This is a genomic window from Soonwooa purpurea (assembly GCF_053891095.1).
On sequence record NZ_JBSSMA010000012.1, the window covers coordinates 1 to 57,671 of the forward strand.

Sequence of the window (57,671 nt, forward strand, 5' to 3'; positions counted from 1 at the left end):
AAAAACATAAAAATTTGATTAAAGATTATCAATACAAAAAGCCTAATAATGTTTGGGTATCAGACATAACTTACTTGGGAAACAGAGAAAATCCAGCCTATTTAAGCTTGATAACCGATGCTTATTCTAAGAAAATCGTAGGCTTTGATGTGTCGGATTCTTTGGCTACAGCATCTTGTTTAAATGCTCTAAAAATGGCATTGAAAAAAGAAAATCCGAAGAGTCTTATTCATCACTCAGACAGAGGTTTACAATATTGTTCCGATGATTATCAAAAGCTATTGAAAAAGCATAAAATCCGTTGTAGTATGACACAAGAATCAGATCCTTATGAGAATGCCATAGCCGAAAGAATCAATGGAATTTTAAAACAGGAATATGATATTGATAAATTTAATGTAGATTTGAATACAAGAAAGATTTTGGTCAAACAAACCGTAAAGGTCTATAATGAGTTAAGACCGCATTTGTCAAACTATTATTTAACACCGATGCAAATGCACCAACAACAAGAATTAATACCAAAATCGTACAAAAAGAAAAACAGTACAAATACGAATATATGTACTGTTTAAAATAAAGTTTTATTAGTCTAATCCTGTATCATTTTTTCAGGACGTTACATTAAAAAACTTGTAGTAAAAATTACAAAGCCTCTTTCCATTCTTTGGTGAAACTGATGAAATCAGCAACCGATAATTCCTCAGCGCGGATGTCCAAAAAAGCATGTGATTTTATTGCTTCCGGAATGTTCAGAACTTTAAGAGCATTGCTCAATTTTTTTCTTCTTTGGTTGAAACCAGCTTTCACAATTTTTTTGAACAATTCCTCATGTCCTGCTAATCCTTCTTTTGGATTTCTCAGCATACGAATAACGCCAGATTTTACTTTCGGTGGTGGGTTGAAAACGTTTTCATGAACCGTGAACATATAATCCACATCATAATAAGCTTGTATCATTACCGACAAAATGCCGTAATCTTTGGTTCTTGGTTTTGCGGCAGTCCTCTCAGCAACTTCCTTTTGGAACATGCCTACCATCTCAGGAACATACTCGTAATTATCAACAATTTTAAACAAAATTTGCGACGAAATATTATAAGGGAAATTTCCGATTACCGCCAATTGTTTTCCAAATACTGTTGGTATGTCAATCTTCAAAAAATCACCTACAAAGTGTTGTTCTTCCAGTTTTGGATAATGTATTTTGAGATAGTCGATAGATTCTGTATCGATTTCGGCAACGAAAGTTTCTGTGGGTTTGTCTAATAAAAATTTGGTCAAAACACCCATACCAGGACCAACTTCCAAAACTTGGTCGTAGCCTTGGTAGGAAAGTCCATCTACAATGTTTCGTGCAATATTTTGGTCGGTTAAAAAGTGCTGACCGAGGTGTTTTTTGGCGCGTACATTCATGTTGCAAAGATATTTTAATTAACTGATATTTTTATTGAATCACAGAATTTTTCTTCTGTTGACAAATCCCGCAATAGGGATGGTAGCGGCTATCCTTTTGGGTTTGGCGTGAGGCGGCGGAGCGTAGCGGAGCCGTCCGAACGACAAAACCAAAAGATAATAGCGGACAGCCCGACCGCAAAATAGCAAGGATTAAGACTGGGATTTTGCGGGATTGCCCCAATTAAAAATCTTAGAAATTGAAGTTATAATTTTCTTTTTATGATTTTATTAACAATACTTTGCCCTATTTTCAAGGCTTAAGTGAATATTATTTTCTATTTTAGCAGAAAAATTTCATTAATGCCAAAGACTGTAGAGGATATTAACAAAAGTAGATTACGATCCAGTAACATTACCGTAGTTATTAGTATTGCTTTAGTTCTTTTTCTTGTGGGCTTATTTGGGTTAATCCTTATAAATGCTCAAAAATATTCGGATTATATTAAAGAACAATTGGTTGTTCAGGCTTATTTTGACGAACAACTCGATGTTAAAGATTCTGCTAAAATTGCAAAAGACAACGCGGTAAGTTACGAACTTATCAAGGCACTACCTTTTGTGAAAAAAGCAACTTTTATTTCGCGTGAGCAAGCTTCTGTTGAAGCCAAAAAAAGTATGGGAATCGATTCCGAAGCTTTATTCGATGCTCATATTTTTCCAGCTTCTGTTGAAGTATCGTTGAAGCCTGAATATGTTGATCCAGCAAAGATGGATCAGGTGGTTTTGGAACTGTCAAAAGTACCAGGCATCAAAGAAGTGAAAAACGACGATACGTTGACCAAATATGTGTACAATAATCTGAATAGAATTCTCAAATGGATTCTTGGATTTTCAATATTGTTTTTAGTTTTGGCAATGGTGTTGATTAATAATTCTATTCGTCTAAAAATCTACTCAAAACGTTTTATTATTAAAACCATGCAGTTGGTTGGTGCGAAGCGTCGATTTATTTTGAAACCTTTCATCATCGAAGCAGTAGTTTTAGGATTGCTAGGTTCATTCATAGGACTTGCAGCTTTGGGAGGACTTTGGTATTTCTTCACAGACCAAATCGGGACTTCTTTTGTGAATGATTCTAATCAGTATCTATTATTAGCTTTAGGTGTATTAGGTGTCGGTATTTTAATAACAGTTCTAAGTACTATCTTTGCAACTTGGAGATTTTTAAGATCTCATGTTGATGATTTGTATTACTCATAATTATGGCAAAAAAAAATAAACTTTCGGCAGACAATTACGGGAGCCCAGCTTCCACGCCGACTACGCCAAAAGAAAATAATTTCTACTTCGGAAAATCCAACTTCAAATGGATGTTAATCGGTTTGGCTTGCATCATTTTAGGATTTGTTCTGATGATGGGCGCAGATGCCAATACAACACCAGAAGGCAAATTCGATCCTAACTACTGGAACGAAGGGATTTTCTCGGTTCGTAGAATAAGAATTGCGCCACTTTTGGTAATTGCAGGATTTGTAATTCAGGTGTACGCCATTTTGAAACGTGACAAAAAATAATTTTTATTACAATTATAACCGCATCAAAAACTTTGGAGAAGTCTATTCTTTTTCAAAGTTTTTTCAATTTAATTAAAATAAAAGGATGGAATTATTAAAAGCAATAATTATAGCTATTGTAGAAGGACTTACCGAATATCTTCCAATTTCTTCAACCGCCCACATGGGCTTTGCTGCCAATCTTATGGGTATGGAGGAAACAGAATTTCTCAAGATGTTCCAGGTTTCCATTCAGTTTGGGGCAATTCTTTCCGTTGTGGTAGCTTATTGGAAAAAGTTTTTTGATGTTAACAATTTACAATTTTATTTAAAACTTGGTTTCGCAGTAATTCCAGCTTTGGCATTAGGATATTTATTCGATGATAAAATTGAAGCTGTTTTGGGTAACCAAATTGCGATTTCATCAGTTTTAGTTTTAGGTGGAATTATTTTATTGTTTGCTGACAGTTGGTTCAAAAATCCAAAAATAAATGACGAAAAAGAAATTACCATCAAAAAAGCAATCATCATTGGTTTTTGGCAATGTCTGGCGATGATGCCTGGTACAAGCCGCAGCGCAGCATCTATCATCGGTGGGATGACACAGGGTTTAACAAGAAAAGCAGCGGCAGAATTTTCATTCTTTTTGGCAGTTCCTACGATGTTGGCAGTGACCGTTTATTCGGTATTTGTAAAAACTTGGGGTAAAGGTACAGACCATGTGATGAAGGGCTACGAGATGATATTGTCGTCACAAGATCACATTATAGCTTTTGTAGTGGGGAATGTTGTAGCCTTTGTTGTGGCGCTTATCGCCATAAAATCTTTCATTGGTTTGTTGAATAAATACGGTTTCCGACCTTGGGGTTGGTACAGGATATTTGTTGGTATCGCATTGTTGATTTATTTCCAATTCTTTAGTAAATAATTTTTTTTGGGCAGCTTTTCCGCCTTCCGCTCCCGCTTTTCTAATATTGGAGAGGCTTCGGCTCCGCTCAGCCACCCCATATTAGAAAGAGCTCCGCTCAAGTCGGGCTGCAGATTCCAAAACACTTGAGAAGTTGTAGAAACAAAAATCAAGAGCCAAGAATCAAGAGCTAAGACATAATTATTAATATTTATCAAGTTTCCAAAAGTGACTTCCGAACAATTACAATCAGGTTATATATTTTTAGTGGACAAACCTTTGGATTGGACTTCTTTTCAAGCGGTTAATAAACTCAAATACAAACTAAAAAGAGAGTTTAAAGAACTTCCCAAAAAATTTAAAATCGGTCACGCCGGGACTTTGGATCCGCGTGCTACAGGACTTTTAATTGTTTGCACCGGAAAGTTTACCAAGAAGATTCCCGAAATCCAAGATGCTCCAAAAGAATATTGGACCGAAATAAAAATCGGTGCTCAGACAGAATCTTACGACACCGAAAAACCAGAAATACAACATCAGGATTTTTCACACATCACAGAAGAAAATATTCATGAAGCATTATCAAAATTCGTTGGAGAAATAGAGCAAAAACCACCCATTTTTTCTGCAATAAAAATTGATGGCGAACGTGCCTACAATCTCGCAAGAGCAGGAGAAGAAGTGGAAATGAAATCCAGAAAAACCACGATTCATTATATTATAGATATCCATATTGATTTTCCTTTGGTAAGTTTTACCGTAGGTTGTTCCAAAGGAACCTATATCCGTAGTTTGGCACACGATATTGGCAAGGAATTGGGTGTTGGCGCTTATTTAACACAATTAAAAAGAACAAAAATTGGTGATTTTTTAATTGAAAATGCCTCCGAAAAATACCTGGATAACGATTATAAATTTGAAGATTTATAAACAAAAAAAATGGAAAAAACACGTATTAATAAATATTTGTCAGAGGTTGGTTATTGTTCTAGAAGAGCAGCGGACAAACTTCTAGAAGAAGGCCGAATTACAATTAATGGGAAAGTTCCAGAAATGGGAACAAAAGTTTCGGACCAAGATGAAATTTTTGTTGATGGTATTTCTATCCGCAAAACCGAAGAACAGCATGTCTATATCGCGTTCAATAAGCCTGTCGGAATTGTCTGTACAACCGATACGCAGCGCGAAAAGAATAATATTATCGATTATATTAATCATCCCAAACGTATTTTCCCAATTGGTAGACTTGACAAACCGAGCGAAGGTCTTATTTTGTTGACGTCCGATGGCGATATTGTTAATAAAATTCTTCGTTCCAAAAACAACCACGGGAAAGAATATATCGTGCGTGTTAACAAACCCATTTCGCCAACTTTTCTTAATAAAATGAGAAATGGCGTTCCGATTCTTGATACTGTGACAAAAAAATGTGTGGTTGACCAGATCGATACCATGACATTCAGGATTATTTTGACACAAGGTCTTAATCGACAAATCCGTCGCATGTGTGAATATCTTGGCTATGATGTGAAAAAACTGAAACGTATTCGTGTTCTTAATATCAACCTCGATTTGCCTTTGGGAAAATGGCGCGATTTGACAAAAGAGGAACTGTCAGAACTCAATCAACTTCTTGAAGGATCTTCAAAAACTTTATAAGCTATTTTAAGAATTAAGAATCAAGAATCAAGAATCAAGAATTATTTGATATACCAACGCATTCGGGTTTCGTATTCTGGTTTTAGCTTCAGGAATTTCCAAATTTTGTCGTCATTCGGATAAGTTGTTCGATAAAAAATGATCTTATCTGCAGAATATTTAAAGTAAGGGTGACTTTTTAACCAATCTTCTGGTGCGTCCACTAAGGAATATTTTTGGACATCATCGGTAGAAAATTTACAAGTATTAATCAATTTTTGCATCAAATCTTTATCAATATTATAAGTATCTAGCATTTGTTGTGTGTTGACAAATCCACCCAGTTTTTTCCGAAATCCTACAAAACTTCCCGCAGCACGCTCATCAAAGCCAAATTCAATAAGCTGTTTAAAACTAATTTTATTTAAATCTAAACTTGTAAAATCCGTTTGTTGCACAATTTTATCAAATGTTTTTTCGGTATTTGAATTTTTAAAATTATCGGGATTCAGAATAATGTAATGTTTTAAGTCCTCAAATTTTTCTTCGGAAATCACAAAGCAAGATTTAATGTCGTCTAATGTTCGGAAGCTTCCTTTCAGGTTTTTCTCGCGATAATTAACGATGACATGTGCTTGTTTTTCAGAGAAGCCCAAACTTTGCCAAGCTTTAACATCTAAGAGGTTAGGGTCGAATTTCTGATAATTTATTTTTGTTTTTGAAGGTGAATGATTCGTAAACTTATTGAAATTTTCGGGCGTTTTTTCTGGAAGAATAAGATAGGATTTCATTTGAGAAAACTGCTCGTCATTGATGATGAAACAATCTTTTAGTTTTTCCTTGCTTACAAAACTGCCGCCGAGATAGTTTTTATATTTGAGAATGGCAGCTGCTTGTTTTTCAGAAAATCCCATCTTTTGCCAATCTTGTTGTGATAATTGGTCAGGATTGAATTTTCCAGAAATATTTAGTTTTTTTGAGGTCGAATGTTTCGTGGTTTTTTCATTAAAATCAGCATTTTCTAATACAATATAGGCTTCTAGACTTTTGAATTTTTCTTCAGAAATTGCATAGCACTTTTTAAGTTGATCTTTGGATGTGAAAGTTCCTCCGACCAAATCTTTGTATTTCAGAATCGTGGCAGTTTGTTTTTCGGAGAATCCCAAATCTTGCCAATCTTTTGCGTCCAATGCATTTGGGTCAAAATTTTTAATTGGTTTTTCTAAAAATTCTGTAGTAACAAATTGAAGATTATCAATATTGTCCTTATTTAGATAAGAATGTTTTTTATAAAAATGAAATGTTATCTGAAAGCCTAAAAGAAACAAACCACTTAATATTAAAGCAAAAATTTGTTTGCGTCTCATTTGATAGGGAAGTTGCGTTTTCATGTCGTTTGTGTTTAGTAATAAAAATACACAAAATTTTAATGAAAACTTTTAATTTCTATAATATTTTTCTATGTAAAAGATTGAATAAGAAATTATTATGATAAATGCTTGAGTTTTATATGAAAAAAGAGCCTTTGCTTAACATTCTTTATTCTGGGATATTGTCCAAAGATTTTTTAAGTTTTTTAAGCTCCGCTTTTACAAACTCGAGTCGGTCGATTAAAGTGATGGTTTCCGAGATTTTGGTATTTGTTGTTAAAGCGATGCGCGCACCATCGAGAGTATAGCCTTTTTCTTTAACGAGATGATAAATCATTTTCAGGTTTTTAATATCTTCTGGTGTGAAGTATCGGTTTCCTTTTTTATTTTTTTTAGGCTTTATAATAGGGAATTCTTGCTCCCAATATCTGATGAGAGAGGTGTTGACGTCAAATGCTTTGGCAACTTCGCCTATAGAATAATAGAGTTTGTCAGGAAGATTAATTTTCATTGGTTCAATCGAGCTTTCAAAGATAAATAATTTTATCTGTAAGTGACAAGTCATATTTTATAAATGCCTTTTCGTCCTAGTAGATGTATATTTGCATATTGATAAGTAATAATCGTGGTTAATATAATAAAAATATATAAGCATGTTGAATAATAAATTTTACATTTTTATATGTGTAATTTTATCGTCAATTTGTATTAAAGCACAAATAGGAGGTATTACAATTTCGCTCTATGATCAGTTTTCTAAGAAAGCATTAGAAGGTAAAGTTAGCGTAATTAACACCCAATCAGAAAAATCAGGATATGGAGAAATAAGTATTGATTCACTACAAGTAGGAAATTTTAGTTTTGCGATTTCAGCTGTAGGTTATGAAAGCACTTATCTCTACGATGTTAATATTGTTCCAAATCAAAAATTAAATTATTCTATTGGACTAATTAATAATTTGGACAAGGCTAACGAGATTTCTGAAGTTGTAGTAAATGCTAAAAAATATAAAACAACATCAGAAAGTCCAGTATCGCTAAGGAATATCACTAGTGAAGAAGTTCAAAAAAATGCAGGCTCTAACAGGGATATTTCCAAAGCTTTGTTGTCACTACCTGGTGTTGCCAATACTTCTAGTTTTAGAAATGATCTGCTGATTCGGGGAGGCTCATCGTTAGAGAACAAGTTTTATATTGACGGAATTGAGGTTCCTACGATTAACCATTTTCAGACTCAAGGGGCTTCTGGGGGACCACGCGGCATTATCACCGTTGATTTTATTAGAGATGTAGATTTCTATAGTGGTGCCTTTCCTGCTAGACGAAATGCTGTAATGTCATCTTTGTTCGAATTTAATTTTAAAAAAGCCAGAAAAGATAAATTAGGTTATAAAGTTGTTTTAGGAATTGATGATATGCAATTCATGGCTGATGGACCGTTGAGTAAAGATCAATCGTGGACAGGTCTATTCTCTATCAGAAAATCTAATCTGCAATTGCTTTTCAAAGCTATTGGACTGCCTTTTTTACCGTCTTATTATGATTCGAATTTTAAAATTTCAAAAAAATTTAGGTCAGGTGACGAGCTTTATTTTCTCGGAATTGGTGCTATTGATCAATTTAAGTTAAATCTTGATGCCGAAAAGACGGCATCCAATTTAGCCTTACTTGATAGGATTCCTGTTTCTCCACAATGGAATTATACATTTGGATTAGGATATTCGCATTTGGTGAATAATGGCAATTGGCTTTTCACTCTCAGTAGAAATACGTTGGATAATAAATCGGAAAAATATTTTAGAAATAGTGAAAGCCCAGAAAATTTGCTTTTAGATTACCATTCTCAAGAAATAGAGCACAAGCTAAGACTCGACAGGAATTGGAGTGTTGGAAGTTATAAATGGAGTACAGGGATTAATGTTGGGTATTCATATTATTTTAATAAATCCTACAACAAAAATGTAACAACTACAGGCGTCTATGATGATGTTTATACTACAAAATTAAATTTGATGCAGTATGGAGCATTTGTCCAAGTATCTAATAAGTTTTTTGACAATGCTCTCAATGTTTCCTTTGGGGCGAGATGGGATGCTAGCGATTATTCAAAATTAATGGAAAATCCATTACAGCAGTTTTCACCGCGATTATCGATGCGTTATGAGATCAGTAAAAGATGGGCATTGAATTTCAATACAGGTATTTATTACCAATTGCCACCTTTTACCGCTTTAGGCTTTCGTATAGATGATGACTTAACGAATAAAAAGACATTAAAATATATTAAAAATCAACAAATCGTCTTCGGCACTGAATATAATGCGAAAAATGATGTAAGATTGACATTGGAAGGCTATTACAAAAAATATTCTAATTATCCTTTTTCTTTAAGGAATTCCTACAGCTTAGCCAATACTTTGGGAGGTTATGGTGTTGTGGGTGCAGAACCATTAGATGCTCGATCCAGAGGTGAAACTTATGGTGTAGAATTTTTAGCACAAAAGAGAACCGCTAATGATTTTTATGGAATTGTTTCGTATACTTTTGGTTATTCAAAATTTTCAAATGAAGATAACAGACTAATTCCTTCTGCTTGGGATACAAGGCATATTGCGAGCGTTACTGCTGGGAAATATTTTAAAAAAAATTGGAACGTTGGTGCTAGGTTTAGGCTGCAAAGTGGATTTCCCGAAACACCATATGATTTTAACAGAAGTTCTCTAGTTACAATATGGGACATAGCAAACGGACCTATCTATAACACTACTTTGCTAAACACAATTAGAGGAAAAGTAGTTCATCAATTGGATATTCGTGTAGAAAAGAAATGGGTGTTTAATAAATGGCAAATTACCGCTTATATGGATGTTGTAAATGTTTATGGATCCAATAATCCAAGTAATTTACCAGTCGTTAATATCCTAAGAAATGCAGATGGTACAGGTGTGATTTCTAATCCTAATGCACCGTTGCAAGATCAGAAATATGAATTGATCTCTAGCAATCAAGATAATCAATCAACCTTACCATATTTAGGATTTATTTTCGAATTTTAAAGCTAGAAAAGGATGCTTACAATTTAATATTGCTGTTACTTTTTTCTATTTTATTAGGAATGAAAATAGCTTTGATAAAATTGTACAAAAATTAGTTAGATTTAATATTTATTTGTAATTTTGCACCACTTTTTATAGTGTGAATTCGGCAGGCTTAAATTATTCAAAACTAACATCTTCCATTTTTTCGGAAAGTCTATATTTAGCCGAAGCTTTTAGAAAAACGGAATACAAATTAAAATTAGAATTATGTCAAAAGAGACAAATTCAGCAGAGGTTTTATTAAACCAAAACGTAGCACCAGAACAATTTGATTGGGAGTCTTTCGAGTCAGGTCTTGATGCTAATGACAGATCAGAGAAAAAAGAATTAGAAGAAATCTACAATGGTTCTCTTAACGATCTTGCCGAAAACGACGTTATCGTTGGTAAAGTTGTAAGATTAACAGACAAAGAAGCTATCGTTGATATCAACTTCAAATCAGAAGGTGTTATTTCTCTTAACGAATTCCGTTACAACCAAGGTTTACAAGTAGGTGATGAGGTTGAAGTAATGGTTGACAGAAGAGAAGACAAATCTGGACAATTACAACTTTCTCACAGAAAAGCAAGAACGCTTAAAGCTTGGGATAAAGTAAACGAACTTCACGAAACTGGAGAAATCGTTAACGGTTTTGTTAAGTCTAGAACGAAAGGTGGTATGATCGTTGACGTACACGGTATCGAAGCATTCTTACCAGGTTCTCAAATCGATGTTAAGCCAATTAAAGATTACGATCAGTACGTTGGTAAAACAATGGAATTCAAAGTGGTTAAAATCAACCCTGAGTTCAAAAACGTTGTTGTATCTCACAAAGCGCTTATCGAGGCTGACATCGAAGGTCAGAAAAAAGAAATTATCGCTCAACTTGAAAAAGGTCAAGTTCTTGAAGGTACTGTTAAGAACATTACTTCTTACGGTGTATTCATCGATCTTGGAGGTGTTGATGGACTTATCCACATCACTGACCTTTCTTGGTCTAGAGTTAACCACCCATCAGAAATCCTTGAAGATGGACAAACAGTGAAAGTGGTTATCCTTGATTTCGACGATGAGAAAACAAGAATCCAATTGGGTATGAAGCAATTAGAAGCACATCCTTGGGATGCTCTAGATGCTAACCTTAAAGTTGGTGATAAAGTAAAAGGAAAAGTAGTTGTTCTTGCTGACTATGGTGCTTTCGTAGAAATCGCTCCAGGTGTAGAAGGACTTATCCACGTTTCTGAAATGTCTTGGTCAACACACTTAAGATCTGCAGGAGATTTCGTGAAAGTTGGTGACGAGGTAGAAGCAGAAGTACTTACTCTAGATAGAGAAGAGAGAAAAATCTCTCTAGGTATGAAGCAACTTTCTAAAGATCCATGGGAAAATATCGAAGCTAAATATCCAGTAGGTTCTAAGCATGTAGGTACTGTAAGAAACTTCACTAACTTTGGTGTATTCGTAGAGTTAGAAGAAGGTATCGATGGATTAATTTATATTTCTGATCTTTCTTGGACTAAGAAAATCAAGCATCCATCTGAGTTCTGTGCTGTTGGAGATAAATTAGACGTTGTAGTATTAGAATTAGATACTCAAGCGAGAAGATTATCATTAGGCCACAAACAACTTACTGAAAACCCTTGGGATAAATTCGAAACTAAATATGCTGAAGGAACAGTTCACACTGGTAATGCAGTAGAAGTACATGATAAAGGTGCTTCTGTACAGTTCGAAGATGCTGAGGTTGAAGCATTCTGCCCATCAAGATTATTAGAGAAGGAAGACGGATCTAAAATTAAGAAAGGTGAAACTGCTGAGTTCAAAGTAATCGAATTCAACAAAGAATTCAAAAGAGTAGTTGTATCTCACACAGGAATCTTCAGAGATGAGGAGAAAAAAGCTGCAAAAGAGGCTAAGCCTGCTGCAACTTCTGGTGAAGAAAAATCAACTCTTGGAGATATCGATGCTTTAGCAGAATTGAAAAAGAGAATGGAAGAAGGTAAATAATCCAACTTTCACATCTTAACATACGAAACCACTTCCAAAAGAAGTGGTTTTTTTGTGTAGGCTTTTCACGATTCAAAAAATAGCCGTACTTTTGCCTCCCTTTCTCAAAAACTGAGAAACTAAAGAAAGATTTTATGCAACAGAATAATGTATTAAAAGGTGTCATCCTAGTAGGACTAGGTGCCAGCTTTTACGGAATGTTAGCCACATTTGTTAAGTTGGCTTATAAAGAAGGATTTACAACCGCAGAAGTAACTGCCTCACAATTTGTTTTGGGGATTTTAGGAATGTTATTGCTAAACATTTACCAATCCAAAGTCTCGAAGAAAGCTTATCCAAATATTACGAATATTGACAAGAAAAAACTCATCCTGGCAGGAACCTCAATGGGATGTACCAGTTTGTTTTATTACCTAGCAGTACAATATATCAATGTTTCTGTCGCTATTGTATTATTAATGCAGTCCGTTTGGATCAGCGTTGTTATCGAAGCTTTTCTGAAAAAAACAAAGCCAGGAGTCCGAAAAATAATTTCGGTAATTATTGTTTTAGTAGGAACTTTATTAGCAACAAATATTTTGAACCAAGATATTGAGATGGATTGGAGAGGTCTTATGTGGGGACTTCTTGCAGCATCATCCTTCTCTACAACCATGTTTGCGGCAAATAGTATTGCGACTTATGCATCGCCGTTTCGTAAGACATTGTTTATGCTATTAGGCGGTGCAATTATCGTTAGTTTGTTTTTATTTTTTGGACAAATAGGACCTTTTTATTTTGATGGTTTAAAATCAATTTATGCAATGTTCTCCGACAATCCAGATAATATTCGAGCATTTGATTTTAGTATTTTTTGGAAATATGGTTTAATCTTATCGCTTTTCGGAACCATTTTACCACCGATTTTATTTAATTCTGGTTTTCCAAAAGCTGGCTTAGGCTTGGGAAGCATCATTAGTTCTATGGAATTACCGGTTTCTGTAATGATGGCTTATATTTTATTGAAAGAACGTGTCGAGTTTATCCAATGGTGTGGGATTGCGTTAATCCTATTTGCAATTGTATTAATGAATTTGCCTCGAAAAAAACTGAAATAATAACAAATTGCTTTAAAAATTATTGAATTCGTTGTCTTTTGGTAGCGAATTTTTTTATTTCTAATTTTTTGATTATTCTTGCAATCCTAAATTTTAAATATAGTTTTATGAAAAAAGTTTTATGTTCTTTAGCAGTTGGATTTGCTGCTTTATCTTTTGGTCAAATTAATAAAAGTCAAGGTTTTGAAGTTGATAATGGTGATTTCGCCAATGCTTCTTTTTTTAGAAGTAAAACCACACCAGTTTGTGAAGGGAGTTATGGGCTAATCAGAAATTTTTGGTCAGGCGGAAAAACGGGCTCTACGACCTTTTCGTCTTTTTCTTCCAATGGACAATCTATAGATGTTTCTTTTAAATATAGAACTTACAATTTCCCTGCTCAAAGCAATAATGTTGTAGACGGGACAATGTTTGTAGAATATTCGATTGACGGCGGCACAACATATACTAATATTGGTACTATTGCTCTTAATCAGATTATCACATGTGCTAATTTTAGCTATACAATTCCTGCGGGTGAAGTTCCTCAAAACGCAGCTTTCAAACTAAGAGTTTCTGGACAACAGCTTAATAGTGGCGATTTTTACCTTATTCTAGATGATTTCAAATTTTCGCAAGGCACTTTAGCAACATCGGATATTAAAAAATCTGATGTGACGATTTATCCAAATCCAGTGAAAGACATATTATATGTCAACAATGCTGATGCCAAAACTTTGGTCAAAATTACCGATTTGTCAGGACGTCAAATCAAAGAAACCCAGTTGCTTGATAATACAGTTAATTTAACAGAATTAAAATCAGGAACTTATATCATTACAATTATTGATAAAAACGGTAAATCTACCAATCAAAAATTCGTGAAAAAATAATCAACTTATTTTTAAATAATAAAAGACCGAGAATTTTCTCGGTCTTTTTAGGTTAAATTTGATTAGTATAACAGCTTAGAATTTATAATTCAGTCCAACTTGGAACGTATTATTTCTGTTTTTGTTATCATTATTTTCTAATGAGGTGTTACCGTTTTTATTAATATCAGTAAAGCCAGCTACATAACGCGCGTTGATACCTATATTTTTATTGAAGTTAAATCCTAGACCCAATCCAGCACCCATATTAAAGCTGTTAAATCTATCCTTGTCTAAATCCACGGTTGTTTCACCACTTCCATTAACTTCACCTTTCGCTTTAGAACTTACTAAGAATCCAAACTCAGGACCTGCTTCTAGATAGAATTGCGGCGTCGCATTAAACTGGAACATAACAGGTACTGTGATATAATCTAACTTTAGTGTTGCAGACGTATTATCTGTAAAGTTAACTTTTGATCCCATTTGGCTATACATCACCTCTGGTTGAATACTGAATTGTTCAGATAAAGGAGCATTCATGAACACACCAGCGTTGAAACCCACTTTTGATTTTGTATCCTCGAAGCCATCTTTTGAAATTGAAGAAATATTTGCTCCTGCTTTAATCCCGAATTGTTGTGCGAACGACATTGATCCAACTACAACTGCTAATCCTACAAATAACTTTTTCATAATATTAAATTTTAAATTTCAATTTTAATTTTTTGTTTTACGACAAGAGTCCTTTCAAATACTTTGCCAAAACGTTTAAATTATTCGAAATTTATAGACTTTATTTTTATTATAAATGTTAAATGTTTTGTTTTAAATTATTGATTTTTAAATTGTTATGTGCTTGTGTTGTTTTTTTTTAAACATCTAAAAAATCTGTTTTTTAATCGCTATTTTTTTAAATTTCGGTAGTAGTTTAAAGCCAAAATTAAATGCTTTTCGCTCACTTTTTGATCAAAAACGCCAATGCCAACCCCTTCAATCAACGAAAAATTAATAGCTCCATTTGCATTTTTTTTGTCATTTAGCATCAAAGACAATATCGCCTCATTACTAAAGTCCAAAATATCAACATACGGAAAGAATGTTTGAATTTTGTGAATAATTTCTAAACTAGTTTCTTCAGTAATTAGTTGAATGAGATACGAAAGATGCGTCTCGATAATCATTCCTAAAGCCACAGCTTCACCATGCGGAAGAAGTTGGTTGTTGGCAAGGAAAAGGCTTTCGATGGCGTGACCAACGGTGTGTCCGAAGTTTAGATTTTTGCGGATGTTTTGTTCTTTAAAATCTTTTTCAACAATTTCTTGTTTTATTTCTGTACTTCTTAAAATGTGTGGACGAAGATTTTCCACAGACAACTCAGAAATTGCAACCAATTGTTCCCAATGTTTGGCATCAGCAATTAAGCCATGTTTTAGCATTTCTGCAAAACCACTTCTTAGCTGTACAAAATCTAGACTTTCTAAAAAATCAGGATAAATAAAAACATGCTCGGCCTCAGCAAATGTCCCGATAATGTTTTTTAAATATTGATGGTCAATGCCCGTTTTCCCACCTATGGACGCATCGCACATTGCCAAAAGACTTGTCGGAATATTAATGAATGGGATGCCACGTTTGTAAGTTGATGCAACAAAACCGCCCATATCGGTAACAACGCCGCCACCCAGATTTATGACTAAAGCTTTTCTGTCAGCTTCCAAGTCAGCAAGTATTTCCCAAAGTTGAACACTTGTGTTAATATTTTTGTTCTCTTCACCAGCTTCGATTTCTATAATTTCGAAAGCTAAATCTGTTTCCATATTGGCCAACAAAGTCGGAAGACAATCTTCATGCGTGTTTTCATCAACAAGAATAAAGATTTTACTCGCGATGTTTTGTTTCAAAAATATATTTAAACTGCTGAAATTTTCGTCTAGTAAACTTATCATAAAAGGCATTTTTGCAAAAGTATGAGATTTTTCAGCAATGCGAGGCTTTCAAAATGTTTTTTTTTTTAAGAATTAATGATTAGGATTGCTTAATTTTGAGCAATCTAATTTTATTCGAGACATGAGTATTTTCAATGATACCAAACTAGCTTTTGCAGACAAAACCGATAGCCAGCTCAAAAAAGCTTATTGGATGTTCAAAGCTATCGAAAACCCGACATTGACGAATGTTGGCGTTTCTATGCTTAATTTTGTTGTAAAAAACAATTTTCCTTTCGTAGATGGAATTGTTAAACAAACTTTGTTCGAGCAGTTCTGTGGTGGAGAATCGCGCGAAGAAAGTATGAAGGTTGTCAAAACTTTATTTAAACATAAAATAGGAAGTATTTTCGATTATTCTATTGAAGGAAAAGTTGACGAGGAGACTTTCGATGCTTTTTGCAAAGAGATTAAAGATATCGTTCGTTTTTCTATTGGCAATCCAGCAATTCTGTTTGTGGTGTTCAAGCCAACTGCTTTTGGTAGAATTGATTTGTACGAAGAAGTTGGAAAAGGTGTAGAGCTTACAAGCAGTCAAAAGGAAGAATGGCAACGCATTGTTAATCGTTTTGATGAAGTTTGTAAACTTTGTTACGAAAGCGACAAAAAAGTAATGGTTGATGCCGAAGAAACTTGGATGCAAGATGCTGCCGATAAGCTGTGCGAAGAGATGATGGAGAAGTATAATAAAGAAAAACCAATTGTCTGGAACACCATCCAAATGTACAGAACTGGCCGTCTAGAATATATGGAAGAACATCTACAACGTGCGAAAGAAAAAGGCTATTTCATTGGCTACAAAATCGTTCGTGGCGCGTATATGGAGAAGGAAAGAGAGAGAGCAACAGAAAAAGGCTATCCAGATCCTATCCAGCCCAACAAAGATGCTTCTGATAGAAACTACAATTCAGGAATTGATTTTATGATGAATAATCTCGATCGTGTGTCTGCATTTTTCGGAACTCATAACGAAAAATCAACAGAGCTTATCATGGACAAAATGCAAGCAAAAGGATTACAACACGATAATCAACATGTACATTTTGGACAATTGTATGGGATGAGCGATAATATTAGTTATTTTCTGGCAGATAAGGGATATAATGTAGCCAAATATCTTCCTTACGGACCTGTTAAAGATGTGGTGCCGTACCTTACCAGAAGAGCACAAGAAAACACCTCTGTGGCAGGACAAACAGGGCGAGAGCTGGCTCTTATCGAAAAAGAATTAAAACGTAGAAAACAATCTTAATTTGTTTTTCACAAAATATAAAATCTTGTTAGCGAAAGTTGACAAGATTTTTTTTTGAATAATTCTTATATTTATTGAATCAAATTTTAGCTTTAAATAAACACTCCATTTGATTTTTTTTATACGAATGTTTAAATGGAAAATTGATTTGATAATTCGAAAAAATAAAATTTCTTTAAAATCAATTTGCAATATTATTTGCAATCAGTTAAGAAAAAATAAAAATGAATAGCAGAAGAACTTTTTTAAAAAAAATAGGTGTTGTAACCGCAGCAAGTGCTTTAGTGCCATTGAAAGCTGCCGAATTGTTAGAAAGCATGACGCCACTGTCAGTTAACAAACCTATTGTATTGTCAACTTGGGACTTTGGGCTTCAAGCCAATAAAGAAGCATGGAAAATTCTGTCCCAAAATGGAAAAGCTTTGGATGCTGTTGAGCAAGGCGTAATTTTAGTAGAGAATGATCCAGCTGAACGAAGCGTTGGCTACGGCGGAAGACCAGATCGCGATGGTAAAGTAACTTTGGATGCGTGCATTATGGACCATCAATATAACATTGGTTCGGTAGCAGCTTTAGAACATATCAAAAATCCAATTTCTGTGGCGCGTGCTGTTATGGAAAGAACGCCACATGTAATGTTGGTAGGCCACGGCGCATTAGAATTTGCGTTGACGCAAGGTTTTAAAAAAGAAAATCTTCTCACTCCAGAATCTGAAAAAGAATGGAAAGAGTGGCTCAAAGATAGCAAATACAAACCTATTGTTAATATTGAAAACCACGATACCATTGGGATGATTGCTTTGGACGCTCATGGTAATTTGTCGGGCGCGTGCACCACGAGTGGCATGGCTTACAAAATGCACGGCAGAGTGGGCGATTCTCCGATAATAGGTGCGGGATTATTTGTCGATAACGAAGTCGGTGCAGCTACGGCAACGGGACATGGCGAAGAAGTCATAAGGACGGTAGGAACGCATCTAGTAGTAGAGTTGATGCGGCAAGGTCGTACACCTCAAAATGCTTGTAGAGAAGCCGTAGAACGAATTGTTAACATTGCGAAATCAAGAGGGGAAAGTTTGAAGGAAATTCAAGTTGGATTTATCGCACTGAACAAAAAAGGCGAATACGGCGCCTATTGTATTCAGGATGGCTTTAGCTTTGCGGTTCATGATCAAAAGGGAAATCGCCTAGAAAAACCTGAATTTAGTTTAAAATAAACCTTGGTCCATTTAAAAAATCTAATGATGTCAAAAATTGAAATTGCTTGTTTTAACGAAACTTCTGCATTAATTGCTATTCAAGAAAATGTAGATAGAATAGAGCTTTGCGAAGATTACTCTTTGGGAGGCATCACGCCAAATATCGAAACTTTACAAAGATTGGAAGCCAAAACCAATATTCCTATTTTTGTGATGATAAGACCGCGAGGTGGCGATTTTTTTTACAACGAAAAAGAATTTGAACAAATGAAATCCGATTTGATGATGCTAAAAGAAGTGGGAGCGGATGGTTTTGTTTTTGGAATTTTGGATGAAAATAACCAACTGGATTTTGATAGAAATTTAGACTTAATTAATCATGCAGGCGCAATTCCGTGTACTTTTCATCGTGCCTTCGACCGAATAGAAAATCAGGAGCAGGCTTTAGAAGATGTTATCAAATGTGGTTTCAAAACCATCCTCACTTCAGGTGGCAAAGCTTCTGCAATGCAAGGTTTGGAAAATTTAAAAAAATTAAAAACTTTAGCGAACAATAGAATTAATATTTTAGTGGGTGGCGGCGTGAGATCAGAGAATGTTGATATTTTAAAACAAGATTTTGATTATCTACATTCTGCGTGTATTTCAAAAGATTCGGAGGAAATTGACATACAAGAATTAAGAAAATTATTGCAACAACTTTAATAATTTTTGAAGCTTTCACCAAATATGAATCAGTTATTTCAATTATTGTCATTAAATGATTTTCGACATCTTTTTTAAATTTTTTCACTCAAGTTTTTCTCTTTTTTTCAGCTAAAGTAACTTTGCGGTCTTAAGTTTCAAATCTAAAATCTAAAAAATGGTAAATTTTGTTTTGATAGCAATGTGCATCATTGCTGGAATGGTTTTCAAAGCAACAAAATCTATACATCCCGATGCGCACAAAGGCATCAATACTTGGATTCTTTACTTGGCTTTACCCGCTGTTTCTTTTAAATATTTACCGAAAGTAGAATGGTCCAAAGAAATGCTCTTTCCCATTTTTGCAACGCTTTTAATTGCAGTAGGAAGTGGGGTTTTCATGAAAATCTATTGCAAATACAAAGGCTATTCTAGAAGATCTCAAAGTACGTTGGATTTGGCGAGCGGTTACAGCAATACCTCTTTCATTGGTTTTCCGTTGATTTCTGCTTTTTATGGCGAAAAATTACTGAGTATTGCTATTATTTGCGACCAAACCATGTTTTTAGGATTGTCCACTTTAGGAATAATTTCTGCATTAAAAGGAGGAAGCAAATCTGGAAATGTAAGTGCACAATTTATTCTGAAAAGACTTTTCACTTTTCCGCCTTTCATTGGTTGTATAAGTGCTTTGGTGATTTCTCAGTTTGTGAATTTAACGATCGCAGAACCGTTCTTCGACAAATTGGCAGCAACGGTTGGACCTTTGGCCTTGTTTTCTGTTGGATTACAACTTAAATTCAATGGTTGGAAAAAATTAATGCCCCAAATTTCAACTTCTATGTTGTATAAATTAATTTTGGCGCCTGCAATTGTTTTGGTTTTGGCTTTAATTCTCGGAATTAAAGGAGATGTGGCAAAAATTACCATTTTCGAAGCCGCAATGCCCACTTTGGTAACTTCCAGCATCATTGCAGAACAGTTTAGACTCAACACAAAACTCACCAATCTCATCATCGGAATAAGCATTGTTGTGGGCTTTTGTACATCCGCAATTTGGTATAAAGTGATTGAATTCTTGTTTTAATTGATTTAAAAATACATTTCTTAATAAAACTTATTTAATGGATATTCTAAAAGATTCGTAACTTTAATGTGAACTTTTAAAAATAACACACAATGGATTCAGAAAATACTAATCAAGGAAAAGACAAAGTAGATTTGGTAGAACATGCCAAAAATTACATTGAAACACAGAGAGAAAACAACGAAGATGCCACACAGGAAGGTTGGTTTAAATTATTAATCAAAGAAGATCTTATTCAAGGTTGGAATGAAGTAATGGAAACCTTTACGGGCACTTGGGAAATCGCCAATAAGATGATAGATTCCATGTTTGGGATGGATAAAGGTGAAAAATAAATTGACACAGACAACAACTTCATATCACATTGTAAAACTTTTTTGGAAAAACCAAATTGCACTTTTCTAAATTAAACTTTATTTTTACGCTTTAATTTAGATTTTGCATTACGCCCAGATTATTTTGCCACTACATTTAGAAGGATCTTTTACCTATAAAGTTCCCGATGAATTATTGAGCGAAATCCAATTGGGAATGCGTGTTTTGGTGCAATTCGGTGGGAAAAAAATCTACACAGGAATTGTTTGGGATTTGCATCAAAACGTCCCCGAAACTTTTGTTCCGAAAGAAATTATCAATATTCTTGATCAAAAACCTATTTTACCCATTGAGCAAATTCAGTTTTGGAATTGGCTTTCCGACTATTATCTCTGCAATTTAGGCGATATTTATCGTTTTGCTTTTCCATCGTCTTTAAAATTGGAAAGTGAAACCTATTTAAAATTAAAACCCAATGCTGTTGTAGATTTTCAGAATTTGGATGTGAACGAAATGTATCTTATTCAAGCTTTGGAAGTCCGTCAAGTGATTAATTTAACGGATATCGAGGCTTTTATTCCAAAAAAAGAAATCATAAAAACCATCAACTCGTTAATTGATTTGCAATATATTGAAATTGATGAGCAGGTTGCGGAAAAATACCGAGCCAAAGAAGTGGCTTATGTGAGGATTAAAGAAGGGGTTTTACAGAATTTTCAACTGACAGAAATTTTGGCTCAACTGAAAAGAGCGCCAAAACAAAAGGAACTTTTTTTAGCGATTTTAGAAAAGCAAACCGAAAATCCAGATCTCGCAATAAAAAAATCGGATTTGTTTGATGATGGATATTTTGGAGCCTCCCATATCAAAGCTTTGTTGGATAAAAATTGGGTGGACGAATATTATTTGCAGAAAGATCGTTTGCAAAGTTTTGAAGGCGAAACCGAAGATTTAGAAGTTTTAACGGAAGCCCAAACCCAAGCTAAAATTCTTGTGGATGAAGCTTTTGCTGAACATAAAAATGTTCTTCTTCATGGTGTGACTTCTTCGGGGAAAACCCATATTTATCTAGAAAAAATTGAAGACTGTATTAATTCTGATAGAAATGTTTTGTTTTTGCTTCCAGAAATTGCTTTAACCAAGCAGATTACTCAGCGTTTAGAGAAAAAATACGGTTCTGCTTTAGGATTTTATCATCAAAAACTCACCGATTTTGAAAGGGTAGAAGTTTGGAGAAAAATAAAAAATAACGAGTTTAAAATTCTTATCGGAACTCGAAATGCGTTGTTTCTTCCTTATCAGAATTTAGGTTTGATAATCGTAGACGAGGAGCATGATTCGGCATATAGACCACGTGAAGTTTCACCCGTTTTTAATGCTAAAGATGCGGCTCAAATTTTAGCTCAGAAATATAAAGCGAATCTTATTTTGGGTTCGGCAACACCTTCTGTAGAAAGCTATTTTGCGGCTCAAAAAGATAAGTTGAAATATGTTTTTCTAGGTGAAAGATTCGGGAATGTGGATTTGCCGAAATTTGAATTGATTAATTTTAAAGAAGCTCAGGATTCTAAGAATGTTTCGGGAGATTTTTCCTTTTATTTATTGGAAAATATTCGTCAGAATTTAGAACATAAAAATCAAACTATTGTTCTTCATAACCGCCGTGGTTACGCCAATGTTGTAGAATGTGAATCTTGTGGTTACGTTAATTATTGCTCCAATTGCGATGTGGTGATGACGTATCATAAATTTTCGAATGAAATGAAATGCCATTATTGTGGTCAACGAGCTTCAAAACCGAAAGTTTGTCCTAAATGTCATTCCGAAAACCTCAATGAAAGAGGCGTTGGTGTGGAACAAATTCATGAAGAATTGTCCAAACTTTTCCCTGACGCAGAAGTTGATAGAATGGATGTGGATTCAATGCGTAAGAAATTTGCGTACGAAAAACTCTACGAAAAAATTGAAGACCGCGAAACCGATATCATTGTAGGAACACAAATGATTTCCAAAGGTTTAGATTTTGATCATATTGAATTGGTAGCGATTCCGAGAGCAGATTCTATGTTATATGTTCAGGATTTCCGTGCTGAGGAACGCGCTTACCAGTTGATGACGCAGGTTTCGGGAAGAGCGGGAAGGGTTTCAGGAAAAGGAAAAGTTTTAATTCAAACTTACAATCCTCAAAATCCAGTTTTTGAGCTGATTCAAAAAGAAGATATTTCGGGTATTTACAATTATTTCCTCACAGAAAGAAAGAAGTTTCATTATCCGCCGTTTACAAAGCTCATTATGATAGAGTTGAAGCATCGCCGAGAAGATAAAGTGAATCGTGCCTCTCAGTTTTTGGGATCTATTCTAAGAAAATATTTACCCGAAGAATGTATTCTGGGTCCAGAACCCGCTTCTATAGCACGATTGAACAATATGTATCAGTTTCAGATTTTGCTTAAACTTCCGAGAGGGAAAAAATATCAGGAATTCAAAACTTTGATATTAAAAAGTCTGCAAGAATTTGATGAAATTAGCGCATACAAATCTATAAGAAAAGGCATAATTGTCGATTTTTAACAATTTTTAACAAAGTTTATAGGCTTTTATAACCGCATATTTTAGTTAAAGAGGCAATATTGTATATCTTTACCTCGTTTTGAAAAAGGTTGAGTTATATTAATGATTTCGGATTATTAATTATTCAAAATTTTATCTAAATGTTTGAGAATGAATAAATTTAAAAAGAGCTTTAGCGTACTTAGTTTAGGTTTTTCCATTTGCATTTTTGCACAAACATCTGCAGTATCTTCAATTCCTCAATTTTACGAGCAACCAGGTCTTTTGGCGAAAGAGATTTCGCCCGAAAAATCTTTGTTGACACCAAAAGAGAATATTGAAGTTAACATCAACAGAATGTTTACGGATCCTGTTTTAAGAACAGCTAATTGGGGTTTTGTTGTTTATGACCCGAAAAGCAACAAAGTAATTACATCGTATAATGAGGAGGCACCATTAATTCCAGCTTCAACAACCAAACTCTTGACAACGGAGACGGCTTATTCTTATTTTGGAGGAAATTTCCGTTGGAACACCCAGTTGGAGTATTCTGGAATAATTGATGAAAATGGTGTGTTGGATGGCAATCTGTACATTATTGGTAGTGGTGATCCTTCTTTTGGAGCAGCACGCGTGGGTTCTACAACGACTTCTGGTCTGGTTTCGCAATTTATAACTGCTATTCGTGATAAAGGAATAAAAAAAGTAAATGGCGAGATCATCGTAGAAACAGCGGTTTTCAAAGAAAATAAAAAGGATTTGCCTGCCAATATTGTTTGGTTAGACCATAATAATTACTATTTACCCGTTGGTACAACAAAAGATATTGATCCTCGCAACGAAAGATTTATTGTAAAACAAAATAATCCTTTCAATAATGAGAAACGCTATTTTTATATATCGCCATACAATAACAAAATGGTATATGCAGACAAGTTTGAAGGGATGGGATTGACTACAAAATTAGCTGAGCCACCTATGGCTGTCGCTAATTCTTTGAAAGCTACGATGCAAAAATCTGGATTTCCAGTTGTTGGAAAAGTAACGTCGAGATTTATGGATCAAACGCCAGAACCTCGCGAAATACTTAGTAATTATAAGTCACCAAGTTTATCAGAAATTGTGCATTATGTCAACCAACATAGTGATAATGCACTTTCTGAATCGCTACTGAAATGTCTTGGCTTTTATGTTGCAGGCGATCAATTGGCTGAAAGTGGAAAAAAAGTTGTCCTTTCTCATTTAGAAGATAAATCTTTTGATGTCGAAAATTTAAGTTATGCAGATGGTAGTGGTTACTCACGAAGTAATCTTGTTACCCCCATGGCGCAGGTTAAATTTTTATCCAAACTGATGAAAGAATCGTATTATAACGATTATTTTGAATCCTTGCCAATTGCTGGACAAACAGGAACGCTTAAAAGAATGTTTTTGTCCAATTCTAATGGACAGATTTTCGCAAAAACAGGAACTTTAAACCGCGTGAAAACCTTGGCAGGTTATATTAAAACAAGAACTGGCAAAACCTTAGTTTTCTCATTATTAATCAATAACTACAATGGTTCGGTTTCTCAAGTTAAAAATAGAATGGAACAACTTTTGGATCCAACCTTAGATTTGTAACACAATATTTTATATTTTTAATACTCGCAATTCGCGAGTATTTTTTTTGCCTATGAAAACAAATTTTATCATTTTAATTTTATCTTCAATTTCGTTGTTAAGTCAGGCCCAGACCAGAATACAGCAAGATAAAATAATAGAAAGCGAACGTCAAAAAGCAGCAAAATCTTTGCTTTTTAATGAGAACGAAAATCCAAATACACTTAATTATGATCTCCAATATATAAGAATGGAGTTGGATTTGGATCCGGCACAACAATTTGTAAAAGGTACTGTGACTTCACATTTTAAAATGTTAAGTCCATCCAATACGATTTATTTTGACTTAGCAAATAATCTTACAGTTAGCCAAGTCAAGTACCACAATCAAAATCTTAGTTTCCAGCAATTGGCTAGTAAAGAAATTAAAATCAATTTTCCAACGTCGATTCCTGCATCGGCTTTAGATTCATTATCAATTACTTATAGTGGATCTCCAGATGATTCGCAAGATGCCTTTACCTCACAAACCCAAAGTGGCGTACCTATTTTAGCGACTTTGTCAGAGCCTTTCGGCGCTAAAGAATGGTGGCCAACCAAGCAAAGTCTTAATGATAAAATTGAAAAACTGGATATTAAAATTACAACATCAACGCAGTATAATGTTGCAGCGAATGGTGTTTTAGTTTCAGAAACCAATATAGGATCAGGAAAAAAAACGACTTTTTGGAAATCCAATATTCCTACGCCAGCTTATCTTGTCGCCCTAGGAATTACAAATTACGTTAAACTTACTGACAGCTTCGGAAGTGGGGCAAATGCTTTTCCGTTCATTAATTACATATATCCGTCTACAGCTAATAATAGTGGACAAATGGCAGCGATTAATTGGACCAAAACCTGCATGGCAACTTTTGAAGAGCATTTTGGCGAATATCCTTTTCGAAGTGAAAAATATGGACACATGCAGTTCAATGCTGGTGGCGGGATGGAGCATACTACCATGAGCAGTATGGGGTATTTCTCGCAGGGTCTTATTGCGCATGAGTTGGCACATCAGTGGTTTGGTGATAAAGTTACTTGTGGAACTTGGAACGATATCTGGCTTAATGAAGGTTTTGCAACGTTTGGAGAACATTTGGTTTACGAAAAATTAGTAATGACACCATCAAACTTTAAAAGCTATCTTCAAAATGAAATGGATTATATTACAAGTGTGACGGATGGCAGTGTCTATATCCATAATCCAGAACCTACTTTCGGACAAATTTTTAATGGTCGAATGTCTTATGGAAAAGCCGCTTATGTGTTGAGAATGTTAAAGTGGAAAATGGGGGAAGCTAATTTTTATAACATGCTAAAAGCTTATCATACAGCGCCACAATTTGCAAATAGTTATGCGAAAACTGCTGAGTTTGTTGATTTTGTGAATAGCTTTTCGGGGCAAGATTATACCGAATTTTTTAATGATTGGATTTATGGGCAAGGTTATCCAAGCTATACAGTGCGTTGGAAACCTGGAGCAACGACAACGGCTGTGACTTTCAAAATCTCGCAAACCCAAAGCCATAATTCGGTGAGCTTTTTTGAAATGCCTTTGCCTATAAAAGTTGCTGGAGCCAATGGTCAATCGGTAGATTTGGTTTTAGATCATACTTCTAACAATCAGTATTTCACAAAAGAAGTTGGTTTTCCGGTAACGGCGGTTTATTTCAACCAAGATTTACAGATTTTAACCAGGAATTCGTCGGTTATACGTGATAATAACTTACAAACCAACGATATTAAAACTTCAAAAATTAAATTATATCCAAATCCTGCAAAGACCGAACTTTTTGTTTCAGGTTTAACAAAAGATACAAACTACCAAATTTTCTCTTTGGATGGACGACTTTTGGAAAACGGAACTTTTAATAATGGAAAAGCCATTAATATTTCGCGATTGGAAAAAGGTGAATATATCTTGAGTTTTGATGAAGAAAGACAAAAATTCTTAAAACAATAAATACAAAAAAAGAGAAGCTAAAAACTTCTCTTTTTTATTTATAATTAAATTTAAAAATCTACACCAAAACCAATGGCAATTCTGCCGCCATCACTAGATCGGAAATAGCTGGCTTCTACGCCGAGCATGTCCAAAGCATTCAGCCATAATCCCAAACCATAAGAGTTGTGCCATTTGTCGGTAATTTCATTCGGGATCCATACACGTCCATAGTCAAATCCACCGAAAATTCCAATGTTAATCGGCACGAATGAGTTTTTGACAGTTCCTAAATCCAAACGCAAGTCGGTGGTTTGGAAATAGCTTGTTTTTCCATAAAAACGATCAAACCTAAAACCTCGAAGATTATTGTTGCCTCCCAAAGTTGCCATTTGGTAAAATTCATAATGATTAGAAAGCAACCATTTTGTTTCAGCATAAGTGCTAAGAATTAGCTTCTCATTATTGGTAAAATAATGAATAAACCCTAAACCAGTTACCAAACTTGGCAATTTTTTTTCAGAATTGTTGAGGTTTTGGCGATAATTGAAACCAAGCTTAAATTTCATTCCCAAACTAGGATTTACTTTTTTATTTAAATTTTCAAAATCGAATTCAAAATCCAATCCTGCAAAATGTTGTGTGTTGAAAAGATGCGCGTCTACAACGCCTGGTAAATTAACTCTACGATTTGCCGTTGGTTCAACTTTTAAAGCTTCATACACGAGGCTTGCTGAGAACCAACTTGCATTTTTTCGCCAGTTAATCGATGGTTTTACATAGAATTCTTTTGCACGGATACGGTAAAAATCTTCATCATAAAGTTTTTCTTCATTAATTGTTAAGTTGCCTTGACCAAAATAATTTCTAATAAAATGAGAACCTGTGAATCCTGTATTCAAGCCATAATACCAATGGCCAACCAATCTTGGAAAAATGCCTTCGTAGGCGATTTCGTACCCCTTAGAACCAGTGAAATAGTTGGTTTTTAAACTGTGTTTTGCAGCAAATGGATTGTTTTTAAATCTTTTTTTGGTAAAAGTTGTTGTCATGCCTAACACAATTTCGTCATCTGGATTGTAATCAAGATTTGGCATTCCACTCCAAAAGCTGTATTTCAGACGCCTATAATTATACTCGTTGAGCTCGTAATCGTCTGTGAGTTTTGCAGAAGTATTGGCGGGGATCGTATTGTTTTTGGATTTATAATCATAAATACTGACGCGATTGTCTTTTTCAATTTTATAAGTATCATGATTGAGACCGCCGAGAAGTCGAAGTTTTATTGGATTATTCTGTTTTCCATTGACAATAAGTTCGTCTTCGTCGCCCAAACTATAAATCCAAATTTCTGAAGTTTCTTTTTTCAAATAGTTTTTTTGAAATGTCAATTCTTCGCCATCTTGCTTGTTTCGATAGATTTTGACTTCTGTTTCTTGGTTGGGAAGTCGCGTGATAACAAATTTATCTTTTTTATTCGTTCCGGTTAAGATGACATTTTTTCGTAAAACTTTGTAATAGTCAGAAGCGTATTTTTGCAAATTCTGTTTTCTATGTTCCAGATTTTGTTTGATGTTTTCTACATCTAGATTTTGGATTTCTTTTGGGAGTTTTGTAAAAGCTTTATCAATCACCGTTTTGGTCAGATGGGTTTTGATAAAATCGGCTTCGCGTTTCCAATCTTCCTCGGTTGCATGGTTGGTAAATGCCAAATCGAGTGGGAAAGGCTCCATATTGAACCATTTAATTTTTTTAATATTTGGTCCAAAACTTTGCATGTGTCGTAGCCCTGGAAAATTTAAAAACATTTGCGTAGCCAATCCATCGTATTTAACGAAAGCCTGGTCGCGGTCTTTTGGGATTGGAGAGATATAAATTTTGTCTCCCACATTTTTTTGTTCCCATTTCCATTGGTCATAATGTCTGTCCCAATCGCCAATTAACATGTCGAATAATCTTGCACGGATGTAGGTGGCTTCGTCTATTTTGTATTTTTCGTCTTTAGCCAAGAGTTTTATAACATCTTCTGTACTTAAGATTTTGTTGGGATTTTCTTCTGTTTCTGCAGGGCGAATTTCAAGATAATACAATTCGTTACCAAAAGTTTGATTGTAATTTCCAAGCGCATTTTGCTTTGGTACAAAATATAAACTTGGATCTGTATGTTTAATGCCGATAGACTCTGCTAAAGCGCCGATGGCTAAAGGCGTATAAGGATTGGAAGATGTGTAAAAATCTAATAAGAATTGATCGGCAAAACCACCTTCGAAATCGTCAACAACATAACGGTCTTTAAAAGCAACCGACTGCAAAAATCGGACGCCGCTTTTACGAAGTGCTCGTATCACGTATTCGCCTTTTGGCGTGTCCAGTCGTAGAGAGTTGGTTTGATGTCCGCCGCCTGCGCGAGTGGCTTTGGCGCCACCAAGCAATGTGTCCAAATCCAATGTGGGAACTGTAATTGGGGTGCTGTAAGTTTCGCGATAATTATTGCCCCAAAGGAATTTGTGAAGTTTTGATTTTTCGGTTTCTTTCGAATTGTAAATACTAGTTGTCGTTGTTGTTGGGAAGTTTTTCTCGTAATTTTTGACAGTATAATTGTCCGCCTGTAAGACAGAACGGCGGAATAATAATTTCTCTTTCTCATTTTCGCGACCGTAATACGACACTTCAGCATCGCCCGATTTTGAAATTTTTAAAACCGCATAACCATTATTTCCGTACGAAAAATCATTTTTAGAAATAGCAGCAGCCGCTTCCGATTTGGAGCCTGCACCGCTAATAATTTGTCGAATCTTTCCTTTTTCGATGTACTGCAAATTGTGATCGTGCCCCGAAACAACAATAACATTGTTTTTGTCTGCGATAAGCGTTAGCAATCTGTTGGCTAATTTTCGGTAATTGGCGTTGGATAAATCCTGATGGGTTATGCCGCCTGTTGCGCGCATCAGATTAATTCCAGTTCCTAAAATCGGTAATGGGAATTTATTTTCTAAAGGAAAAATCTGTTTCTCCATCGAATAATAACCGCCATGAGAGCCATGGTCTATTAATGGATGATGTATTGCTACAACGATGGTTTTGTTTTGATTTTTGCCGAGTTGATCTTCAAATTCGGTAAAGAAATCTTCTCTGGTTTTGATGTCGCATTTTTCGTTGATGCCTGGATTTTTGTCCCAATCTGCCAAAAACCATTCGGAGTCAACAGTTATTAAGGCAATATCTTTTCCGATTTTTCGGGTTTCGAGAGGACAAGAATTTTTTGGAGAAAAGGCTTTTTTGTTACCCGTTTTTTCGATGACATAATCTTGTTGTTCTTTTAGGCCGATGATGCCTTTGCTGTACCAATCGTGATTTCCTGGGACAAAAATTCCTTGACCTTTAAAGTTTTTCATCAAAGCAATTTGGTCATCTAGTTTTTCTTCTGCCAACTTACGATTTTTGGAATCTTTTGTCGGCAAACCACTTGGATAAATGTTATCACCTAAAAATAAAAGAGTGCTGTTAGCATCTGCAGAATCCAATTTTTGCTGAAACTGATTGAGGATTTTCTTTGTGTGTTCTTTGTCTGCGTTTCCGGCATCGCCAACTAAATAGAAAGTATGGGCAATATCTTGGTCTTTTATACGTTGAGTAGTATTAAAGTTTTTTATATCTTTTCCATATTGGGCTTTTTCTGTAGCACAAGAAATACTTATTATTGCGAGGACAGAAAGCATTCCATATTTTGCAGTAAATATTTTCATAAATTTGAATCAAACATTTAATAATGAACATCGTTAACAAGGCAGAGCAATACGTTATTCAACTTTTCAAAGATAAGCTTTCTCCCGTTTATTCTTTTCATAATCTTGACCATACCAAAAGAGTTGTTACGGCTACGGAATTGTTAGCTGATGAAGAAAATGTTAATGCAACAGATAAAGAAATTTTAACATTAGCAGCGTGGTTTCATGATGTTGGTTATTGTCAATCTTGTTCTGTACACGAAAATGTTGGTATGCAGGAAGCCGAAAAGTTTTTGAAACAAGAACAGGTTTCGCAAGCAGAAATTAACGCTGTTAAGCAATTAATCCATGCCACATCATTAACCTATGTTCCGCAGAATTTATTAGAAAAAATTATTAAAGATGCGGACTGCTCGCATATTGGTTCGGAAGATTTTTTTGCCATTACAGAAGCTTTGCGCCAAGAGTGCAAACAAGTTTATCAAAAGAAAATTAGCAAACTGGATTGGGCTAACACCAATTTGACCTTTTTGAGTCAAACACATCAATTTTATACCGATTACGCTAAGAAAAATTGGGAGGTTCAGAAGCAAAAAAATCTTGAAAAAACTTTTGAGCTAATTGCGGAACTTATCGAAGACAAGGACAAAAAAAATCAAACAGAAGATGAAAAAGCTTTACTGAATAAGAAAAAGCTTGAGAAAATAGAAACGCCAGAACGTGCTATTGAAACGATGTTTCGGGTAACGATGAACAATCATACCAGATTGAGCCAAATAGCAGATACCAAAGCCAACATTTTGTTGTCTGTTAATGCGATTATAATTTCGGTGGCTTTGTCGACGATTATCCCAAAATTGGACTCGCCGAACAATGCACATTTAATCATTCCGACTTTTGTAATGGTAGGTTTTAGTGTGGCAAGTATTATTATGGCGATTATGTCAACACGCCCAAAAGTATCTAGCGGAACTTTTACGAGAAAAGAAATTGAGGAGCGAAAAGTCAATCTTTTATTTTTTGGAAATTTTCATAAAATGCCTATTGATGAATATATGTGGGCGATGAAGGAAATGATGAAAGACCGCAATTATCTCTACGATAGCATGTCGAAAGACCTTTATTATCTTGGCGTTGTGCTTAACCGAAAGTATAAAATTCTTAGAACGACTTATACTGTTTTTACAATTGGGATTTTGGTGTCGGTGATTACTTTTTACCTCGCTTTTCGAGAAGTTATTTAATTATTTAAATATAAAAGCCACTTATTATTGAGCAGCTTTTTTGTATTTACAATCTTAAACTATATTTCTGGATAAAACTCGTAGTTCATTTGTTTTGATTCATAATTAATACCGACGCGTATGGCTTGCAATCCTGCAATACCTTGTAGATCTTCGATATCAACGATTTCAATATTATCTTTCAAGTGGCCTTCGTTTTGAAGAATTTTAATAAATTTCAGATACTCGTGTTTTTCGTTTTTTTGCGAAAAAACAATACTCAGTTTCCCTGTTTGTACAAGACGTTCGTTAGAATTTTTTATTAAAGCTTTATCGATACGTTTTTTAATCATTTCGTAGCGCGCATTATAACTACCATCAACGTCAAAGCGTTTTTCATCCATTCGGAATCTTATACTAATTGGCGCACTATAAGCCAAAATTAAGGACGTAATTTCTAACTTCATAGGAAGTTTTTCGCTAAGATTTCGGAAAATAATTTCGCTTTCTGTAATCACTCGAAGTTGCCAGATTCTAAGATTTTTGAGATAAACATCATCAAAACTTAGCCACGGTGCAATGCTGGCACCCATGTAGAAATTATGCTCCACACCGTCGGTTTTGAAACGTTCGTAATAAAATGGAAAACGTTTTTGCTGTTCGTCTTGGCGTTTGTCTAGCAGATTACTAAGTTCTTTGTTTACCATAGAAATGCTATCGTCAAACTGTTTTCTGTGGTGATAAACAACATTAGAATTTCTCTCGAATTGTTTGTAGTAAATCGTTATCTCTTCGTTGTTGCTAAGGCTTTCAAATTTTAAACGGTTAAGAACGGGATAAATTTCCTCTTGAAGAAAAGTCTGAATTTCGCTTTCTGTATTGGCTTTTAGACCAATTTTCAATTCGCTTCTTTTGGTTTTAACTTTAGAAATAATATCATCTAAACCTTGACAACATTCTAAGCTTTTTAGCAAAGTGATAAGAATATCCAGATTGGATTTTATGTCTTTTAAAATCGCATTGTTACGAACATTACTCGAGCTTTTAACATCCGATTGGCCATAAAAAGGAATCAACTTATCAAAAATAATATTCTTGTAAGGCAACCTGTCTGGTTGATCGTGCATGATGTTAATATGCTTCATCGCCTCGTCATGGAATTTCCAATAAACACTTGGATGGATAGAGGTGTACTCTTGCTGAATAAGCGCGGCAACGTGATTTTCGATAGATTCGTATAACTGATTGATTGTATCTTCTAAGTAAATAACGAAACCATCCATCTTATTGGCATTGATACTGTTGAGGGATTTCGATGCCGAAATTAGCTCTATGATGCCGAGCAATTTTCCTTCTTTATAAAGAGGTACAAAAACAGCACTTTTAATTCCCAATTTTTTAAAATTAGCAATAATAAAACCTTCGGATTTATCATGTTCAATTTTATCAATGTCAGAAATACTGAAATATTTTCGACGGTCTTTAACATTTTGTAGTAAAGCTTCGTGGATTTTGTCAGAGAAGAATTGTTTGGGAATCGTTGATAGTATTTTGCTTTCAATAACAGTGTTGATGGGTGTTATCTCAAACTTATTTTCTTTATAATTAATAGCAGTATAGCCAATTTCTAAATCGGCGATTCGGAAAATAGAACGAAAAATGTCGGTAACATCTTTTTTAATATTTCGAAAATCATCTTTAGCCTGAATCAGTTGACTTTTAAGATTCGAAATCGCAACTTCTGAAGTCGCATCGTACATATTGATAATCCCAAAACCTCGGATTTCCCATGAGCTGGGCGGGAATTTTTCTTTCCAAAGATCAATATTATCGTAGTTGTCAACCAGTTCTTCGATTTCTTCTTGGGTGAGAATTTTGGAAGTTTCGGTTGGGTTAATTTTAATAAATTCTGCATTGGTCAACACACGATAATGATTAACATAGCCTTCTTTACTTGGGATATCGTACACGAAAGGCGTCTCCATTTTGAAAGGTGCGTTGAAGTAGGCTTCCAAAATTACGCAACAACTAAGGACATAGAATTGTTCTGCCGTGAAACCACTAATCTGTAAATAAAACTCTTCGCCCGCATTCTCAAGGATTTTCTGAAAACGTTTTGTCGGATTATAAATGAAATTAGCAAACGGTATTCCGACTGCTTTTATCTCATTATTCGAAAGTAATGGCGGAAAAAGTTCTTTAAGAAGTTGTTTGTAAAAAGCATCGTTTTCGCTAAGTAAACGATCTGTTAAAGGCTTTGACAGATTAGGATTTTTTTCAATCTCATTTAACACAAACTTGTGCTGATCAGCGTATAAAGCATCTGTTTTAGCTAAAGATTTTATTTCTTCAATTAAAGTTTCAAATGTAAACGTTATACGAAATGGTGTGTCAAAAGGTTGATCAAAGGTCATATATCCAATATGTTTGTATTTGCAAAGATACATAAACTTTGTCGCGATATAATATGTAATAAATTTGGATTATTTTCTATAAATCAATAATTAAGGTAGATAGGCTCTATGCGAAAAGACTTATCTTTGCACCGTAAAATTTATAGAATTTGAAAGATATTCGTACACTTTCTCTGGATCAACTTAAAGACTACTTCGAAAGCATTGGTGAAAAATCATTTCGTGCCAAGCAAGTCTACGATTGGTTATGGAGTAAAAACCAACATTCGTTTGAAGATATGACCAATCTCTCGAAAAACCTGAGAGAAAATCTTACCCGAGATTTTGTAATTAATCCAATTGCTGTTGATTTGCTTCAAAAGTCAAAAGACGGAACTATTAAAAACGGTGTCAAACTTCATGACGGATTGATGGTGGAATCTGTACTGATTCCTACGGAAACACGTACTACGGCTTGCGTATCATCACAAGTTGGATGTTCGCTTAATTGTGAGTTCTGTGCTACAGCGAAGTTAAAACGTATGCGGAATCTAGAAGTGGCGGAGATTGTTGACCAAGTGGCACTTATTGACAGCCAAAGCAAAATGTATTTTGATCGTCCACTTTCCAATATTGTTTTTATGGGAATGGGAGAGCCGATGATGAATTATAAAAATGTTGTAGAAGCCATCCGTAAAATTACAGAACCAGACGGATTGGGCATGTCGCCACGACGTATTACCGTTTCTACATCGGGAATACCGAAGATGATTAAAATGTTGGCGGATGAAAATATAAAAGTGAAATTAGCATTATCTCTACATTCTGCGGTAGAAAAAACAAGAAATGAGATTATGCCATTTTCGGAAAAATTTCCTTTGACCGAGATTATGGAAGCCATGCAATATTGGTATCAAAAAACAGGTTCCGTTATTACATTTGAATATTGCGTTTGGAAAGGCATTAATGATAAAGATGAAGACATTAAAGCTTTGATAAGATATTCCCGCCAAGTACCTAGCAAAGTTAATTTGATACAATATAACCCCATTGGTGAAGGAAAGTTTGACCATCGTAGTATTGAAGCGGAAGAACGCTATGTCCGCGAATTGGAAAAAGCCGGTGTTACGGTGATGGTAAGACGCAGTCGTGGAGGAGATATAGATGCGGCGTGCGGACAATTAGCAAATAAAGCAACATAATAATTATTGAATAAAAATTTATCTTAAAATGGATTTTGTATTTGGAGAAAACGCTTTAGAAAGTGTGTATGCATGGTCGATTCCGTTACATGCAACCGTTATTTTGGCAGAAATGATATACAGTAGCGTGGCACAAGCTAAACTCTACAGTAAAAAAGATTTGTTTACCAATGTCTATCTTGGATTGATGAACTTTAGCCTTGATTTAATTATGAAGGCTTTCGCCATGGGCGTTATGTTTTTCTTCTATAGTTTCCGATTGATCGATTTCGATATGGGAACTTGGTATTATTGGGTATTATGCTTTTTGATGACCGATTTAGCTTATTATTTTCATCACGTTGTCGATCACAAATCCAGAGCCTTTTGGGCAGTCCATATTACACACCACAATTCCGAATATTTTAATTTGACAACAGGATTTAGAAGTCCAGTTTTCCAGCCATTATACCGATATTTATTCTTTTCCCCATTGGCATTTTTAGGATTTAATCCTTGGTCAATTATGGTCTGTTATGCTGTAGGGCAAGTCTATGGAACTTGGGTGCATACACAAACGGTTAAGAAAATGGGATTTTTAGAATATATTATGGTAACGCCATCTCACCACCGTGTTCATCATGGATGTAATATCAAATATCTTGACAGAAATATGGGAATGGTATTTATTATCTGGGACAAGATTTTTGGAACGTTCGAGCCAGAAGATCCAAAAGTACCCGTAAAGTTTGGGATTTATCCCAAAATGCCAGATGATGGGCCAGTTACGACTTTGTTATATGAATGGCGAAAAATTGCAAATGATCTCCGTCAACCCAATCTTACGATAAAAGATAGATTCAATTATATTTTTAATTCACCAGGTTGGCGACATGACGGAAAAGGAAAAACCGTGAAAGATTACCAACGCGAATATTGGGCAAAGAAAAATGCTCAGACTGTTAAAAAAGAATCCAAAACAGCTTAATATTAAATGAGATTTCGGGTTTTGTTTATGTTTGTTTTTTGTGCAAATTTTGTTTTTGCCCAACAAACAGATGTTTTTAAAATTCGAAGTTTTAAAATTGCGGATTTGTCAGATTCGCTTCGTGAAGGCTCCGGTTTAGACTTTTTGGGAGATCAACTTTTAAGCTTTAATGACAGCGGGCATTCAGGCGATTTATTTTTATTAAATCCAAAAGACGGAAAGATTGAAAAATTTATCCCGACGCAACTTCAAAATCGCGATTGGGAAGCCGTAACAAAGGATTCTACTTCTGTCTATATTGGAGATTTTGGGAATAATAATGGTACACGAAAGGATTTAAAAATATATAAAATTCCGTATCAGGATTTTGACTTTAAAACTGATTCGACGAAAGTTATTTCATTTCAATATCCTGAACAAAAAGATTTTATATCTAATAATCTTAATACCGATTTTGATGCTGAAGCTATGATTTTTTATAATCAAAAAATTCAGATTTTTACGAAAGAGTGGGCGAGTAGAAGTGTCTCGCGTTACGAAATCGATCCCGATAATTTTAATTCTCAAGAAGCTACAAAAATAGAATCTTACAATACGGGTTTTGTCGTGACAGATGCGGCTTATTTTGAAAAAAAACTATATCTAGTTGGCTATACTAAGATGACGCAGGTCTATTTAATGATTTTCGATGAGTCGGATAATCAGATGTTTTTTAGTAAAATACCTAAAAAATACCATTTGGGCAGTGCGTTATCAGTTGGTCAGATAGAAGGAATTGCAGTAAATACTGAAGGCGTTTATCTCTCAAGTGAATTATTCAAAACGCCACTAGGAACGGTCAAACCTAGACTATATTTTATCCCAAAAGAAAAATTAGAATAACGAAATTTCGTTTCTCGCTAATAAAAAATTATCTTTGCTATCATATAATATAACTTACATTGGCTAATATCGTAGAAGAAATCAAACGTCCTATAAATTCTGAAATGAAACTTTTTGAAGAAAAGTTTTATGAATCGATGAAAAGTAATGTGTCCTTATTGGATAAAGTTACCCGTTTTATCGTGACAACCAAAGGAAAACAGATGCGTCCGATGTTTGTATTTCTATGTGCAAAATTAGTGGGGGATGTTAATGAAAAAACCTATCGTGGCGCTTCTATGATTGAGTTGATTCACACCGCGACTTTGGTACACGACGATGTTGTTGATGAGAGTTTTAAAAGACGAAATTTCTTTTCCATCAACGCGCTTTGGAAAAACAAAATTGCTGTTTTGGTGGGCGATTATTTGTTGTCAAAATCGGTGTTGCTTTCTACGGATAACAAAGATTTCGACTTGCTTTCGGTGATTTCCAGAACGATTCGCGAGATGGCGGAAGGAGAGCTGCTTCAATTGGAAAAAGCTAGAAAACTAGATATTACCGAAGAGGTTTATTACGAAATTATTCGTCAAAAAACAGCCACACTTATAGCAGCATGTTGCGAAGTTGGTGTTTTGTCAAACAATTCTGATGAGGTTTTGGCTAAGAAAATGCAAGATTTTGGCACCTATACAGGAATGGCTTTTCAGATTAAAGATGATTTGTTCGATTATACAAGTAGTAATATCATTGGAAAACCTGTAGGCATCGATATCAAAGAGCAAAAGATGACGCTACCTTTAATTTATACTTTAAAAAATTCGACACCAGAGAATTATAAAAAATATTTTAATACCATAAAGCGCTATAATAACGATACTAAAAAGGTTCGTGAGTTGGTGGAATATGTTAAAACTTCTGGTGGAATGGATTACGCCATAAAAGTGATGAAAGACTATCAACAAAAAGCTTTGGATATACTTGCTGAGTTTCCAGATTCAGAGGCGAAAAAATCTTTACAAATAATGCTAGATTACGTTATTAGTAGAAAACTTTAATTGTTCATACATATAAAAGCCTTCAATTTAGAAGTTTTTTTTATTGACTTTAAAATAGTTAAGTCTTTTAGAAATTCAAGTTCGTACAAAGCTTTTAATTTAAGAATCGTCATTTTTCTTTATCATTCTATTTCGTAATTTTGAGCTATGAATAGCAATTCGCCTTTAGCAGAAATTTTGCGCCCGAAAACACTAGATGAAGTTGTAGGACAAGAACATTTGACAGGTCCACAAGGACCAATACGTCGTATGTTGCAAAATGATACTATCAATTCGTTGATATTTTGGGGACCTCCAGGTACAGGAAAAACGACTTTAGCAGAAATAATTTCGGAACAATCCAAACGAAAGTTTTACAAATTAAGTGCCGTAACTTCTGGGGTTAAAGATGTTCGTGATGTTATTGAAGATGCTAAAAAACAAAATTTATTCTCCGGAAAATCGCCAATTCTATTTATTGATGAGATACACCGGTTTAATAAATCTCAACAAGATTCGTTGCTACATGCTGTTGAAAAAGGCTGGATTGTTTTGATAGGTGCGACAACAGAAAATCCGAGTTTTGAAGTGGTCTCAGCATTGTTATCGAGAAGTCAAGTCTATGTTCTTAAAGCTTTGACGTTTGAAAAGTTGGAAGAACTGGCTGATACAAGTCTCAAGAAATATAACGAACTCAATCTTTCCCAATTCGTTTTGGATGACAAGGCCGCGTTTATTCAATATTCTGGAGGCGATGCACGTAAGTTGATTAATTCAATAGAGTTGGTTCTTAATCAATTTAAAAATTCAAAAACCGAACATATTAATAACGATGATGTGCTTTCTATTTTACAAGAAAATATGGCACTTTATGATAAAAATGGCGAACAACATTACGATATAATTTCGGCTTTTATCAAATCTATTCGGGGTAGCGATCCCAATGCTGCTGTGTATTGGTTGGCGCGAATGTTAGTTGGTGGTGAAGATATCAAATTTATTGCACGACGTCTAGTGATTCTTGCTTCTGAAGACATTGGATTAGCAAATCCAAATGCCTTGGTCGTAGCAAATAATTGTTTCCAAGCTATTAATATCATCGGTAATCCAGAAGCTAGAATTATCCTTAGTGAAACTGCTATTTATCTCGCTGTATCGCCTAAAAGTAACACTGCTTACGTCGCTATAAACGATGCAATAGCTTTAGTTAAAAAAACAGGAAATCTTCCTGTACCATTACATTTGCGCAATGCACCGACCAAGCTTATGAAAGATATGGATTATGGAAAAGATTACCAATATGCGCATGCACACGCAGGTAATTTTGTAGAACAAGAGTTTTTACCAGAAGAGATTTCAGGTTTTCATTTGTACCAACCTGGGCAAAATTCCACTGAGCAAAAAATAAAAGACCAGCTCCAAAAAAAATGGGGAAATCGGTATGAGTAGTTAATATTTGGAGGGAAATTTATTAAGCTTTAAAAATAGAATACTGCTGTTAACTTTCCAATAGATATTCGTTATAATTTCCAAGAAAATCGACTTTAGTTCCTAAAGCTTTTAACTCTTCAAGTGCATTTTCATGCAAAATAGGATGCCATTCGCCAACAACATTTAGGAAGAAAAAATAATTACCAAGACCTGTTTTCAGAGTTCTTGACTCGATTTTGCTGAGGTTCATATTGCGCCACGCAAAAACCGATAAAACCTGATGCAATACTCCAGCATGATCTTCGGGTAAGCTGACCAAAAGACCAGATTTTTTACCGATATTTTCTAACGAAATATTATGATAAGTATATTGATTTTTTGATATAATAATGAAACGTGTATGGTTTTGCTCAAAATCATGAATGTTACGATGTATAATTTCTAAACCATAAAGTTTGGCAGCAAACTGGTTGGCTACCGCAGCAATTTTTCGATTTTTGTTTTCGGAAACATACTTTGCAGCGGCTGCTGTAGAAGAAAAATCTTGTTTGACAATATTTGGAAAATGACTATTCAGAAAATGAAAACTTTGCGCAAGGGCTTGTGGATGCGAGTATATTTTTTCAAAATCAGTTTCGTTTCTATTTTCAGGAATAACCATAAGGTGATGTGCAATGGGCATTACAGCTTCGGCTTCGATTTTGACATTTGGCATTTTATAAAGATAATCCAAAGTCATGGAAACGGTGCCTTCTATTGAGTTTTCGAGTGGAACAACGGCTTTTTCGACTTTATTATTTTCGACAGCTTTGAAGCAATCCAGAATACTAGCTTCTGGAATTAGTAAATCGTTAGTAAATAGTTGTGTTGTCGCTAGCTGGGTGAAAGAAGCTTTTGGTCCAAGAAATGCTATTTTCATTATATATTATATTAATGAAATTAAATTTGTTTAATTTTAAGCATAGTTAAGTTTTTTGTTTGAATTTCATCTAATAATGATAGTCAAAAATTAATTTTTTTAGCCATTTTGAATAAAATTTACATTGTTAATTCTAACTAGTTGGATAAATTTGTCCACTTAGATTAAGTTTTTGTTATACTTTCTAGATAAATGTTTTCTTATTGGGTTTGTGTAAATCTTTTATTTATAGATATTTATGATAAGATCAAAAATTACGAGGGGGATATGATGGGGTAACGGAAAATAGTGATATTCAAAAATCATATATAAAAGCGATTTTTTGAAGGGGTTGACAAACATATCTTTGGACTGTTAAACCATTAAAAAAACGTTTTATCATGAAAAAGTTAATTTTAACTGCATGTGCAGTTTTTGCAACAAGTTTTGCATTCGCTCAAGCTAACAATGATGTTACTACACAATTAGGTAACGGGAACTCAGCTACAGTAAACCAAGTAGGGTTAATGAACGACAACTCTATTCACCAACAAGGTGATGATAACATTGCTAGTACAACTCAAACAGGTATTGGTAATATGAATGAGTCTGAAAGTTATGGAAACGATAACGAAATCGATGTAACTCAAGTAGGTCTTGGTAACGAAAATTATTCAGGTCAACTAGGTAATTCTAATTATGCTTGGGTTTCTCAATCAGGAGCATTCAACTCTAGTTTCCAAGTACAAATTGGAAATGATAATGATACTCGTGTATCACAAGTTGGAGCTTTTAATGAAAGCACACAAGTTTCTATGGGAAATGATAATATTGCTTGGGCTGTACAAGATGGTTTGGGTAATTCAGCAACTCAAGGACAATTAGGAGATGGTAATATTGCATTCGCTAGCCAAACAGGAATTTTAAATGAGTCAGTACAGACCCAATTAGGAGATGATAATATTGCTATAGTTTTGCAGGATGGTTTTGCTAATTATGCAGAACAATATCAAGATGGAAATGGCAATAGTGCTCTTGATATGCAAACAGGACTTTTTAACTCTTCTGTTGTAACTCAACTAGGTGATGCACATAGTCATGTGGGAACTCAAGTTGGAGTAGGCAACTCAATGGTTGTTAATCAAAGTAACTAGGGGATTAGTTTAGTATGTAAGGAGGAAGAGTTATTAATAAGCTGCTTCCTCCTTTTTATCTTTTATTATTTCTATCAAAATGAGAACAAAGTTTCTTTTTATAATGTTTAGTTTTAGCTTTTTTATAATTGCTAAAACACAATCATTTAAAGACCTTAATTCTCAAAATGTTTTACAATTTCTCACATCATCACAATCGGCAGATATTGGTAGTTTAAGCAATGTTATCCAACTAGGTGATAATAATTTGCTAGAAGCAAGCTTAATAGATGATAAGCTTTATAGTTTGCAGATGGGTAATAACAATGTAGCAAATTATATTGATTATAACAGAAACCAAATGTCAGAGATGACGATAAGAACAATTGGTAATAATAATATCATTGTAGTAGATGGTAGCAATTCTATTTCTAATGGAATGAGTGTTGAAATAATTGGAAGTAATAAAAGTATATTTATAGAAAACAGATAAAAAAATATGTAATGAAAAATTTGTTTTACTTGTTTTCTTGTTTATTAATTTTTTCCCCTATACTATTTTTTTCTCAAATTGAAAATACTATTGATGTGAAAGCTGCTATAGAAGTTAAAAATGCCGAGAGTATGATTTCGATTCATGCTAAGGCCATTAATAATGACGATATTGTGCATGCTCTTAATTATCTTTTGATAAGTATCAAGCGTTCTTCAAACGGCAATATTTCAAATAACAAGCAAGAAGGACGGTTTATTATCAGTCCAGATGAGAGAAAAGATTTATCACAAATAACAATTAATTATGCCAATGATGATCAAGTAAAAATTTATTTGTTTATTAGAAATGAAAAAGAAAATCAATTAGTTTCCAAAGACTCTTTGTTTTTTAATGTAAAGTCAGACGAGTTACTAAGCCATAAATATAACTTTAGTAATGAGAAAGATGAAATTGTTAAAGAAGAAGATTTTGAATTGAAAGGTCTTGTAGTGGACAATACCAAAAGTAAAATCGGAAAAGATTTTTTTGAGGCATTTTATAATATATATAAAGATTCTACTAATCAATTCGCTTTTGTAATTAATATTAACGAATTACCTTCAATAGGTAGAAATGGTATAATAAATATTGATACAAGTGATAAAAATATCTACAGTTTTCGTGTGGTTCCAAATGATGATTACATCATTGCACAAGCACAGATGACAATGCGGTATCTTAATAATTATTATAGGGAAAGCAAACTATTAGATAAGGAGTTAAGAGCTCCCTAAAACATGAAAACAATTTGTCCTGTTCCAAAGGTTTTGCTAGTTATCCTTTTTATTTTAGGATATACCTCCATAAAATCCCAACAGATGGCTTACAAACCAATTAACCCTGCTTTGGGAGGAGATTATTTTAACTACAGTTGGTTGCTAAATTCAGCTAATGCGCAAAACCAGTTTGATGATAATAAAACTCCAGGCTTCAAACAACCTACAGCAATAGGTAGTTTTCAAGAAAATCTTAATCGTCAACTGCTAAATCAAATTTCGAGAAATTTATTTGGTGGAGACTTAGGAGATTCGAACTTAACGCCAGGTGTTTACAATATGGGGTCGCTAAATGTCACAATCTCTGAATATTTTGGAGGCCTTAACATAGGTATTATAGATATGAATACTGGAGAACAAACCAATATCAATCTTCCTAATACTAACTAAAAATTAACATAACCAAAATCTGAAAAAATGTATTTTAAACGTAACCTAAAAAAAGTACATTTTCTCTTTTCAATTCCTTTATTAATACTTAATAGCTGTAGTGCATTATTCAAAGCTCCTACAGGTTATCAAAGTTCTACTTTAGGTGAAGTAACGCCTTATACTAAGTTGCTGAAAACTTTGCCGGAACCTAAAGAAAAAGCAGTGGTAGCAGTCTATAAGTTTAAAGACCAAACAGGTCAGTATAAAGCATCAGAGAATATTTCTAACTGGAGTACCGCAATTCCTCAAGGTACGACTTCTATTCTACTAAAAGCTTTAGAAGACTCAAAATGGTTTACTACAATTGAAAGAGAAAATATTAGTGATTTGCTCAATGAAAGACAAATCATAAAATCTACAAGACAAGAGTATGCAGCTTTACAAAACCAAGCAAATGGTCAAAAAAGTTCTGCTACGCCATTACCACCTCTTTTATTCGCTGGAGTAATTATCGAAGGCGGAATTATTTCCTATGATACTAATATAATGACAGGTGGTGCAGGGGCGCGCTATTTTGGAATCGGTGCTAGTTCGCAATATCGACAAGATCGCATTTCGGTATATCTGCGCGCTGTTTCTACCAATAATGGCAAAATTTTAAAAACCATTTATACTTCCAAAACTATTTTATCACAATCTCTTAGCGGTAGTTTCTTTCGATATGTTGACACAGAAAGACTTATGGAGGCAGAAATTGGTGTGACAAAAAATGAACCTGTACACCTTGCGGTGAAAGAAGCTATTGAAAAAGCCGTCTTTTCATTGGTTTTAGAAGGTGTTAAAGATGGTCTTTGGGAAGCAGATGAATCTAATAAAAAAGTAGTGGATAGTCTTATTGCAAAGCAAAAAACAGAAGAACAAATTAATGAAGACTTTAGAATTGATAACAGATTGATAGCGCCTAAACGCGGAAGCTTTGGACTGTTTGGCGGATTGATGTCCAATACCATAAAAGGAGATTATCCTGATGGAAAAGCCAAAATTGGATATAATTTTGGAATGAAAATATATGTTAGCAATAATATTAGCTTGGATGCTAATGTTGCCGATTTCTATTTAGTGAATTCTAATATTTTCAAACGAAAGTTTAATAGTCTAGATTTTAATGTCGAATACCTAATAATGCCTAATGACAACGTCTCGCCATATGTGTATGGAGGTGTTGGAATGATAGGTTCTAGCCATTCATTTTTTAATAATATTAAAACTAAAATAAATGCTGGTGCAGGCATAGAATATCTACCAATGCCAAAATTTGGACTAAGATTGTATGGTGAATATGATTTCGGAATGAATGATGATTGGGACAATTTAGTTAGTGGTAAAAGGAATGATAACCTTTTTAGAATAGGACTAAGTCTTAATTATTATTTTGGAAAACCTAAAAACTAATCAAACCTTAAACTTTAAAATCATGAATTCATATAAATATATAAAGTTTCTATTCCTTTTTTTGATATTAATTTTGACAGGATGTAGCGAAGATCTTGTGGAAAAAACCTATAAAGCAAACATCAAAGGCGTAGTAGTGAAGTATAAAACCAATGAACCTCTTCAGAATGTGAAAATAACGACGGCACCTACAACAGAAACAATTTTTACGGTTGCGGATGGAAGTTTTATAATAAAAGATGTTCCTATTGGAGATTACTCTGTTAAAGCAGAGCTAGAAGGCTACATTATGGAAATAAAAGGTGCTAACCTAAAAGACGATGGTCAGACCGTAAGTGTCGTATTCGAAATGAAAGATGATAATACACTTAATTCTCCGCCATCTGCTCCGGAGCTTGTAACACCTGCTGATAATGCAGAAAATCAAGCTTTGTCACTTAAACTAAGTTGGAATTGTACAGATCCAGATGAGGATTCGATTACTTATAGAGTTATTCTTAAAAATAATAAGAATAATAATATTAAAACCTATAAGAATCTAACTGAAAAATCCTTGACATTGGATAGTTTGGTTTTTGGAACAAGTTATTTTTGGCAGGTCGTGGCATCAGATGGCATTAACGAGGAAGTTTTTAGTAAAACTAATAAGTTTACAACCATCAAAATACCAGAAAATAGATATCATTTTGTAAGAAAAATAGGTGATAACCTAGGTATTCTCTCATCAGATGAACTTGGCAAAAATTTTCAACTTACTAAAGATAATACAAGTGCAATACGACCTCGTAAGAGCAATGCAGCTGGTGTTATTGCATTTATTAAAGTTGTAGAAGGTAATCCTCATATTTTTACAGTAAAACCAGATGGCTCAGAATTGTTTAAAGTAACATCAATTCCGATTTCAGGCTTTAATATTAATGAAGTTGATTTTTCATGGAGTGCCAATGGAAAAGAAATATTATACCCAAGCTTTGATAAAATATACCGTGTCAACAAAGATGGTAGCGGCACACAGCTTGTTTATCAAACTACAGATGGCAGTTTTATTTCTGAATGTGCATGGTCTGCTGATGGGACAAAAATTGCATTGAAAACTAATAATATCAATGGTTACAATGTTAAGATTTATGTAATAGATATGTTAGGAAATGTTCTCAAAACCATATTAGAAAATGTTACTGGAGCAGCTGGAGGTTTAGACTTCTCGGTTGAAGGGACTAAGATTCTCTATACACGAGATATCTCTGGTTTTGAAAATAGTGACTACAGACAACTCAATACACATATTTTTATATACGATTTAACAGACGATACAGTTTTGGATGTATCCACTAAAACGAAAATCCCAGCCGGCTATATTGACATTGATCCTAGATTCTCACCTAATGAAGCAGAGGTTATTTTTACCCAAACTTCTAACGATGGAATATCTCAGAAAGATGTCTATAGACTTTCTATTACCGACGAGGATTCTAGAAAGTTGCTTTTCAGCAACGCCTGGATGCCCGACTGGGAATAGGTTACATTTTTTTCAGAGGAACCTCTTCGTATGAAGAGGTTCGCTTTTTTATAATGCTAACCTTTATTAAAAGTCTTTTGAATTTAGATAGTATTAAAGCTAATTAAATCCAAGGAGTTATTATAATTACTTTTTAATAATCTTTCTGGATATTACATTGTTTTCAGAATAGATATTCACAATATAAGAGCCAGGAAGTAGATTTTTAAGATTAGTTTCAGAATTTTGAGTTTCCAAAACTTTGTGTCCATTCATGTCAAAAATTCTTATTTTTTCAATTTTATTTAATCCAGAAACTTTTAAAATATCAGAAGTTGGATTAGGATAGATTTTAACAGACGTTTTGTTGATATCAGAAATGGCTAGCTTTGGTTCTTCCAAAACTTCAATATTATCTAATAGTAAAACCAACAAATCTGTACAATCATAATGTCTAAATACCAATCTCACATCTTGTCCTGCATATTCGCTAATATCAATATTGACATGTTTTGCCTCGTCCATATAGCCAGCATCTAGTGTTTCTTCAAAAATAGGTATTTCGGTTCCTGCAAATTCAGTGTTGGCAGGGATGACATATACTGCATAATGTTCTTGAAATACTTCTTCATCAAAAGCGCCGATATCGAATTTTAATGTTAATTTTTTGTCAGCATTATTTGGTAAGATAATACTAGGGCTTGTTAATGTATTATCTGGCGTAAAAGCATCAAAAAACCAAGACCATGATGTGGCATAAAAACCAGTGAAACTATCAATTTCGGAATTGTCAAATTCCCATTTTTCTCCATCGCCATCTCTGTCTGTGTTAATCCAAGAATTGCGTCCAGCTTCTGTTTCAAAATCTTCTTTAAAAATTGATGTTTGAGAAAATCCAGAAATACAAGTTGCCAAAGAGGCTGTAAGAAGTAGTTTTTTAATCATATTTAAATATTTAATTGGTCAAATGTACAATAAAAAAAACACCCGTTTTAGGAGTGTTTTTAAAATTTATTTAGAAGCCTTAAATTCAATTAAACATTGAATCTAAAGTGCATAATATCACCATCTTGTACAATGTATTCTTTACCTTCTACCGAAAGCTTTCCAGCTTCTTTCACTTTAGCCTCGGAGCCATAGGTCATATAGTCATCATATTTGATAACTTCTGCACGGATAAATCCTTTTTCAAAATCTGTATGGATAACCCCAGCCGCTTGTGGAGCTGTCCAACCTTTACCAATTGTCCATGCACGCACTTCTTTAACACCCGCTGTGAAATAAGTTTGTAGTTTTAATAAAGCATAAGCTTGACGGATTAATCGATTAACGCCTGGCTCTTCAAGACCTAGTTCTTCTAAAAACATTTGGCGTTCTTCATAAGATTCTAGCTCGTTGATATCCGCCTCAATCTGAGCTGCTAAAACCACAACTTCAGCACCTTCATTTTTTGCCATTTCTTCAATCTTAGCAATCCATTGGTTACCATTTTTGATCGAGCTTTCATCGACATTACAAACATAAAGTACAGGTTTGTTTGTCAATAATTTCACTTCATTTATAATTGGAGCTGTCAAATCATTTACAGGAAATTCTCTAGAATTCTTTCCGTCTTCAACAAATTTTTGAAGATTTTGTAAAGTTTCGTAAGCTAAGATATCTTCTTTTTTACCAGATTTGATGAATTTTTTTGCTTTGTCAACTGCTTTTCCTATCGTTTCAAGATCTTTTAATTGAAGTTCTATATCAATAATTTCTTTATCACGCATTGGATCAACAGAACCTTCCACATGGATGATGTTACCGTTATCGAAACATCTCAAAACATGGATGATAGCTTCACATTCGCGGATATTGGCTAAGAATTGGTTGCCAAGACCTTCGCCTTTGCTAGCCCCTTTTACAAGGCCTGCGATGTCAACAATCTCTACAACAGCTGGCAAAACGCGCTCTGGATTTACTATTTTTTCCAGCTCAAAAAGACGTGGATCTGGTACAGAAACAGTCCCTAAATTGGGCTCTATCGTACAGAATGGATAGTTTGCAGATTGTGCTTTTGCGTTACTAAGACAGTTAAAAAGAGTTGATTTTCCAACATTAGGTAAACCTACAATGCCACATTTCATTATATCGTGATATTTGTTTTGTTATTAATTAGTTTCGATAAAGTGTTTTTTACCAAATTATCGCGGGCAAAGATAGTGATTTTGTTTTTTAAATTTTAATTTTACATTTACTTCGCAAAACTAATTCTAATGATGTATTTGCGAGATTAATAATTATGGGAAAGAAAAAGAAAAGAGAGTTTTTGTCGTCAGAATTGGTACAAAGTTTTGCAAAAATTCATGGTTTTGAATCCAAACTTCAGGCTTTTGAGATTAAAGATTTTTTGGAAGATTATCTCTCTGCAGATTTGTTCAATGAGATAGAGTCTGTTAATATCGACCAAGGGAATCTTTTAATCAAAATAAAATCACCACTTCTTAAAAATGATTTTAGACTTCGCAAAAGTTTTTATTTAAGCAAAATTAAAAATAGTCTTGGGGAAAATTTCGATTTTAAAGATCTTTTGGTTTTGTAGGAGCTTTAGACTTTTCCATAAGTTCTTGTGCTTTTCCGTCCAATCTTGAGCGTATCGGAATAAAAAAACGCAAAGGGTTTTTAAGAAAATACTTGAAGATTTCCTGAAATATAGCGCCAATCTCTGTTGTATTCATCTTTCTGGAACGGAAAGCCAGCATCATAGACAGACCAAAACTTACGATAAAGTTAAAAAAGCCAATCAATCCAATAGTGACAAAAGAAACCCAAAAGGTGTACATACCAACCGAAAATCCTTTACCATAAAGCGCTACAGCAAAATATCCAGTAGAAAAAGTGATGTGTCGAATGTCAATATCCAAGCCCAAAAATATACCAATGGGACCCGTAATGCCTAAAAAAACACCAAACCAAAAGTTGGACATAATGCCTGCCCAGTTTTTATAATAATATATGGAAAGGTTTTCAGCGAATTTTTGTCCGAAAAAATAATTGATAAAGGGATTTTTGGCAATCCTTTTCGGAATTTGGAAAAATACCGAATTGTTGGCAATATTTCCAGATATAATCCCAGATATAAACAAGAATACTCCAGCAATACTTGCGTGTAAAAGGGCTTTGGACTCGAACATATTAATGTTGTGGAACAGCTTGTCAGCCTTTTCGGTACCATAATTATGATTGAGCAAAATATCCAGTGCATACACAACTGCGAGTGCAGATGCAAACGTTAAAAAAACATTTCCTACAAATGCGATGAACTGACTTCTAAAAAGTTTTGAAACAAAGTGTGCAAAGTCAACATAGTTTTTTTGAGTGTTATTTTTATCAGAAAGGACTTTTGCCATCGTTGCGGCGGTCATCGCAGGCTGTTTGGTCGCGATCGTATAACCCATCAAATAGATGATAACAAAACACATTGCATAATTGAAAGCATAGATGGCAGCATGACCAAATTCGCTGGAATCCAAATCGCCGTATAAAATCTTAAGAATACTGCATGCACCGATAATAACACCTGCCGCACTAGCTTTCCATAGCATTTTCAGATAATCCTTCTGGGACGAGGTGATATAATGTGTGCCCGTTTCAGCGGTATGATTGGTAATCAGGTGCGATATCAACCTTGTATTGTCAGAAAGCAAATCTTGGACATTATTCTTGTGCGATTTGTAACGAAGTATATTCAAAAATAATTGCTTGGAGCGGACAACATAATCGCTGTCATCATCAATAACAAAGATTTGAAGTATCTCGGACATTCTTGTCAACTGCTGACGAATTTTGAGAAGATAGAGATTAATCTTACTGGAAATTCCGTATTTACTACTGTTTTTAAAAGCGATATTTACAAATTCCTGGCATTGTTGAAGGTAAACTTTTATTTGTTTATAAACTTCATCTTTAGAATTGAGTTGAAAGTTGGGCTCATCTTTGAAGTTGGTTATCAAAATATCCAATTCATTTTGCAAAGCCAAAAAAGGATTGTCAAGATTTCGATATTTAGGAACCATTTTCATAACCTCAACATCCATCGCATTTCCGATGACACGCCAAGCCAAAACATTGAAAGCGAAAAGCAATTCTTTTTTGACATGCGTATTGGCAACCAGACGATCAATTTTTAGAAGTTTGAAAAGTTCGCTCAATTTATCTTCCTCGGAGTTGAGAAAAAAATCAAGGTCTTTTTTGGGTGTAACGGATACAAAGTCAACGAGGTACCAGATCGTATTTTCGTTTTCTATATTTGGTAGTACTTTGTTAAGAAGTCTTTTCTTTAGTTCTGGAAAAAAAGCATTTTCGGATAATATATCTGCTTCTGTTAAAGATAAATTAAAGGGTTTATCTTTAAAAATATTTTGAATATAATAACTTAAATTATCAGTAATATCCTGATTGTCTTTGAGATAAGCTACGAAAACACCCAAGTCTTCCTTCTTCACAGCACCTATTAATTCAGCGAGTGGATCAAGAGAAAAAGTTTCATTTTGGGCACTAAAATATTTTTTTAGAACCGTACTGAAGTTGTCTTTGTTTTTTAATCTTAAAGGCATAAGTTCTGCAAATATAATTATTTCAGAACAATGTTATTCATTTGACGCATCACCCAGTTGTGTTTTTTGTTGAGATAAGGTGTCGGATTTTTAGGATCATATTTTTGCGGATTAGGAAGTACAACAGCTATCCAAGCTGCCTCACTTTTGCTAAGGTCTTTAGAAGATTTCCCAAAATAATATTTGGATGCCGCTTCCACACCAAAAACCCCTTGTCCCATTTCTATTGAGTTGAGATAGCGCTCCAGGATGATATCTTTTCCCCAAACTTTTTCGATAATAAATGTATAGACGGTTTCTAATCCTTTTCGGAACCAGCTTCTACCTTGCCACAGAAATACATTTTTGGCGGTTTGTTGAGAAATGGTACTTCCGCCGCGTTTCACTTTTCCTTTCTTTTCGTTGTGTTCTAATGCTTTTTTAATCGCTTTTACGTCAAAACCATTATGTTCAAAAAAAAGTTGATCTTCGGAAGCTATCACCGCTTTTTTAACATTATTCCCCATATCGTCATAGGAAATATAATCGCGATCTAGTTTTCCATATTTCAACATACCGCCCAATTGTGTCCATGTAATGGGAGGATTAAAGAAAATCCCAAGTGTGATAAACAAGATGTTGGCGATAATAATCACTAATACAAGTCGCTTTATAAATTTGAACATTGAATACTGTTTTCGTGCACAAAAGTAATCACATTTTCAATATTTCCAAATGATAAAATGTCAAGAAAAATTCTTACAGAATCTAATTTTAGTTTTTAAATAAAAATCACGATTTTTGCAATCTCAATTTTTATTATGTCTTTAGAACAAGAAATTAGCAAAAGAAAAACATTTGGGATTATTGCCCACCCGGATGCCGGAAAAACGACTTTGACAGAGAAACTGCTTCTTTTCGGAGGAGCAATTCAAGAAGCGGGTGCGGTGAAGTCCAACAAGATAAAAAAAGGAGCAACCTCCGACTTTATGGAAATAGAACGCCAAAGAGGAATCTCGGTGGCGACTTCAGTTTTGGCATTCGAGTATAAAGATCATAAGATTAATATTCTCGATACGCCTGGTCACAAAGATTTTGCGGAAGATACATACCGTACATTGACGGCGGTAGATTCTGTAATTGTTGTTGTCGATGTTGCAAAAGGTGTGGAGGAACAAACTGAAAAATTGGTTAAGGTTTGTCAAATGAGAAATATTCCAATGTTGGTATTTATCAACAAGTTGGATAGAGAAGGGAAAGATGCTTTTGACCTTTTGGACGAAGTGGAACAAAAACTAGGTCTTAATGTTGTACCATTATCTTTACCAATTGGTATGGGTAGCGACTTCCAAGGGATTTATAATATTTGGGAAAGCAATATTCAGTTGTTTTTAGAAGAAAAAAAACAAAAGGTCGGCGACACGGTAAAGTTTGAAGATATTAATGATCCGAAAATTGACGAAATGATTGGTGCCAAAGCCGCCGCTCAACTTCGTGAAGAATTGGAGCTTATAGAATCTGTATATCCTGCTTTTGATCGTGAGGCATACATCAACGGCAACCAGCAACCTGTATTTTTTGGTTCAGCATTAAATAATTTTGGTGTTCGTGAGTTGTTGGATGCTTTTATCGAAATTGCACCGATGCCGCAACCCAAAGAATCTGACCAAAGAATTGTTAAGCCAGAAGAAAAAAACTTTACAGGTTTTGTGTTTAAAATCCATGCGAATATGGACCCGAAACACCGCGACCGTCTTGCCTTTGTAAAAATCGTGTCCGGAACTTTTAAAAGAAACGAAAATTATCTTTTAGTAAGAGAAGGTAAAAAATTGAAATTTTCTTCACCTAATGCTTTTTTTGCAGATAAAAAAGAAGTTGTTGAGGAGAGCTATCCTGGCGATATTGTAGGATTGCACGATACGGGTAACTTCCGCATTGGTGATACATTAACTTCGGGAGAAAAATTAAGTTTCAAAGGAATTCCGAGTTTCTCGCCAGAGCATTTCAGATTTATTAACAATGATGATCCTCTTAAAGCTAAGCAATTGGCTAAAGGTATCGACCAGTTGATGGACGAAGGCGTGGCACAATTATTCGTTATGGAGATGAATGGTCGTAAAATCATCGGTACCGTTGGAGCACTTCAGTTTGAAGTTATCCAATATCGTCTGGAGCACGAATATGGCGCCAAATGTACGTATGAGCCTATCTCGATTCACAAAGCTTGTTGGGTAGAAGCTGATGAAAAGTCTGCGGAATTCCAGGAGTTTGCAAGATTGAAACAGCGTTTCTTGGCGAAAGATAAATATGATCAATTGGTGTTTCTAGCGGATTCGTCCTTTACAATCCACATGACGCAGGAAAAGTTCCCGAATGTAAAACTTCACTTTATTAGTGAGTTTAGACATCAAGATTAAGAAGTTTACATTTTTAAATATATTAAACCAACTTGCAAAACAGGTTGGTTTTTTTATGATTTAGAAAAGAATTTATCTTTAAAATATTGTTTTAAAGTCAAAAATTATATTAAAAGGAATAATGTTTTTTGTTGTTAAAAATTCATAAAAGTTTTTAAATTATTATAAAATAGAACAAAATAAATAATAATACACCACGTGATTTTGTTATCATTCAGTAAATAAAAATAAAAAAATAATGAAAAAAAGTAACAGAATTATTTATCTGCTATTCTTGTTTGTGGTGGGAGTTAGCATGATGTCTTGTCGCGATGATGACGATGATAATCCTTTTAATCCAAATGATTCTAGTCTTGCAAAAATTAGTTTTGTAAGCAATTTAGCTAATGAAGAAATTATAGATTTTGACATCAACTCAAAAGATTATGTTGAGGTTGATTTTGGAGATGGTAAAAAGATTAAATATGAAAAACCGTCAAATAGTAATGAGATTAAAATTTTTTCCAAAGTAAAAGGAAAAGAAATTAAAATCTACGCGCCCAATGCTAACAGCATTACGAAATTTGAGGCTAATAATATGAAAATAGCTAGTATTGATGTGAAAAATGCAATAGAACTTGACAATCTTGACTTGTATAAAAATGAATTAACAAGTTTAGACATTTCTAAAAATACAAAACTAACTTATATAGATTATAGCATTAATAAAATAAAACAATCTGCCAACAATGCTATTTTGAACGCTTTGCCAAAACGTGTTGAAGCGGATAATGCTGTTGTTTGGGCTTATGACAATTATAATAATACCGAACAAAATGATAAACCGACACAGCAGGCTATCGATGCAGCCGTAGCAAAATTTTGGAACGTTAATATTGATGATTATGATAATGGAAAATCTGTTCGATCTATACAGCATAGATGATACTAAGGAGGTTTGTTTTAAATAAAATCGGCGGGCTCAAAGAGCCCGCCGATTTTATTTAAAACATTTTATATTAGCCTAGATATGGATATTTATAATCTTTTGGAGAAACAAATGTTTCTTTTATACTACGTACAGATACCCAACGTAGAAGATTCATTTTAGAACCCGCTTTATCATTTGTTCCAGAAGCTCTACCACCACCGAATGGCTGTTGACCAACAACGGCTCCAGTTGGTTTGTCATTGATGTAGAAATTACCAGAAGCATTTTCTAAAGCTTTATAAGCCTCGTCAATTGCATAGCGACATTGTGAAAATACAGATCCTGTCAAAGAATATGGCGAAGAAGAATCCACCAATTTTAAAGTTTCTGCCCATTTATCATCTTCGTAAACGTAGATGGAAAGGATAGGACCGAAGATCTCTTCAACCATACTTTCGTATTGAGGATTGGTTGTTTCGATAACAGTTGGATGAACAAACCAACCTTTAGCGTCGTCATATTTACCACCGATAACAACCTTGGCTTCGCTAGATGCATTGGCTCTGTCGATATAAGCTTTACATTTTTCGAAAGAATTTTTATCGATCACCGCATTTACAAAATTGGAAGGATCTTCAGGAGAACCAACTTTAATTGTTGACATTTGGTTTTCCATTACTTTTTTAATATCGTTCCAAAGTGATTTAGGAATATAAGCTCTAGATGCCGCAGAACATTTTTGACCTTGATATTCGAAAGAACCTCTTACCAAAGCCGTTGCTACAGCTTCAACATTGGCAGAAGGATGTGCAATTACAAAATCTTTACCACCAGTTTCTCCCACGATTCTTGGGTAAGTTCTGTAGTTATGGATGTTATCGCCAATCATTTTCCACATACCTTGGAAAACCTTTGTAGAACCTGTAAAGTGTAAGCCTGCAAAATCTTTGTGAGCCATTACTTTTTCAGCAGTTTCTTTCCCGTCTGTAAAGATCATATTGATAACCCCCGCAGGAAGTCCAGCTTCTGTTAATACATCCATAATCACTTTAGCAGAGTAGATTTGTTTGTCAGAAGGTTTCCAAACCACAACATTTCCCATCATGGCCATACAAGCAGGCAAATTACCAGAGATTGCTGTAAAGTTAAACGGCGTTACGGCAAAACAAAATCCTTCTAGTGGTCTGTATTCTACGCGATTCCAAATGCCATTATCCGAAATGGGCTGTTCAGCATACATTTCTGTCATAAACTCTGCATTAAATCTCAAGAAATCGATAAACTCGCACGCCGCATCTATTTCAGCTTGATGAACGTTTTTTGACTGACCTATCATTGTCGCAGCATTGATGGTGTCTCTGTATGGACCAGCGATAAGGTCAGCGGCTTTTAAGAAGATAGAAACTCTTTGTTCCCAACCCAAAGCATTCCATTTGTCTTTTGCTGCCAAAGCAGAGTCGATAGCCTGGTCAACATGCGACATATCACCTTGATGATAAAAACCAAAATCGTGTTGATGGTCTTGTGGCGATTGTAATTTTACATGTTTACCAGTTGTAACCTCTTTGCCATCGATAACCATTGGGATTTCAATCTTTTGATCCCACATTTTTTTGTAGGTTGCGATAAGACTTTTTACTTCTTTAGATCCAGGTTCATAGGAATTAACAGGTTCGTTAATAGCAATAGGAACTTGTGAAATTGCTTTAGACATATTTGTAGTATTTAATATTAAAAATTTAAGTTCCTACAAATTTATTCAATATTTAATTAAAGAAAAAATTAAAACATCGGTACTTTAATAGAAGTATCTTAAGTGTGGTTTTGTTGTTAAATTTTCAAAGAATTTCGATTTTACCTTTTGATTTCTAGATAAAATATCTATTTCAGCACCGAATTAATTTACAAAATTTAAATCTATGATTAAAAAATTACTTTTATCTTCAATTATGTTTGGATTTTTTTACTCTTGCGATAGAGTGGAAGATAATGATGTTGTATCTTCAGCCGATGCTGGAAATAAAATTGAAAAAGTTCAAAAAAAATCACAAGCTTTTTCTGTTCAAGCAATATCTAATTCATCTTTAAAATGTGGAGAGGGTTCATCGGTTTCTCTAGACTTGGATCCTACATTACCTTATTATGATGATTTTAATGTGTCTAAGTATGATAATGTTAATAATTGTCCTTCGAATAATAAGCAGTGTTTAAGTATTAGTGCTTTTTTACTTAGAAAAGGTGCTTATATTTCTGGAAGTTCTAGTGCCGAATCGATACAAAGATTTGGATAATTTTCTGGATATGATGAAATAAATGAATTTAATGCTTTTAAGATAGATGAAGTACCACTAGAAACTGTAGAGTTTACAATTGGAGACGATCCAAGTACAGGCTATGGACTTTGGGCAGATGGGGTTGCTTCTCGTTATATGACAAATAATAATGCTAATGCTGTTTTACATTATTTTAAAAATAACATGAAGGGTATTCATTCGCCTACAGGAGCGCCAATTAGAATTGCTGCTGTTCATATTTACAAGGAAAGTTTATTGTGTATTCCTTCTTATGCTTTTATAAGGATGAGTGTAAAGTATTATTAGATCAAAAAAAGTTTTTTAATTATTTAATTCAGTTTGAATTCATCAAAAACTAATAAAAGTTTTTAGATAAAATTACCAACTCTCCAAAGATTCTTTGAAGAGTTTTTTTGTTGAAAACAAAGCGTTTGGAAAAACAGCATATAATAAATTGTTTCTAAAATTCTAGTTCTATAGATGATTCCTTATATTTGACTTTATAAAGTTTTATAATGAAAAGGATTTTCTTAGCCTTCGTTGTAGGGTCACAACTACTATTTTCTCAAAATGTCGCCAATCAATTGGATCAATCCACACAAAAACTTCTCAATTCTACAGGTGCATATTCTGCAAATTTATCGTTTTATGTTACCGATGACAATGGAAACTTGGTGTACGAATATCAGCCCAATAAGGGGCTTTCGACAGCAAGTACGCAGAAGATTTTTACTGCGGCGGCAGCATTAGAAACCTTGGGAAAAGATTACCGCTATACAACGACGGCAAGTTATTCTGGGCAGATTAAAAATGGCATTTTGGAAGGCGACCTTTGGATAAGCTCAAACGGCGATCCAACGCTTGGAAGTTGGCGCTATGAAGATTACAAACCCGAAAAGTTTAAAGAAAAACTTCTTCAAGCTTTGCAACAAAAAAACATCAAGTCTATTACTGGAAATATTATAATTGACGATTCGTATTTCGATTTTCAGTCGGTGCCAGGCGGATGGCCTTGGGATGATATCGGGAATTATTATGGTGCTGGAACTTGGGGAATCAATTGGCGCGAAAATCAGTTTGATATCAATACCAATGGCACGCAATTCAAAAGTTTTTCTTACGATTTGGAAAATGTTAAATGGATTAACGAGCTCAAAGCTTCTGGATCGTCGGATCAGAGCTTGATTTTTACCGCACCACATTCGGATGTTGCTTTAATTAATGGAAGTTTGCCCGCTGGGAAGTCGATGACGGTTTCGGGATCGGTGCCCAATCCGCCTTTGCAATTGGGCGTGGAGGTTAAATCTTTTTTAAATTCTAAAAATATTGCTGTCCACGGAAATGTAGAAACCTATTACAACAATCAACTTTCTGGAAAGAAAATGACTTCTTATCCTGAAAAAAATAACTT

48 protein-coding genes (1 of these 48 running past the window's edge) are annotated in these 57,671 nt (G+C 34.4%); 35 read left to right on the top strand and 13 right to left on the bottom strand.

The annotated features are described in order from the left end of the window. Window positions 1–575, top strand: a 575-nt coding sequence (locus ACVFVN_RS11255) for an IS3 family transposase (RefSeq protein ID WP_456235325.1), incomplete at its 5' end; no start/stop codon positions are given. Window positions 576–645: 70 nt separating this feature from the next. Here ACVFVN_RS11255 and rsmA read toward each other — a convergent pair. Further along, window positions 646–1,416, bottom strand: coding sequence for a 16S rRNA (adenine(1518)-N(6)/adenine(1519)-N(6))-dimethyltransferase RsmA (rsmA, locus tag ACVFVN_RS11260; RefSeq protein WP_165132289.1), 771 nt, complete (start codon window positions 1,414–1,416; stop codon window positions 646–648). 342 nt (window positions 1,417–1,758) lie between these two features. On the opposite strand from rsmA, the gene ACVFVN_RS11265 reads away from it, so the two are divergent. From ACVFVN_RS11265 to rluF, 5 genes are all read left to right on the top strand, one after another. Then, window positions 1,759–2,658 (top strand): cell division protein FtsX, encoded by a 900-nt coding sequence (locus ACVFVN_RS11265; protein ID WP_165132286.1) that lies wholly within the window; start codon window positions 1,759–1,761, stop codon window positions 2,656–2,658. A 2-nt stretch (window positions 2,659–2,660) separates the two neighbouring features. Further along, window positions 2,661–2,972 carry a DUF3098 domain-containing protein gene (locus ACVFVN_RS11270; protein ID WP_165132283.1) on the top strand — a complete coding sequence of 104 codons (312 nt, stop codon included), beginning with the start codon at window positions 2,661–2,663 and terminating at the stop codon, window positions 2,970–2,972. An 85-nt stretch (window positions 2,973–3,057) separates the two neighbouring features. After that, window positions 3,058–3,879 carry an undecaprenyl-diphosphate phosphatase gene (locus ACVFVN_RS11275; protein ID WP_456235326.1) on the top strand — a complete coding sequence of 274 codons (822 nt, stop codon included), beginning with the start codon at window positions 3,058–3,060 and terminating at the stop codon, window positions 3,877–3,879. A 207-nt stretch (window positions 3,880–4,086) separates the two neighbouring features. Beyond that, the gene (truB, locus tag ACVFVN_RS11280) at window positions 4,087–4,788 is read left to right on the top strand and encodes a tRNA pseudouridine(55) synthase TruB (RefSeq protein ID WP_456235327.1); all 702 of its coding nucleotides are present in this window, start codon (window positions 4,087–4,089) and stop codon (window positions 4,786–4,788) included. 9 nt (window positions 4,789–4,797) lie between these two features. Further along, entirely contained in the window at window positions 4,798–5,517 is a 720-nt protein-coding gene (rluF, locus tag ACVFVN_RS11285; RefSeq protein ID WP_456235328.1) for a 23S rRNA pseudouridine(2604) synthase RluF, read from the top strand. Window positions 5,518–5,558: 41 nt separating this feature from the next. Here the strand turns inward: rluF and ACVFVN_RS11290 are convergent, their stop codons facing one another. Continuing rightward, entirely contained in the window at window positions 5,559–6,887 is a 1,329-nt protein-coding gene (locus ACVFVN_RS11290; RefSeq protein WP_456235329.1) for a hypothetical protein, read from the bottom strand. Window positions 6,888–7,035: 148 nt separating this feature from the next. Continuing rightward, the gene (locus tag ACVFVN_RS11295) at window positions 7,036–7,377 is read right to left on the bottom strand and encodes a MerR family transcriptional regulator (RefSeq protein ID WP_165132268.1); all 342 of its coding nucleotides are present in this window, start codon (window positions 7,375–7,377) and stop codon (window positions 7,036–7,038) included. A 142-nt stretch (window positions 7,378–7,519) separates the two neighbouring features. Between ACVFVN_RS11295 and ACVFVN_RS11300 the strand changes: the two genes are divergently transcribed. The 4 genes from ACVFVN_RS11300 (at window position 7,520) to ACVFVN_RS11315 (ending at window position 13,919) form a co-directional block, all read left to right on the top strand. Then, window positions 7,520–9,922, top strand: a complete 2,403-nt coding sequence (locus ACVFVN_RS11300; protein ID WP_456235330.1) for a TonB-dependent receptor plug domain-containing protein — start codon at window positions 7,520–7,522, stop codon at window positions 9,920–9,922. Between the two features lie 249 nt (window positions 9,923–10,171). After that, on the top strand, window positions 10,172–11,950 hold the full coding sequence (gene rpsA / locus ACVFVN_RS11305; RefSeq protein WP_165132262.1) for a 30S ribosomal protein S1: 1,779 nt from the start codon (window positions 10,172–10,174) through the stop codon (window positions 11,948–11,950). 134 nt (window positions 11,951–12,084) lie between these two features. After that, window positions 12,085–13,047 (top strand): EamA family transporter, encoded by a 963-nt coding sequence (locus tag ACVFVN_RS11310; protein ID WP_456235331.1) that lies wholly within the window; start codon window positions 12,085–12,087, stop codon window positions 13,045–13,047. Between the two features lie 107 nt (window positions 13,048–13,154). After that, on the top strand, window positions 13,155–13,919 hold the full coding sequence (locus tag ACVFVN_RS11315) for a T9SS type A sorting domain-containing protein (protein WP_456235332.1): 765 nt from the start codon (window positions 13,155–13,157) through the stop codon (window positions 13,917–13,919). Between the two features lie 75 nt (window positions 13,920–13,994). Here the strand turns inward: ACVFVN_RS11315 and ACVFVN_RS11320 are convergent, their stop codons facing one another. Next, a complete protein-coding gene (locus tag ACVFVN_RS11320; RefSeq protein ID WP_456235333.1) occupies window positions 13,995–14,594 on the bottom strand; it encodes a porin family protein in 600 nt (199 codons plus the stop codon). 209 nt (window positions 14,595–14,803) lie between these two features. Continuing rightward, complete coding sequence (gene aroB, locus ACVFVN_RS11325) at window positions 14,804–15,847, bottom strand: 3-dehydroquinate synthase (RefSeq protein ID WP_456235334.1); 1,044 nt, start codon at window positions 15,845–15,847, stop codon at window positions 14,804–14,806. A gap of 121 nt (window positions 15,848–15,968) precedes the next feature. On the opposite strand from aroB, the gene ACVFVN_RS11330 reads away from it, so the two are divergent. The 8 genes from ACVFVN_RS11330 (at window position 15,969) to ACVFVN_RS11365 (ending at window position 26,580) form a co-directional block, all read left to right on the top strand. Further along, complete coding sequence (locus ACVFVN_RS11330) at window positions 15,969–17,138, top strand: proline dehydrogenase family protein (protein ID WP_456235335.1); 1,170 nt, start codon at window positions 15,969–15,971, stop codon at window positions 17,136–17,138. A gap of 224 nt (window positions 17,139–17,362) precedes the next feature. Continuing rightward, on the top strand, window positions 17,363–18,355 hold the full coding sequence (locus ACVFVN_RS11335) for an isoaspartyl peptidase/L-asparaginase family protein (protein WP_456235336.1): 993 nt from the start codon (window positions 17,363–17,365) through the stop codon (window positions 18,353–18,355). A 24-nt stretch (window positions 18,356–18,379) separates the two neighbouring features. Then, window positions 18,380–19,042, top strand: coding sequence for a copper homeostasis protein CutC (locus ACVFVN_RS11340; RefSeq protein ID WP_228455918.1), 663 nt, complete (start codon window positions 18,380–18,382; stop codon window positions 19,040–19,042). 157 nt (window positions 19,043–19,199) lie between these two features. Then, a complete protein-coding gene (locus tag ACVFVN_RS11345) occupies window positions 19,200–20,108 on the top strand; it encodes an AEC family transporter (RefSeq protein WP_456235337.1) in 909 nt (302 codons plus the stop codon). Window positions 20,109–20,200: 92 nt separating this feature from the next. Beyond that, the gene (locus ACVFVN_RS11350; RefSeq protein WP_456235338.1) at window positions 20,201–20,443 is read left to right on the top strand and encodes a hypothetical protein; all 243 of its coding nucleotides are present in this window, start codon (window positions 20,201–20,203) and stop codon (window positions 20,441–20,443) included. 103 nt (window positions 20,444–20,546) lie between these two features. After that, complete coding sequence (gene priA, locus ACVFVN_RS11355; protein ID WP_456235339.1) at window positions 20,547–22,994, top strand: replication restart helicase PriA; 2,448 nt, start codon at window positions 20,547–20,549, stop codon at window positions 22,992–22,994. 150 nt (window positions 22,995–23,144) lie between these two features. Further along, window positions 23,145–24,596, top strand: coding sequence for a D-alanyl-D-alanine carboxypeptidase/D-alanyl-D-alanine endopeptidase (gene dacB / locus ACVFVN_RS11360; RefSeq protein ID WP_456235340.1), 1,452 nt, complete (start codon window positions 23,145–23,147; stop codon window positions 24,594–24,596). Between the two features lie 52 nt (window positions 24,597–24,648). Then, window positions 24,649–26,580 (top strand): M1 family aminopeptidase, encoded by a 1,932-nt coding sequence (locus ACVFVN_RS11365; RefSeq protein ID WP_456235341.1) that lies wholly within the window; start codon window positions 24,649–24,651, stop codon window positions 26,578–26,580. 50 nt (window positions 26,581–26,630) lie between these two features. On the opposite strand, the gene ACVFVN_RS11370 is transcribed toward ACVFVN_RS11365, so the two are convergent. Continuing rightward, a complete protein-coding gene (locus ACVFVN_RS11370; protein WP_456235342.1) occupies window positions 26,631–30,305 on the bottom strand; it encodes a metallophosphoesterase in 3,675 nt (1,224 codons plus the stop codon). Between the two features lie 23 nt (window positions 30,306–30,328). On the opposite strand from ACVFVN_RS11370, the gene ACVFVN_RS11375 reads away from it, so the two are divergent. After that, window positions 30,329–31,531 (top strand): Pycsar system effector family protein, encoded by a 1,203-nt coding sequence (locus ACVFVN_RS11375; protein ID WP_456235343.1) that lies wholly within the window; start codon window positions 30,329–30,331, stop codon window positions 31,529–31,531. Window positions 31,532–31,590: 59 nt separating this feature from the next. Here the strand turns inward: ACVFVN_RS11375 and ACVFVN_RS11380 are convergent, their stop codons facing one another. Further along, entirely contained in the window at window positions 31,591–33,924 is a 2,334-nt protein-coding gene (locus tag ACVFVN_RS11380; protein WP_456235344.1) for a GAF domain-containing protein, read from the bottom strand. A 149-nt stretch (window positions 33,925–34,073) separates the two neighbouring features. On the opposite strand from ACVFVN_RS11380, the gene rlmN reads away from it, so the two are divergent. The 5 genes from rlmN to ACVFVN_RS11405 all read left to right on the top strand — a co-directional run bounded on the left by rlmN (window position 34,074) and on the right by ACVFVN_RS11405 (window position 39,419). Next, entirely contained in the window at window positions 34,074–35,105 is a 1,032-nt protein-coding gene (gene rlmN / locus ACVFVN_RS11385) for a 23S rRNA (adenine(2503)-C(2))-methyltransferase RlmN (protein ID WP_165132217.1), read from the top strand. Window positions 35,106–35,133: 28 nt separating this feature from the next. Next, on the top strand, window positions 35,134–36,072 hold the full coding sequence (locus ACVFVN_RS11390; RefSeq protein WP_456235345.1) for a sterol desaturase family protein: 939 nt from the start codon (window positions 35,134–35,136) through the stop codon (window positions 36,070–36,072). A gap of 105 nt (window positions 36,073–36,177) precedes the next feature. After that, window positions 36,178–36,954, top strand: coding sequence for a hypothetical protein (locus tag ACVFVN_RS11395; protein WP_456235346.1), 777 nt, complete (start codon window positions 36,178–36,180; stop codon window positions 36,952–36,954). A 59-nt stretch (window positions 36,955–37,013) separates the two neighbouring features. Further along, window positions 37,014–37,991, top strand: a complete 978-nt coding sequence (locus ACVFVN_RS11400) for a polyprenyl synthetase family protein (protein WP_456235347.1) — start codon at window positions 37,014–37,016, stop codon at window positions 37,989–37,991. A gap of 147 nt (window positions 37,992–38,138) precedes the next feature. Further along, window positions 38,139–39,419: a replication-associated recombination protein A gene (locus tag ACVFVN_RS11405; protein ID WP_456235348.1), complete on the top strand. Its 1,281-nt coding sequence runs from the start codon at window positions 38,139–38,141 to the stop codon at window positions 39,417–39,419. Between the two features lie 49 nt (window positions 39,420–39,468). Here ACVFVN_RS11405 and pheA read toward each other — a convergent pair whose 3' ends face one another. Then, entirely contained in the window at window positions 39,469–40,320 is an 852-nt protein-coding gene (gene pheA, locus ACVFVN_RS11410) for a prephenate dehydratase (protein ID WP_456235349.1), read from the bottom strand. Window positions 40,321–40,700: 380 nt separating this feature from the next. On the opposite strand from pheA, the gene ACVFVN_RS11415 reads away from it, so the two are divergent. The 6 genes from ACVFVN_RS11415 (at window position 40,701) to ACVFVN_RS11440 (ending at window position 46,086) form a co-directional block, all read left to right on the top strand. After that, window positions 40,701–41,453 carry a hypothetical protein gene (locus ACVFVN_RS11415; protein WP_456235350.1) on the top strand — a complete coding sequence of 251 codons (753 nt, stop codon included), beginning with the start codon at window positions 40,701–40,703 and terminating at the stop codon, window positions 41,451–41,453. A 79-nt stretch (window positions 41,454–41,532) separates the two neighbouring features. Beyond that, entirely contained in the window at window positions 41,533–41,925 is a 393-nt protein-coding gene (locus ACVFVN_RS11420; RefSeq protein WP_165132196.1) for a hypothetical protein, read from the top strand. Window positions 41,926–41,936: 11 nt separating this feature from the next. Further along, window positions 41,937–42,701: a CsgE family curli-type amyloid fiber assembly protein gene (locus ACVFVN_RS11425; RefSeq protein ID WP_456235351.1), complete on the top strand. Its 765-nt coding sequence runs from the start codon at window positions 41,937–41,939 to the stop codon at window positions 42,699–42,701. 3 nt (window positions 42,702–42,704) lie between these two features. Continuing rightward, window positions 42,705–43,133 carry a curli assembly protein CsgF gene (locus ACVFVN_RS11430; protein ID WP_165132190.1) on the top strand — a complete coding sequence of 143 codons (429 nt, stop codon included), beginning with the start codon at window positions 42,705–42,707 and terminating at the stop codon, window positions 43,131–43,133. A 27-nt stretch (window positions 43,134–43,160) separates the two neighbouring features. Beyond that, window positions 43,161–44,567, top strand: a complete 1,407-nt coding sequence (locus ACVFVN_RS11435) for a CsgG/HfaB family protein (protein WP_456235352.1) — start codon at window positions 43,161–43,163, stop codon at window positions 44,565–44,567. A gap of 22 nt (window positions 44,568–44,589) precedes the next feature. After that, on the top strand, window positions 44,590–46,086 hold the full coding sequence (locus ACVFVN_RS11440) for a carboxypeptidase regulatory-like domain-containing protein (protein WP_456235353.1): 1,497 nt from the start codon (window positions 44,590–44,592) through the stop codon (window positions 46,084–46,086). Window positions 46,087–46,212: 126 nt separating this feature from the next. On the opposite strand, the gene ACVFVN_RS11445 is transcribed toward ACVFVN_RS11440, so the two are convergent. Next, window positions 46,213–47,010 carry a T9SS-dependent choice-of-anchor J family protein gene (locus ACVFVN_RS11445; RefSeq protein ID WP_165132181.1) on the bottom strand — a complete coding sequence of 266 codons (798 nt, stop codon included), beginning with the start codon at window positions 47,008–47,010 and terminating at the stop codon, window positions 46,213–46,215. A gap of 89 nt (window positions 47,011–47,099) precedes the next feature. Continuing rightward, window positions 47,100–48,191 (bottom strand): redox-regulated ATPase YchF, encoded by a 1,092-nt coding sequence (gene ychF / locus ACVFVN_RS11450; RefSeq protein ID WP_456235354.1) that lies wholly within the window; start codon window positions 48,189–48,191, stop codon window positions 47,100–47,102. Between the two features lie 155 nt (window positions 48,192–48,346). On the opposite strand from ychF, the gene ACVFVN_RS11455 reads away from it, so the two are divergent. Further along, window positions 48,347–48,646, top strand: a complete 300-nt coding sequence (locus ACVFVN_RS11455) for a hypothetical protein (protein WP_165132175.1) — start codon at window positions 48,347–48,349, stop codon at window positions 48,644–48,646. On the opposite strand, the gene ACVFVN_RS11460 is transcribed toward ACVFVN_RS11455, so the two are convergent. Further along, window positions 48,624–50,660, bottom strand: a complete 2,037-nt coding sequence (locus ACVFVN_RS11460) for a site-specific recombinase (protein WP_165132172.1) — start codon at window positions 50,658–50,660, stop codon at window positions 48,624–48,626. The two genes, ACVFVN_RS11455 and ACVFVN_RS11460, sit on opposite strands and share 23 nt — an antisense overlap. A gap of 17 nt (window positions 50,661–50,677) precedes the next feature. Beyond that, window positions 50,678–51,325 (bottom strand): monofunctional biosynthetic peptidoglycan transglycosylase, encoded by a 648-nt coding sequence (mtgA, locus tag ACVFVN_RS11465; protein WP_456235355.1) that lies wholly within the window; start codon window positions 51,323–51,325, stop codon window positions 50,678–50,680. A gap of 135 nt (window positions 51,326–51,460) precedes the next feature. On the opposite strand from mtgA, the gene ACVFVN_RS11470 reads away from it, so the two are divergent. Together ACVFVN_RS11470 and ACVFVN_RS11475 are read left to right on the top strand one after the other, a co-directional pair. Continuing rightward, entirely contained in the window at window positions 51,461–53,056 is a 1,596-nt protein-coding gene (locus tag ACVFVN_RS11470; protein ID WP_456235356.1) for a peptide chain release factor 3, read from the top strand. Window positions 53,057–53,294: 238 nt separating this feature from the next. Continuing rightward, window positions 53,295–53,981 carry a hypothetical protein gene (locus tag ACVFVN_RS11475; RefSeq protein ID WP_409508644.1) on the top strand — a complete coding sequence of 229 codons (687 nt, stop codon included), beginning with the start codon at window positions 53,295–53,297 and terminating at the stop codon, window positions 53,979–53,981. A 73-nt stretch (window positions 53,982–54,054) separates the two neighbouring features. Here ACVFVN_RS11475 and pruA read toward each other — a convergent pair whose 3' ends face one another. After that, entirely contained in the window at window positions 54,055–55,680 is a 1,626-nt protein-coding gene (pruA, locus tag ACVFVN_RS11480; RefSeq protein WP_456235357.1) for an L-glutamate gamma-semialdehyde dehydrogenase, read from the bottom strand. Between the two features lie 205 nt (window positions 55,681–55,885). Here pruA and ACVFVN_RS11485 point away from each other — a divergent pair, with 205 nt between their 5' ends. Next, the gene (locus tag ACVFVN_RS11485) at window positions 55,886–56,257 is read left to right on the top strand and encodes a hypothetical protein (protein ID WP_456235358.1); all 372 of its coding nucleotides are present in this window, start codon (window positions 55,886–55,888) and stop codon (window positions 56,255–56,257) included. Window positions 56,258–56,775: 518 nt separating this feature from the next. After that, on the top strand, window positions 56,776–57,671 hold the 5' portion of the coding sequence (gene dacB / locus ACVFVN_RS11490; protein ID WP_456235359.1) for a D-alanyl-D-alanine carboxypeptidase/D-alanyl-D-alanine endopeptidase. It continues 478 nt past the right edge of the window; only the first 896 of its 1,374 coding nucleotides appear in the window; the start codon lies at window positions 56,776–56,778; its stop codon lies off the right edge, out of view.

Coding starts and splice junctions, on each gene's coding strand:
- rsmA (WP_165132289.1), bottom strand. CDS start 1,416: ATGAATGTACGCGCCAAAAAACACCTCGGTCAGCACTTTTTAACCGAC.
- ACVFVN_RS11265 (WP_165132286.1), top strand. CDS start 1,759: ATGCCAAAGACTGTAGAGGATATTAACAAAAGTAGATTACGATCCAGT.
- ACVFVN_RS11270 (WP_165132283.1), top strand. CDS start 2,661: ATGGCAAAAAAAAATAAACTTTCGGCAGACAATTACGGGAGCCCAGCT.
- ACVFVN_RS11275 (WP_456235326.1), top strand. CDS start 3,058: ATGGAATTATTAAAAGCAATAATTATAGCTATTGTAGAAGGACTTACC.
- rluF (WP_456235328.1), top strand. CDS start 4,798: ATGGAAAAAACACGTATTAATAAATATTTGTCAGAGGTTGGTTATTGT.
- ACVFVN_RS11290 (WP_456235329.1), bottom strand. CDS start 6,887: ATGAAAACGCAACTTCCCTATCAAATGAGACGCAAACAAATTTTTGCT.
- ACVFVN_RS11295 (WP_165132268.1), bottom strand. CDS start 7,377: ATGAAAATTAATCTTCCTGACAAACTCTATTATTCTATAGGCGAAGTT.
- ACVFVN_RS11300 (WP_456235330.1), top strand. CDS start 7,520: ATGTTGAATAATAAATTTTACATTTTTATATGTGTAATTTTATCGTCA.
- rpsA (WP_165132262.1), top strand. CDS start 10,172: ATGTCAAAAGAGACAAATTCAGCAGAGGTTTTATTAAACCAAAACGTA.
- ACVFVN_RS11310 (WP_456235331.1), top strand. CDS start 12,085: ATGCAACAGAATAATGTATTAAAAGGTGTCATCCTAGTAGGACTAGGT.
- ACVFVN_RS11315 (WP_456235332.1), top strand. CDS start 13,155: ATGAAAAAAGTTTTATGTTCTTTAGCAGTTGGATTTGCTGCTTTATCT.
- ACVFVN_RS11320 (WP_456235333.1), bottom strand. CDS start 14,594: ATGAAAAAGTTATTTGTAGGATTAGCAGTTGTAGTTGGATCAATGTCG.
- aroB (WP_456235334.1), bottom strand. CDS start 15,847: ATGATAAGTTTACTAGACGAAAATTTCAGCAGTTTAAATATATTTTTG.
- ACVFVN_RS11330 (WP_456235335.1), top strand. CDS start 15,969: ATGAGTATTTTCAATGATACCAAACTAGCTTTTGCAGACAAAACCGAT.
- ACVFVN_RS11335 (WP_456235336.1), top strand. CDS start 17,363: ATGAATAGCAGAAGAACTTTTTTAAAAAAAATAGGTGTTGTAACCGCA.
- ACVFVN_RS11340 (WP_228455918.1), top strand. CDS start 18,380: ATGATGTCAAAAATTGAAATTGCTTGTTTTAACGAAACTTCTGCATTA.
- ACVFVN_RS11345 (WP_456235337.1), top strand. CDS start 19,200: ATGGTAAATTTTGTTTTGATAGCAATGTGCATCATTGCTGGAATGGTT.
- ACVFVN_RS11350 (WP_456235338.1), top strand. CDS start 20,201: ATGGATTCAGAAAATACTAATCAAGGAAAAGACAAAGTAGATTTGGTA.
- dacB (WP_456235340.1), top strand. CDS start 23,145: ATGAATAAATTTAAAAAGAGCTTTAGCGTACTTAGTTTAGGTTTTTCC.
- ACVFVN_RS11365 (WP_456235341.1), top strand. CDS start 24,649: ATGAAAACAAATTTTATCATTTTAATTTTATCTTCAATTTCGTTGTTA.
- ACVFVN_RS11370 (WP_456235342.1), bottom strand. CDS start 30,305: ATGAAAATATTTACTGCAAAATATGGAATGCTTTCTGTCCTCGCAATA.
- ACVFVN_RS11375 (WP_456235343.1), top strand. CDS start 30,329: ATGAACATCGTTAACAAGGCAGAGCAATACGTTATTCAACTTTTCAAA.
- ACVFVN_RS11380 (WP_456235344.1), bottom strand. CDS start 33,924: ATGACCTTTGATCAACCTTTTGACACACCATTTCGTATAACGTTTACA.
- ACVFVN_RS11390 (WP_456235345.1), top strand. CDS start 35,134: ATGGATTTTGTATTTGGAGAAAACGCTTTAGAAAGTGTGTATGCATGG.
- ACVFVN_RS11405 (WP_456235348.1), top strand. CDS start 38,139: ATGAATAGCAATTCGCCTTTAGCAGAAATTTTGCGCCCGAAAACACTA.
- pheA (WP_456235349.1), bottom strand. CDS start 40,320: ATGAAAATAGCATTTCTTGGACCAAAAGCTTCTTTCACCCAGCTAGCG.
- ACVFVN_RS11415 (WP_456235350.1), top strand. CDS start 40,701: ATGAAAAAGTTAATTTTAACTGCATGTGCAGTTTTTGCAACAAGTTTT.
- ACVFVN_RS11420 (WP_165132196.1), top strand. CDS start 41,533: ATGAGAACAAAGTTTCTTTTTATAATGTTTAGTTTTAGCTTTTTTATA.
- ACVFVN_RS11425 (WP_456235351.1), top strand. CDS start 41,937: ATGAAAAATTTGTTTTACTTGTTTTCTTGTTTATTAATTTTTTCCCCT.
- ACVFVN_RS11430 (WP_165132190.1), top strand. CDS start 42,705: ATGAAAACAATTTGTCCTGTTCCAAAGGTTTTGCTAGTTATCCTTTTT.
- ACVFVN_RS11435 (WP_456235352.1), top strand. CDS start 43,161: ATGTATTTTAAACGTAACCTAAAAAAAGTACATTTTCTCTTTTCAATT.
- ACVFVN_RS11440 (WP_456235353.1), top strand. CDS start 44,590: ATGAATTCATATAAATATATAAAGTTTCTATTCCTTTTTTTGATATTA.
- ACVFVN_RS11445 (WP_165132181.1), bottom strand. CDS start 47,010: ATGATTAAAAAACTACTTCTTACAGCCTCTTTGGCAACTTGTATTTCT.
- ychF (WP_456235354.1), bottom strand. CDS start 48,191: ATGAAATGTGGCATTGTAGGTTTACCTAATGTTGGAAAATCAACTCTT.
- ACVFVN_RS11455 (WP_165132175.1), top strand. CDS start 48,347: ATGGGAAAGAAAAAGAAAAGAGAGTTTTTGTCGTCAGAATTGGTACAA.
- ACVFVN_RS11460 (WP_165132172.1), bottom strand. CDS start 50,660: ATGCCTTTAAGATTAAAAAACAAAGACAACTTCAGTACGGTTCTAAAA.
- mtgA (WP_456235355.1), bottom strand. CDS start 51,325: ATGTTCAAATTTATAAAGCGACTTGTATTAGTGATTATTATCGCCAAC.
- ACVFVN_RS11470 (WP_456235356.1), top strand. CDS start 51,461: ATGTCTTTAGAACAAGAAATTAGCAAAAGAAAAACATTTGGGATTATT.
- ACVFVN_RS11475 (WP_409508644.1), top strand. CDS start 53,295: ATGAAAAAAAGTAACAGAATTATTTATCTGCTATTCTTGTTTGTGGTG.
- pruA (WP_456235357.1), bottom strand. CDS start 55,680: ATGTCTAAAGCAATTTCACAAGTTCCTATTGCTATTAACGAACCTGTT.
- ACVFVN_RS11485 (WP_456235358.1), top strand. CDS start 55,886: ATGATTAAAAAATTACTTTTATCTTCAATTATGTTTGGATTTTTTTAC.